Raw genomic sequence first — 57,671 nt, 5'->3', positions numbered from 1 at the left:
TCAATAATAATGGAGATATTTTCTTTAGGCGCATTCACACTTTCAGATACTGCGTCTGTGACTGATTTGACAAGCTGGTGTTTTTGTTCGTCTGTACGTCCTTCAAGCATTTTAATCGTTACGATAGGCATAAGAAGTCTCCTTGTGTAAAATGTAGTGTATAGTGGTAATCATAACGTATACGGAGGAATTATGAAATGGCAAATGAACAGCAACCGAAAAAAATGGAATTTACCATAATTAAAAACAATCCTACCGATGGCCACAAAGGGTTTGGAATTGGTTCCATCACACTTGAGAATGTCTCTCCAGTCATCATCGATGTGAATGAAAAAACAGCTGAAGTAGATATTGGTGCAATGCATGCAAGAAGTGCAGTCGAAAAGGGTATCAAATTTACAACAGACCGTAAAGATTCTGAAGGTGGCAAACCGTACTGGCTTGTATGGGTAACGATTGAACAAAAAGAGAACGGGCCATATTATGCTGGTGTGACTGCATGCGAAATGGTAGTCAATCGCGAAAAACGCAGAGGCTACAAAATACTGGCAGAGCATGTCAACAAAATGGATAAATCCATGAAAAGAAATATTATGATTGATGAAATGGATACGACGTCAAAACAGGTCCTTGGTGAGTTTTTGAAAAACTTTAATGAAGAGATGTGGAAAAATAGCAGTCCTTCATTACATGCTGATTTAGGCTTTGAATGATCCAATTTTTGTCGAACATGCGCTTTTTTCTGGCACTTTCTAATTACGTGGTTGAAAGTGTTCTGGAAAGGAAGTACACTAGAATTAAAGCTTGCAAATGTAAGCTAGGACATATGCTGTGCGAGAAGTTGTATGGTTCTCATTAGCCATCCCAAGGGCGAAAGGATAAATGCAGTCATCTTGAAGCAGAAAACTTCCACCCCAAAGGTTAACGGACACCTTTGGAATGGAAGTTTTTTTTAGTTTGTTATTCAAATAAAGAGAATGGGAACAGACTCCATGTTTCATCCGTTTCTTTTGTCAATTCATTAACGATAGAAGGATCTGTGCATTTTTTCTTGGGCATATCTTTTTTCTTGAGATATACTAATCGCTGTCTGCCACATGCTTTTGTAGCAATGCCCCCAGTTTCAACATCTATGATAGCGGATTGAACACCTTTTGGTGCGATAAAAGGTTCGCTGGGAGTATCTTTCAGTGCCCCTTCCATAAAGTCAATCCAGATATGCTTTGTAGCTCTTGCATCTTCTTCACTTGAGAGCTGTTTTCCCTGGTCGTATCCGTTCCATACACCGGCTGTTAATGATGGCGTAAAGCCGATCATCATTTGGTCTGTCAGGGTTGTACCCGATTTTGCAGCATAAGGTCTTGTTTGTCTGTTGCGCAGACTTACACCTGTAGCAGGGGTATAGTCGTTAAACACAGGGTCAAACATGCCTGTCATCAACTGAGTTAAAATGAAATTCTCATCTTTTTTTAGCACTCTTTTTTCTTCACGTTTTTCTTCAACTTCATAAATTAATTTGCCTTCGCCATCCTTGATAGAGAGCACGGTAATTGGTGATCTCTTAACTCCGCCTGCAGCGAGTGTATTATATGCGGATGTAATATCCTTCAGCGTCACTTCTGTTGTACCAAGTGCCACAGAAGGTGTATTTTGTAGGGTTTCACCAATGCCAAAGCGATTGAGCATTTGCTTAAATTTACGATGACCTACTTCCTCATAGGTTTTTACGGCAAAAATATTGTCAGAGATGGCCAATGCTTGTGCAAGCGAAATAGGGTGATTGGCAAATTTGCCATTTACATTTTTAGGTTCATACTCTGAACGTCCACCGTCATAGGTGAAAATGGTTTTTTCTGCATCCATAAATGTGATTGGCGAAAAATCATTTTCTAATGCAGTCGCATATAAAAACGGTTTAATAGCAGAACCAGGTTGCCTTTTTGCTTGGGTCACACGATTATATGAACTCTCTGTATAATGAGTGCCTCCTACTAATGAAGTCACATATCCTGTTTTAGGATCCATGCTGACAAATCCAACTTGAAGACCAGAACTTGGCATATTTTTCTCTACAGCTTCCTCTGCAGCTTTTTGGTGGAGCGGATTTAAAGTCGTTTGGATAGTCCAACCGCCTTCTGCAATGTTTCGACCATTTTTCTCCAAAATCTTTTTAGCCTCCGCCCAAACTGTATCGACAAAGTAAGGAGCATTCATTTTATCGCTATCCCACTCGTCATATTTAAATGTTAGGTTTTCATTTTGTGCGCGTTCTTTTGCTTCTTCTGTAATCATCTCTTTATTTCTCATCAACGACAAGATCAGCTGCTGTCTATTATGATTATTTTCTTCACTTGCCAGAGGCGAGTAAATGCTCGGCCCTTTCGGTATTGCTACCAGGGATGCAGCCTCAGGAAGTGTAAGCTCTTTTGCTGGTTTGGCGAAATAATAGCGGCTGGCAGCTTCAATTCCATACATACCATGACCAAAATAAACTGTATTTAAATATCCTTCTAGAATCTGATCTTTATCATAGAAAGTTTCTAATCGATACGTATAGAGGGCCTCATTCATTTTACGAAGCCATGTTTTATCGTGTGAAAGATATAAATTGCGGGCATACTGTTGAGTAATCGTACTAGCACCTTGCACTTTTTTCATTGCTTTCACATCTTGTACTATGGCGCCTGCAATCCGTGTATAGTCAAAACCATTGTGCTTATAAAAATTTTGGTCTTCAGTAGCAATCAAGGCTTTTGTTACAAAAGGCGAAATATCATCTAACCCTACCCAGTAACGACGTTGTCCGGCAAATTTATCTCCAATTTGTTCCCCGCTAGTATCTAAAAAAACGGTTGCCTTAGGAACAGTTAAAGATGGAGCCCCTGTAATTTGAGCGTAAACACGGAGTGAGACCAGAGCAGTAATGACGCTTGAGGCACACACGACCATCAATATGACTAACTGCCGTAGTCGCAGCTTCTTTTTTCGTTGCTTATGATATTCAGCTCGGTTCATCCTATCGCTTCCTTTCCTATCGTTGAAACTAGTATGTGAAGAGATTGCACAAACTAAACGGAAAGAATAGCGCTAAATTTGATGAAAAACGAATAAAAAGCAGGACAGATCTTACAAATCTGAATACAAAAAAAGTGCCAATGGCTATTTGTCCATTGGCACAGGAGTTTTAGGGATTTGATTATAGTGAACGATTTGATTGTTCCCTTTCGTTGTTGCAAGTCGAAAGGCATCGTGTGTGGATTGGGCAATTTCGTAAATCGTCTTGCCGTTCTCAGGATAGTTAGCAATACCGACACTAACAGAGATAGAAGCACTGCTTCCGTCTTCTAAATCTACTGACATCTTGGAGATGGATTTACTTATATCATAGGCATATTGCAAACTGGATGCGGGCGGCAGATCTTTGCAAATTAAATAAAATTCTTCTCCACTAATCCGAATAGAGGTAGAACCAGGATGTTCTCTATTAAATTCTTTTAGCAATTCGCCAATTTTCCTTAAAAATTGGTCGCCCACCATAACGCCATGTTTCATATTAATCTTGCTAAATTGGTCTATGTCAATCAATAGCAGGGCAAACGGAATTTCGCTTTGAATGTAACGATCTATAATGCACTTACATTTTCGGATATTTGGCAAGCCTGTTAAAAAATCAGTTTCTACCATTTTTTCGATTGTATGGATTTTATTAAACTGATTATTTAAGAGACGAATTACAAACGCAGTTATATAAAGTGCTGGAATCGAGATAATGAATAATAGCACAGCGCTTATTAACCAATTTTCTGCATTGAGCGCAATGCTAGAGGCGTAAAAAAGAATGGAAAGCAATAGATAATAATGCAGATTGCGAAATTTAATCGGTTTCCACCAAGCTAGTAAGGCGAGAATAAGTCCTACTATGATGGTCAAAATTCCAGAATGGATGGAAATTTCCGAGAGACCGGAAATATATATGCGCGTTATGCCAATTAATGTTGCCGCAATACCCATAGAAATAGGGCCGCCAAGCCATCCGGATAACAACAAAAGCACATTGCGCAAATCGCCGTTTATTAGATATTCGCTCTTAAAATGGGTGGATGCTTTCATTAAAAGCAAACCTGTAATAGAAGCGGCAAAACCAACAATCCATGGATGGAATTCCTTATAGATGCCAGTAGATTGCTCAAGTAACTGATAGGCAAGGTAAAAGGAAATGACAAAAGTAAATAATAGCGAAAAATAAACTGCGTATTCAAGAAACACGTAATATCACCGCCTAAAGTCTTCTATCTATTATACCATTTACCTAGATAGCGAGAAGAAAAATTTTTTCAATCTGCATAAAGAAATGTTAAAATGTATTTTTATTCTGAAATAGATTTGCTTTGGGCACATTGAGGATAGGATGGTTAAACTGACAGAAAGGGGTTCAATCGCAAGTTGTACCTTGAAATGAACTCCTCTCCTATCCTATAATAAAAAGGTTATATTAAGTAGAAAATGGAGGCATCACTTATGCCAGATGCTCTTTCAATACCGGTACAATTAAAAATAACTTCAACAATCACACAACAAGGTGAAAAGCCTGAGCAGATTGAGTTTTGGTCTGAGGGTACCCTTATGGAAAAACGCGGACAAATCTATTTGCAATACACCGAAGTGCAAGAGGACTCACATATACGGACAACATTGCGGTTTGGTGATAAGGATGCAATGATTATTCGCAATGGTGATGTTAAGATGCGCATGCCATTTGTCGTGGGAGAATCACAAAGGGGCCATTATCAAAGCCAATTTGGACAACTACCGTTATTTACTCAGGTGAAGGAAATGAAATACCATCCATCGGAAACTACGCACAGCGGCCGGTTTTATCTACAGTACGAATTAATTATCGGTTCCGAACATGCGGGCAATTTTATATTAGAACTACAGTACACGGAGGGAAATAAATGAACGCAGTAGAACAAGTGCAACAAGCCATTAAAGATGCGCTAAAAGCAGCTATTCAAAAAGCAGGCATCATTGAAGATACGAGTTCTTTGAATATTCACCTTGAAACACCGAAAAGCAAAGAGAATGGTGACTATGCTACGAATGTGGCGATGCAGCTAACTAAGCTGGCTAAAAAGCCACCTCGTGCGATAGCAGAAGCGATTCTTGAAAACCTTGAAACAGAACAAACAAATATTGAAAACATCGAGATTGCTGGCCCTGGTTTTATGAACATCACATTGCGCAAAGATTACTTAGCAGATGTTGTGAAGATGGTCTTAGATCAAGGCGTTAATTATGGCCGTACAAACACAGGCAAAGGTGAAAAGGTCCAAGTTGAATTTGTTTCTGCAAACCCAACTGGCGATCTTCACCTAGGACATGCGCGTGGTGCTTCAGTCGGCGATTCTTTATGCAATGTTTTAGACTTTGCTGGTTATGATGTTTCTCGTGAATACTATATTAATGATGCCGGTAACCAAATCAATAAATTAGCGAACTCCCTTGAGGCAAGATATCGCGAATCGCTTGGTTTGCCATTCAATATGCCTGAAGATGGATATCATGGGAAAGACATCATTGAAATCGCTAAAGAGCTTTCAGCAGAATATGGCCCTGAAATCCTTGATAAGTCAGATGAAGAACGTTTTGAGTTTTTCCGTGAGCATGGATTAAAACATGAATTCGGCAAGCTACAAAAAGATTTGCACGATTTCCGTGTGGATTTCGATGTTTGGTTCTCTGAAACATCACTCTACAAAGACGGAAAAGTGGAAACAGCTCTTCAAAAACTAAGAGATAATGGACATGTTTTCGAACAAGACGGTGCCATTTGGTTCCGCTCTACTACATTTGGCGATGATAAAGATCGTGTATTAGTAAAATCAGATGGTTCTTACACTTATCTAACACCAGATATTTCTTATCACGAAGATAAATTGCGTCGTGGCTTTGACCAATTGATCAATATCTGGGGTGCAGACCATCATGGTTATATTCCACGTATGAAAGCTGCGATTGAAGCACTTGGCTATGACCGCGACCGATTAGAAGTGGAAGTCATTCAAATGGTTAACCTAATGCGTAACGGCGAGAAAGTGAAAATGTCTAAACGTACGGGGAATGCAGTTACACTTCGTGAGTTGGTAGAAGAAGTTGGCCTAGATGCAGTACGCTATAACTTTGCTATGCGTGCAGGTGACTCTCATTTAGATTTTGATTTGGATTTGGCTGTTAAACAATCAAACGAAAACCCTGTATATTACGCACAATATGCTCATGCGCGTATTAGCTCAATCTTGCGCCAAAGCGCAGAAAAAGGGTTTGTACCATCAATCGAACACCTTGACGCTTTGTCTACAGAAAAAGATATTGAGCTGTTGAAAAAAGTAGGCGATTTCCCGCAAATTGTAGCTGACGCTGCTCGTGTACGTGCACCGCACCGTATCGCCAACTATATTCAAGAACTTGCCGCAACTTTCCATCGCTTCTACAATGCTGAAAAAGTGTTAGATGAAGAAAATAAAGACCGTTCAGAAGCACGCCTTGCACTTATCACAGCAGTTCGCACAACGATCGCGAACGCGCTAAAATTGATTGGCGTTTCTGCACCGGAAAAAATGTAATAATTATAACTCTTAAAAAGCGGAGCCAACAACACCATATTGTTGCTCTGCTTTTTTGTTGATAAACAACTTCACCTAGCTTGGAAATTACCTGACTAGAATAATCTATTAAATATCTCTTCCTAATTTACAAAATATTAGATATAATAAAAAGAAATAAAATACATAGTTTAATCGGTCCCGAATAGAGAGCTATTTGGGTTAAAAGGGAAATCGGTAAAAGCCGATGCGGTCCCGCCACTGTAAGTGTGAGCAATTCGAGAATGCCACTGAAGGAAACTTTGGGAAGGTGCGATGCGCGATGATCACGAGCCAGGATACCTGCCGATTATAGAACACCGTTTATATCGACGAGGATTGATAGGTGCCATTATGATCTTTTTTATAATGCTGCAATCACCAAACCTCTCGTTGTGAACGAGAGTTTTTTATTTTGGAGAAAAGGTTAAAGACCTTTTTCTCCAACCAACAGTAATCTTACACACCAGGGGGAGTAAAAAATGAAGAAACTATGGCAGCTTGGTTTTATGCTTGTGATGGCATTTACATTGCTTGTAGGCTGTGGCCAATCCGACTCTAAAAAGCCAGAAGCAGAAAACAAAACCACGCAATCAGAAAACAAAACAGCTACATATCCAATGACAGTAACAGATGATACAGACAATAAAGTCGAATTTAAGCAGGAACCAACGAAGATTGTGTCTTTAATGCCGAGTAATACTGAGATTCTTTTTGCTTTAGGATTAGATGATCACGTAATCGGCGTGACAGATAATGATACGTATCCAGAAGCTGCTACTAAAAAAGATAAAGTAGGCGGCATGGAGCTTAATATTGAAAAAATTATCAGCTTAAAACCGGATGCCGTTTTTGCGCATGGCATGATTGCCGAATCTGCAAAGAGCGGTATACAGCAACTTCGAGATGCAGATATTCCTGTATTTGTCGTTAAAAATGCCAGCAACTTTGAGGAAACATATGACTCGATTAAAACAATCGGCAAAATTACAAATAGAAGTGCAAAAGCAGATCAAATTGTAGAAGATATGAAAGCGAAAGTAAAAGATGTACAGGCTAAAGTAGCAGATGTAAAAAAACGCAATGTATTCGTTGAAAACTCTGATGAGCCTGAGATTTATACAGCTGGTAAAGATACATTCATGCAAGAAATCTTAAACCTAGCGAATGTTAAAAATGTGGCAGATGATCAATCAGGTTGGTTTAAAATCGACCCTGAGGAAATTATTAAGCGTGACCCAGATGTATACTTAATCACATATAATTATGTACCGAATATCGTAGAGAAAGTAAAAAAACGCCAAGGGTTTAAAGATTTAAAGGCTATTAAAAACGACCGAGTAGTACAAGTTGATCCGGACAAGACTAGCCGTCCAGGACCTCGCCTTGCTGAAGGGCTTGAGGAAGTGGCGAAAGCTGTTTATCCAGAGGTATTTAAATAAGTGAAAAAAATAGTAGTTGGATATCTCGTAACTCTTGCTATTCTTCTTTTGAGCATGGCTTTGGGGATATCAGCCGGCGCTGTTAAAGTGCCAATCAGTACGTTATGGGACAATAATGCAGATGAAGTAGCATCGAATATATTATGGTCTATTCGAATGCCTCGTGTGATTTTAGCAGGACTCGTTGGAGCATCATTAGCTATTTCAGGTGCCGCTTTCCAAGGGTTGCTTAAGAATCCGCTTGCTGATCCATATACGTTAGGAGTGTCATCAGGTGCCTCAGTGGGCGCCGTGATGACGCTCTTTTTCAGTCTTTCAGCACCTGTATTGGGCATGTTTACGTTGCCCGCATTCAGCATGATAGGTGCATTATTGACAATGTTTTTGGTTTTAGGATTTGCGAAGCTTGTAGACAAAGCGATGAAAATGGAAACGCTGATATTAACAGGCATAATCATTAGTTCATTTCTCAGCTCTATCATCTCTTTGATGATCGCGCTCACTGGTGAGGAGCTTCGACAAATCATTAGCTGGCTAATGGGCAGTGTGTCGATGCGCGGCTGGCCATATGTTAAGATGATTTTACCGTTCGTCATAGTGGGCACAATTCTATTATGGCTGAACCGACGAGAATTGAATGCCATGCTATTTGGCGAAGAACGAGCGAAATATTTAGGCGTCAATGTTAGAAGAAGTAAATTAACGCTACTGATTGGTGGATCGATGTTAACGGGAGCAGCTGTTTCTGTATCAGGCACCATCGGATTTGTGGGGCTAGTAGTACCGCATATGACACGCTTGCTTTTTGGCGCGAATCATCAGCATCTTTTGCCACTTTCACTGATGAACGGGGCATCACTGCTCATACTTTGTGATTTAGTTGCAAGAACAATTATTGCGCCGACAGAACTGCCTATCGGTGTGATTACGGCATTGCTTGGTGCGCCGGTATTCGCCTATATCTTCTTTAGGCAACGAAAAGGATAGGGGGGTACAGAATGCTAAACGTAAAAGATCTTACAGGAGGATATGATGAGAAACATCCAATTGTAAAAGGTATAAATTTTAGTGTGGAAAAAGGCCAATTCTTAGGGGTACTTGGCCCAAATGGCAGTGGCAAATCTACGCTACTTAAAGCTATTAGCGGTACGCTCCCATTCAATCAGGGAAATGTTCAGATTGAAGGGAAGAGTCGAGAGGAGTATACGGCAAAAGAGCTTGCCCGCAAAATGGCTGTGCTGCCACAACTACATACACAGGCTTTTTCGCATTCTGTTCGAGAGACAGTTTCGATTGGTCGTTACCCTTATCAGCATAGGTGGCTTTCCACATGGACGGATGAGGATGAATCAGCGATTAAAAAGGCGATGGAGTCCACAGGCATTCTCTCATACGAAAAACAGTTGCTTGAAAATCTTTCAGGTGGTGAGCAACAGCGTACATATGTGGCACAAGCACTGGCACAGAGTGCTGATTTATTGTTGCTGGATGAGCCAACTAACCATTTGGATATCGAACACCAGCGAAAACTACTTGATATGATTCGCCTTGAAGTGGTCCAAAATGGATTAACAGTTCTGTCCATCTTCCATGATATCAATCTGGCAGCGCTCTACTGTGATCGCCTGCTCTTGCTAAATAAAGGAAAAATTTATGCGTTGGGTGAGCCGCATGAGGTGCTAAAAGAACACTTTATAAAAGACGTCTATCACACGACTATATCGACCTATCCACATCCTATTTTGCCCAAACCCCAAATGACATTAATGCCTGAAATAGGGGAGAGGGAGGAAAGTATTCCGATAAAAGCAGAAGATATAAAAATACGTGATGAGTATGTCGAGTTAAATACATCTTCACCCTTGAAGGCTTTCTCCTCTGCCGTCCATAATGCAGGCGTCGGCTGGTATCAGTATTTCGTTAACCGGACGGTTGATGCAGAGTATATGTGCGATGATGCGCATGATGAATTAAAAGAATACTTAATGGAGAAAGGATTTTCTCCTACAAATACAGTCGCCATGATGACTGCAGTGCCAGCTAAAAATGCAGTAGTACGGCAATTCACTTCCGACGAGGCCGATATTGTTGTGGCAGTTACTGCTGGGGTGGGTAATGCAATCGATATTGCGAGCGCTTACAAAAGAGAAGATGTATTTCATGTAGGGACTATTAATATATGGGTGTTTATCAATGGCACATTGACAGATGAATCGTTCATGCAGGGGATGATTGCTATAACGGAAGCGAAAACAAAGGCGATGTATACAGAACAAATTAAAGATGTTGTTTCTGGCACCATTGCAACAGGCACCTCAACAGATAGTGTGCTAATCGCCGCAACGCAAAATGGTCCTTTTTATGAATATGCAGGAAGTGCAACCGCAGTAGGCAAGCTCATCGGTCGCGGTGTTTATGAAACCCTTTGTACTGCACTGCAAGACTATAAAAAAGCGAAGGAGCAAGACTAAATGCTGGCACATTTAATCGCTTGTACGCTAGGGATCTTTCTTGACCGTCTTATTGGAGATCCTAAAAGAATGCCGCACCCTGTAAAATGGATCGGCAGTTTGATCGGATGGCTAACAAAACGATTGAATAAGGGTGGATTCCGCAAAACGAAGGGTGCGTTGCTAGTCATTTTGGTCGTAGGAGCAACGACTGTATCCGCTTATGCAGTGGTTGTGATTGCCTATCAAGTGGGCATTGTTTTTGGCATCTTGGTAGAAGGTTTACTCATTACATTTGGGCTTGCCCAAAAGAGCTTGAAACAAGCAGCGATGGAAGTCTATGAACCTCTTACTGCTGGCAATTTAGTACAAGCACGTGTGAAGCTTTCGTGGATTGTTGGGCGAGATACAGAGAAACTTTCGGAAAGCGAAGTCACACGAGGTGTGGTAGAGACAGTTTCTGAAAATACGAGCGATGGCGTGACGGCTCCATTATTTTGGGCTTTTCTATTCGGTGCAGCTGGCATCTGGATGTACAAAGCTGTAAATACGCTTGATTCAATGGTTGCGTACAAAAATAAGGAATTCAATGAGTTTGGTTTTGTAGCAGCTCATACAGACGATGTCTTCAACTATATCCCAAGCCGTTTGACAGGATTACTGATCCTTTTAACGATGCAAAATGAGACGAAGCATTCACTTTCTGAACGAATGAGGGGATGGTTGACTGATGCCAAGAAGCATCCAAGCCCTAATAGTGGTTATTTAGAAGCAGCGACTGCTTATCAGCTTGGTGTACAACTGGGTGGAACTAATTATTATAAAGGTGTTGTCTCCAAAAGAGCCACAATGGGGCAGAAGGAAGTAGAGTTAGCTCCGAGACATATTCAGCTAGCCGTAAATCAAATGTATTCTGTCACAGCTTATTTTTGGTTACTCGGTATTATGATAGGAGGAGTTATGATTGTCATTGCCTAACCATGGAGCGAATCCGCAATTGTTATACAGTGAATTAGCAATTCCGCTTCCAGAACAAATCATAGATTACAGTGAAAATGTAAATCCATTAGGGCCGCCCCTCTCAGTAGTAGAAAACTGGCAAGGCTATATACACTTACTTTCTAGCTATCCAGAACCGCACGGCGAACCATTTCTATCTGCTATTGCAGCATATCACGGCATTCCGAAGAGCCGCGTATTGCTTGGGAATGGTGCGGCCGAGATTTTTTCATTGCTTGCTGGACACTTTCAAAGAAAATGTGCGATGATTGTTCATCCAACCTTTTCGGAATACGAGGCAACTTTAAGAGCAAATGGGACAGAAATCATTCATCTCTCAGTAGAAGAGATCGAAAATTGGAAGCTGCCAATAGACCATATTATAGAAAATATGAAGCGTGCCGATCTGTTGTACCTTTGCACACCAAATAATCCTACCGGTGTACTGCCACCAAGGAATGAACTGGTGCACCTTTTAGAGGAAGGTCAAAAAATGGGCTGCACAGTAATATTGGATGAAGCCTTCATCGATTGGATTGGGGAGGAAGCATCCATGATTTCGTACATAGAGGATTTTTCAAATCTAATCATTGTGCGCTCGATGACCAAAATGTACGCAATTCCAGGAATCCGGCTAGGCTATATGGTAAGCTCTCCTGCATTGATTGAAGCATTGCGCGAAAAAGTACCGCATTGGCATATTAATGGCATCGCTGCCCATATAGGAGCAAAATGTATCGACGAAACGCATTATAGAGAAAAATCCATAGAATATGCTAAAAAGTCGAAAGCAAAATTTGTAGATTTCCTGCAAAAATTAGGATGCAAAACAACAAAGAGCGTGACTAATTATGTTTGTTTTAAGCTTCCTCATCCAGATTTGTCTCAAAGATTTTTTCACGAAATGCTGAACAGCGGCATTGTCCTGCGGCATACTGAAAACTTTAAAGGATTGGATGGTAAATGGTTTCGAGTAGGAATGAAGAATGAACAGGCAATGGCAGTTCTTCAAGAGGAGATGGAAGCATGGATCAAGCAAAACTCTCATTTATAACAGGCGGTGTTCGAAGCGGCAAAAGTGCGTATGCGGAGCAGCGATTAGTAGAGTTAGCAAAGGAAGTGCGAGCAAATCGCTTGGTCTACTTAGCAACGGGTGTAGCCTTCGATGAAGAAATGACAAACCGGATAGAGCGGCATAAACATGACCGGATAATGCAAGAGCATCAATGGGTAACCATTGAACAACCCACGAATTTCAAAAAGGTATTGGTTCAGGTGAAGCAAGGAGATGCTATTCTTTGGGATTGCGTCACAACTTGGCTATCGAATGAATTCTATGAACAGAGTGAATCAGGCGTTTTTGCTTGGAAGCAAGAAGGCAAACTCAAACAGCGGATGGACGAGATGAAAAGCACTATTTTACAAATTCGCGCTATGGGAATACCTCTCGCCATCGTTTCCAACGAAATGTTAGATGAACCTCTTTCCGCAAATCCTGAGGTACATCTATATCAGCAGACAATTGGCAGGCTCCACCAGTGGTTTGTCAAGAATGCTTCAGAAGCAATTGAAATTGATTACGGCTTTATACATAAATGGAAGTAGGGAGCGAATTAGAATGACAAATGGTCTGCTGCTTGCACTTCAATTTTTTTCAATTTTGCCTATTCATAAAGAAATTCCAATGACGAAAAAGACCGTCACGGCCATGTTTGTCGTTTTTCCTTGGCTGGGCGCATTGATAGGCTTTGTGTTGTCTAGTGTCTATTATTTATTGCATACATACACAGACATTAGTTCATTACTTTTAAGTTTTATTTTGATTAGCGGTTATGTCATTTGTTCAGGTGGACTTCATTTGGATGGATATGTAGACACAAGCGATGCCTATTTTTCTTACAGAGATAAGAAAAAACGATTAGAGATTTTGGATGATCCTCGGACAGGTGCTTTTGGCGCTATATCATTGGTATTTCTAATTCTAGCTAAAATCTTCTTTTTGACAGAATTGCTCGCGAAGCCGTCTTTTCATTGGATATGGCTAATTGCTGTTCCTTTCTTATCACGATTGTGTATGTCAATTTATTTTATTTGTACACGTACATCTAAAGAGAAGGGATTGGCTCACTTTTTTAAACAGCACTTACATATGAAATATTGGTTAATTGGAACTGTATGTTCGATGATTGTAGGAGGAGCTTTATTTATATGGCTTAGTGGAACATGGGCTATACTTTTTCTGCTATTCATGATTGTGTTGGCTGCTATGATCTATAGATGGTGGTCACTTCAGCAGTTTAGCGGGAGTTCAGGAGATTTGCTTGGAGCTCTTATCGAAGGGATGGAGGCGGTTTTATGGATAGTCCTGTTGTTGTGCATCTAATACGCCATGCCAAAACAAAAAGCAACGACGAAAAGCGGTATCTAGGCTGGAAAGATGAGCCCATTTTGAAAAGAGAAGAGCTGCCAGTAGTAAATAGGGAATATCCCGTTGTTTTCGGAAGCGATTTAGTGCGCTGCAAGCAAACGGCTGAAGCTTATTTTCCGGGTGCGGTTTATGTAGAAGACGAGGGGCTTAGGGAATTGAACTTTGGTCAGTTTGAAGGGAAAACCTATGAAGAATTAAAGGAAGACCAGCACTATCAAAAGTGGTTGGATGATTCGAATCAAGTAGCACCGCTGGAGGGCGAAACATTAGAAATCATGACTAATCGCTGTCGGATAGCTTTTAAAAAATTGCCACAAGGCTTATCAGTGTACCCGCTCGTAGTGCACGGTGGTACGATTCGCGTTTTGCTGACGGAATTTGCACCGCACGAAAGCCAGTTTTGGGATTGGGTAGTCACGCATAATGATATATATACATTGGAGTGGGAGTCGAGAAGGGCTTTTGAGGAGGGAGAAAGATGCACGTTTTTATCGGTGGTGCCTATAACGGCAAACATGAGTATGTGAGAAATTGGCTCATTGAACAGCATGAAAATGATGTAGCGTGGTATGAAGGTGTCCTGCCAAAAGAGCCCAAAAACAAAACTATTGTCATTTCTCATTTAGAAAAAATTCTCCAATCAGATGAGGAAAAAGATGAATTAATACTCGCGAAAAAGATAGCAAAACAGTTACAATTATGGGAGAAAGAACATCAGGTGATCGTCATTGCAACTGAAATGGGGCGAGGAATTGTTCCTCTTAGCCGGCATGATCGAATATTAAGGGATGCGTGCGGTAGGCTTTATCAGGAGCTATTTAAGAGTAGTGAACATGTCACACGCATCTGGTATGGCTTGAGCGAAAATATTAAGTAAGAAAGAAGGGGATTTCAATGAATTTATACACACGTACAGGTGACAAGGGGAAAACAAGCATTATTGGCCGAAGAGTGGATAAGGATGATTTGCGAGTAGAAGCATATGGCACAATTGATGAATTGAATTCATTTATCGGCAAGGCAATGACTGAGCTAGATCAAGAGAAATTCCAAGATATCCTAGAAGATTTGCAAAATATACAAAATGAATTGTTCGATTGTGGCGGTGATTTAGCGAATGTGATGAAAGAGCGCCATTATAAAATGACAGATGAGCCGATCGAAGTTATGGAAAAACGAATTGATGTACTAATGGATGAGCCGCCTTTACTTGAACGCTTTATCCTACCGGGAGGCTCTCCTGGCGCAGCTACTTTGCATATTGCCCGCACTATTGCAAGACGTGCAGAACGTTTGACTGTCACACTTTTCAAAAATTCCGAGGAAAACGATGTGCCGTTAGTTGTTGGACGATACCTCAATCGTTTATCCGATTATTTATTTGCTGCTGCCCGTGTAGCCAATTGTAGAATAAATGTTGCTGATATTGAATATATCCGTGGGGCGAAAGTATTTAAAAATGGCGGCCGTAAAGAGAAGGATTAATCCGCATGAAATATCGTAGACTTACATTTACAGCGATGATTGCTGCATTAAGTGCAATTGGCGCAATGATTAAAATACCTGTTGGCATCGGTTCGGCAGCGCTTGATTCAGCCCCTGCATTTTTGGGTGCTGCATTATTGCCTGCCCCGATTGCAGGTGCGGCAGCGGCGATTGGACATATGGTCTCTGCAGAGCTTAGTGGATTTCCGATGACGCTTCCATTCCACGCGCTGATCGCCATCGAAATGTTTGCAGTAGTCTATGGTTTTGCTAAACTTCATCAACGAAATCATCATCTACTAAAATGGCTGTTCGCTGTCATCGTAAACGGTATTTTAGCGCCGTTGCCGTTTTACTTTCTCATTTCACCGCAAACATACTATGCTATTACCCCCGGCATATTCATCGCTACCGTTATAAATGCCGTTATTGCAGGATTATGCTTACCGGCAATAACAAAAGTAACCGGAAAAGTGGGAGACACGTGTCGATGAGAAATGCTATACAACTACCAAATGGACTCATTGTTACAACGGATAATGCAGGAGCAATTGGGCAAAAAAAGAAAGATACAGTACATGTGCCAGATGAAATGGTCAGTTATTTTTCGGCTCGCGTGACGCTTTTAGAGCAATGGGCTGCAGGCGCTGAACCACATTCCATTCTTATGCATAACTTTAGCGGCGACGAAGCATGGGTGCGCTACTTAAAAGGGGTTCATCAAGTATTCGATGAGATAGAATGTTCTTCTCCACCTATAAGCGGAAGTACTGAGTCCAACATTGAAACGCTACAATCAGGCTTAGCGATTACCATGTTAGGAGAGCAAATCTATCAATCAAAAGCTCCAGAAACGCTCAAATGGTTTACATACGGCAAACCGCTTGTAGGAGAAAACCTACTGGCTGAAAAAGAAAAGGTTGCTTCGTTGAAATCTATTTACAAAGCTAGGCAAGGGAATATAATTGCATCTGTATGGCCGGTGGGCTCGAAAGGAATAGCAGGAGAAATCAAACGCATTTTTGGTAGCAAACCTTTTACTTGCGCATGGGAACCTCACGCTTCAGCAGGTCCATCAACTGTTGTTCTAATTGGGGTGGAGCCTAAAAAAATACATACTGCCCAATCGCTGTTCGGTGAATTACTCTTGCCGATTAGCTGGAAAGACAGTCCATAATATTACGCCGAGAAATCATCCTTTAGATTTCTCGGCGTTTTTTTAGAGAAAAATTGATTGGGCGAGAGAAAATAAATATGATAGAATACTTAGACAAGTTGAAATATACTTTCGCTTTCTAGAAAAAAGTTTACGGAAGGAGAAAATCATTTTCACAGAAATTCTAAGAGAATCCTAGAAATGTGATTGACTGAATGCTCATTCATATTTTACAATAGACAAAACAGAGTATTTTCAGAATTCTCTTGAGATAAAACAAAGGGGAGTAACAACATAAGGGGGGAATAACATGAATCCATTGTTGATCGTCAATTGGATCTTGTTTTTAGGGGTAGTCGCTTATGCTTTAGGATTGTTTACGTATTTAGTAAAAACGCGTTATCAGTTCATTAAAATGGGGAAGAAAACCGAATTTGATAACAATGTTAAAGCACGGTTAGAAAAAATTTGGGTGTATGTTTTTGGCCAAAAGAAACTAATGAAAGACAAGAAGAGCGGTGCCATTCATGTCATGTTCTTCTATGGCTTCCTACTAGTTCAGTTTGGCGCTATTGATTTTATATGGAAAGGGTTAAAGCCGGGTTCCCATCTACCATTTGGACCGCTATACCCTTACTTTACATTTTTCCAAGAAATCGTCACCTTAGTGATTTTGGTGGCTGTTGTCTGGGCGTTCTACCGTCGTTATGTGGAAAAGCTAGTACGTTTGAAACGAGGATTTAAGTCAGGCCTTGTATTGCTATTTATCGGTGGCTTAATGGTATCCGTTCTTGTGGGAAATGGCATGGGCATGATCTGGCATGGCGAATCTGCAACATGGTCTGAGCCAGTCGCATCGTTGATTGCTACTGCATTTGCATTCTTGCCAACAACGGCAGCTATTGCTGTGTTCTTCGTTATGTGGTGGGTCCACCTATTATTCTTGCTGACTTTCTTAGTCTATGTGCCGCAATCCAAACACGCGCACTTAATCGCGGGACCAGCCAATGTATATTTCAATCCTTTGACACCGCCAGGGAAATTAACTCCGATTGATTTTAATGCGCTTGAAGATGAAGAGGGTGAATCAGAAGATGAGATGCCTTCATTTGGCGTAGGGAAAATAGAAGATTTTACACAGCTCCAATTAATTGATTTATACGCATGTGTTGAGTGCGGGCGCTGTACAAATATGTGCCCAGCAACAGGGACAGGCAAGATGCTATCACCGATGGATTTGATGACAAAGTTACGTGATCATCTTACATTTACAGGCGCTGTACAAACACATCAACAACCTTGGGTACCAAAGATGTTCTTTGGCCATACAAAAGGTAATCAACTAGCAATGGCTGCAGGAGCAGAAGGCGCTGTAATTGAAGATGTATACAGCCCGTCGTTGATTGGTGATGTCATTACGGAAGAGGAAATTTGGGCATGTACTACCTGCCGAAACTGTGAAGACCAATGTCCTGTTATGAATGAGCATGTTGAAAAGATTATTGACTTGCGACGTTATTTAACTATGACAGAAGGTCGCGTAAACCCTGATGCGCAGCGCGCGATGACTAACATCGAACGCCAAGGCAATCCGTGGGGTATCAACCGTAAAGAGAAGGAAAATTGGAGAGATGCTCGTCCTGATCTTCACATTCCTACAGTAAAAGAAGCAACAAAAGCTGGAGAAGAATTCGAATTCTTGTTCTGGGTTGGCTCAATGGGGTCATTCGATAACCGCTCACAAAAAATTGCGTTGTCCTTCGCGCATTTGATGAACGAAGCAGGTGTGAAATTCGCTATTTTGGGCAACAAAGAGAAGAATTCAGGCGATACACCGCGCCGCTTAGGAAATGAATTTTTATTCCAAGAGCTGGCTGAAGCAAATATCAAAGAATTTGAAAAAGCAGGCATCACAAAAATCGTCACAATCGATCCGCATGCATACAATATTTTTAAGAATGAATATAGTGATTTTGGTTGGAATGGTGAAGTTCTCCACCATACAGAAATGTTATATGAGCTGGTGATGAGTGGAAAAATTAAACCGCAACACGCAGTGAATGAAACCATTACATTCCATGATTCCTGCTACCTTGGCAGATACAATGATGTGTATGATGCGCCGCGTGAAATTTTAAAAGCAATCCCTGGTGTGAAGCTAGTGGAAATGGAACGAAACCGCGATACAGCCATGTGCTGTGGAGCTGGTGGCGGACTTATGTGGATGGAGGAGCATGTTGGAAACCGAATCAATGTGGCGCGTACTGAACAAGCGCTAGCAGTTAATCCAACTATCATCTCGTCTGGTTGTCCATATTGTTTAACAATGCTATCAGATGGAACAAAAGCGAAAGAAGTGGAAGAAACGGTTGGCACATATGATATTGCTGAGCTACTTGAAAAATCAGTGTGCGGCGAAATACAAACAGTGCCGGAGCCTTTAGAAGAAACCGTTTAAAACGAGAAAAAAATTAAAGTATTGCATAAATTTTGAAAGTTTTATAAACTTAACTCAAGTAAAAAAGAGAGAGCTAGAGCCCTCTCTTTTTTTCTAAAAGTTAATTGAGCGAGCGTTCAATCAAAATGTAAATACTCATCATTTCAATTTTTATGTAAGCGTAACCAATGACAAAAAGGGGTGTCAAACTTGCAAAAAACAGTGATTATTGACGGAGCACGTACAGCGTTTGGGAAATTCGGGGGAAGTTTAAGTTCTTTGGCAGCAAGCGATCTAGGGGGAGCTGCTATTAAAGAAGCATTAAAACGTTCTAATGTAGATGCAGAGCAAGTAGATGAAGTCATTATGGGAACAGTGTTGCAAGCAGGGCAAGGCCAAATACCTTCTCGCCAAGCTGCTACTAAAGCAGGTATACCTTACACTGTAAAAACTGAAACAATCAATAAAGTATGCGCATCTGGTATGCGCAGTGTGACGCTTGCAGATCAATTAATACGGCTTGGAGAGGAAAACGTGATCGTAGCAGGCGGGATGGAGTCGATGTCTCAAGCGCCGTATTATTTGCCAAAAGCACGATTCGGCTACCGTATGGGAGACGGAGCCATTGTGGACGGCATGGTTTATGACGGCCTTTCCTGTGCGTTCTCACCAAATCATGTACATATGGGTACGTATGGCGACGAGACGGCAGAAAAATTTGGACTTACAAGAGAAGCACAAGATAATTGGTCACTGCGTAGCCACCAAAATGCTATTGCGGCAATAGAAGGCGGTAAACTCGGTGAAGAAATTGTTGCTGTTAGCATTCCACAACGAAAAGGCGAGCCAGTCGTTGTCGACCAAGATGAAGCGCCAAGAAAAGATACATCCATCGAGGTGCTTGGCAAATTGAGACCTGCTTTCACTAAAGATAGCGGAACGGTTACTGCAGGTAATGCTCCTGGCATTAACGACGGTGCATGTGCAGTTGTGGTAACGAGCGAGCAGTATGCAGAGGAAAATGGCTTAAAACCGTTAGCAACTATTTTAGGTCACGCAGAGGTTGGAGTAGAACCAAACGATTTCCCGCAGACACCAGGATTAGTTATTAACAAGCTACTTGAAAAGACAGGTAAATCATTAGAAGAAATTGACCTTTTTGAAATCAATGAAGCATTTGCGGCTGTTGCACTTGCTAGCAGTAAAATTGCTAATTTGGATGAAGAAAAAGTCAATGTTAACGGCGGCGCTGTAGCATTAGGCCACCCAATCGGTGCATCAGGAACGCGTGTTATTTTAACTCTTGCGTATGAATTACGTCGTCGCGGTGGTGGTATTGGTATCGCAGCTATCTGTTCGGGCGGTGGCCAAGGAGACGCGATTATGATCGAAGTACCGACAACGGAGGGATACTAAGATGGCAATACAAAAAGTAATGGTCATTGGCGCTGGCCAAATGGGATCAGGCATTGCCCAAGTTTGTGCTCAAGCAGGTTTAGAAGTACTGCTAAATGACATTAGCGAAGAGTCGTATGAAAGAGGCATAGGCACAATTACGCGAAACCTGTCACGCAATGTAGAAAAAGGACGTATGGACGAAAGTGAAAAAGCGGCTGTCTTGCAACGGTTTACTAAATCATTGTCACTTCAGGATGCAAAAGAAGTTGATTTGGTGATTGAAGCAGCTGTTGAAAACATGGATACCAAGCAATCTATATTTAAACAACTAGATGTAATAGCACCAGAACATGCCATTCTTGCTTCTAACACATCTTCACTGCCTATTACTGAAATAGCAGCAGTGACAAATAGACCAGCACAAGTAATCGGCATGCACTTTATGAATCCAGTGCCTGTCATGAAGCTAGTCGAAATTATTCGCGGGCTTGCTACTTCTGATGAAGTATATAACTCAATTGAAGAGTTAACAAAAAAACTTCAAAAAGTACCTGTAGAAGTGAATGATTTCCCAGGATTCGTGGCAAATCGTGTACTTATGCCAATGATCAATGAAGCCATCTTCACACTTTATGAAGGGGTTGCAACAAAAGAAGCAATCGATGAAGTGATGAAGCTTGGTATGAACCATCCAATGGGACCACTGACGCTAGCTGATTTTATCGGGCTAGATACATGCCTATATATCATGGAAACACTATACGAAGGATTCGGCGATAGCAAATATCGCCCATGCCCACTGCTTAGAAAATACGTCAAAGCAGGCTGGCTTGGCAAGAAATCTGGAAGAGGGTTCTACGAATATAGTTAGTAGAAAACTGTAATTAAAGGAAAATTTAAAAGAATACAAAGGGAATTCAAGAGCAGAATCCTGCTAGTAATCATGAGAGTACTAAAAGTATAGTTGCAGAGAATTTGATAATAAATATTTGATGTTAAAACTTTGTAGAAGTGCGGGTGGCGGAGACTCCTTGGGGATTAGCGAGTCAGGTAAGACCCCACAGGAAGCGGAGCTGACGATGAGGCTTACCACTCGCCCCAGGAACGCACAGCTGCCCGCACTTCGCCCTCATCTCAACTATTATGATTTGGGAAACTATATGGAAGTGGAATTAACGGAGACTCCTTGGGGATTAGCGGGACAGATAAGACCCCGCAGTAAGCGATGCGAGCGAGGAGGCTTATCGCCCGCCCCCAGGAAAGCGGAGTTAATTCCACTTTGATTCAAATCAGAGTAGTAGTAGAAAAATAGATATCTGTTTTTGAATGCATTTTAAATAAATGATGTAAAAGGGAGAGACATCATGAATCTACAATTCACGGAAGAACAAATGATGATGCAAAAGATGGTTCGTGATTTTGCAAGAGAAGTAATTGCACCGCAAGTTGATCAACTGGAAAAAGGGGAATTTCCACGCGATATCCTAGCGCAAATGGGAGAGCTAGGGCTTATGGGCATTACCGCACCTGCAGCATATGGCGGTTCAGAAATGGATTTTACATCCTATATCATTGCCATCCATGAACTATCTAAAGTAAGTGCAGTCATCGGGGTGATTTTGTCTGTGCATACATCGGTCGGAACAAATCCGATACTCTATTTTGGCACAGAAGAACAAAAGAAACGCTATGTGCCAAAGCTGGCTAGCGGGGAGTATCTGGGTGCATTTTGCTTAACAGAGCCATCAGCCGGATCAGACGCAGGATCTCTTAAAACAAAAGCAGTAAAGCATGGGGATTACTACGAATTGAACGGCTCAAAGGTCTTTATTACAAATGGCGGCGAAGCGGATGTGTATATCGTGTTCGCCTCAACAGATCCAACACAGGGAACAAAGGGTATATCAGCGTTTATCGTCGACAAAGACACGCCAGGCCTTGTTATAGGGAAAAATGAAAAGAAAATGGGCCTTCATGGTTCTAAGACAGTTCAGCTAACATTTGAGCAAATGCGAGTTCCTAAAGAAAATTTGCTGGGTGAAGAAGGTGAAGGGTTCAAAATCGCTATGGCTAACTTAGATGTCGGAAGAATTGGTATCGCGGCACAGAGCTTAGGGATTGCTGAAGCGGCGCTGGAGGAATCTGTTCGCTATGCAAATGAGCGTATCCAATTTGGCAAACCGATTGCAGCCAATCAAGGCGTTTCGTTTAAATTGGCGGATATGGGCACCGCTGTAGAAGCGGCGAGATTGTTAGTATATCGAGCAGCCCATTTACGTTCGCTAGGGAAGCCGTGTAGAACAGAAGCATCAATGGCTAAATTATTTGCATCAAAAACAGCTGTCGAAGTGACAACAGAGGCTATTCAAGTTTTTGGTGGTTATGGTTATACGGAAGATTATCCTGTTGAACGATATTTCCGCGATGCGAAAGTGACTGAGATTTATGAAGGCACTAGTGAGATTCAACGGATGGTTATATCAAGGAGCTTAGAATAGGTCATTAGGTTTCACGGTAAAAAGATAGAAAGTAAATATCAAACAAAGGGGATTTGACAATGAATTTTACACTATCAGAAGAACATGAAATGATACGCAAAATGGTTAGAGATTTTGCAGAAAATGAAGTAGCGCCAAGTGCTGCTGAACGCGATGAAAATGAAACATTTGACCGCGCTATTTTTGATCAAATGGCGGAACTTGGTTTGACAGGTATACCTTGGCCAGAAGAATACGGCGGTATCGGCTCTGATTATTTAGCATATGTCATTGCTGTAGAAGAGCTTTCAAGAGTATGTGCATCAACAGGTGTAACATTATCTGCACACACATCACTTGCTGGGTGGCCTGTTTATAAATTTGGGACAGAAGAACAAAAGCAAAAATATCTTCGTCCAATGGCTGAAGGGAAGAAAATCGGTGCTTATGGCCTTACAGAACCTGGTTCGGGATCTGATGCAGGCGGCATGAAAACAACTGCAAAGTTGGATGGTGACCACTACATATTAAATGGCTCAAAGATCTTTATTACTAATGGCGGCATCGCTGATATTTACGTAGTATTCGCAGTGACAGATCCAGAAGCAAAAAATGGCACGTCAGCATTTATCGTAGAAGCTGATTATGAAGGTTTCTCTGTTGGGAAGAAAGAAAAGAAAATGGGCATTCGTTCATCACCAACAACTGAAATCATCTTTGATAACTGCCGTGTGCCAAAGGAGAATATGCTTGGTGCAGAAGGCGACGGTTTCAAAATTGCAATGAAAACTTTAGATGGCGGACGAAACGGCATTGCAGCGCAAGCAGTAGGTATTGCACAAGGTGCGCTTGATGCAGCAACACTGTATGCCAAAGAACGCGTGCAATTCGGTAAGCCAATCTCTGCAAACCAAGGGGTATCATTTAAATTAGCAGATATGGCGACTGCAACAGAAGCTTCTCGCCTGTTAACGTACCAAGCGGCGTGGCTTGAATCCAATAACCTGCCATATGGCAAACAATCGGCAATGGCAAAATTAATGGCTGGCGATACAGCGATGAAAGTAACCACAGAAGCGGTGCAGGTATTCGGCGGATATGGCTATACGAAGGATTATCCTGTAGAGCGTTTTATGCGTGATGCAAAAATCACTCAAATTTATGAGGGAACTCAAGAAATCCAACGCCTTGTAATCTCTCGTATGCTTTTGAAATAATGTATGGAAAATGAACAAAAAAAACGGATTCATACCTCGATTAAGGATGAAGTCTTAATTGAAAAGAGGCGCACAGAAATGATTCAGGGCGCTGTTCGCCTCTTTAAAGAAAAAGGCTTCCATCGGACTACTACGAGGGAAATCGCCAAATCAGCCGGCTTTAGTATCGGAACGCTTTATGAATATATCCGCACAAAAGAAGATATTCTTTACCTTGTTTGCGACCGTATTTATCTTGAGGTTCAGCGTCAATTGGGACCTTTCCAGCAGCGAGAAGCGAGCATTGAGGGATTGATTGAAGCGATTACGCAGTATTACATGCTTGTGGATTCAATGCAAGATGAAATGCTCGTGATGTACCAAGAGTCAAAGTCCTTGCCAAAAGATGCGCTTGATTATGTATTAGCGAAAGAAATCGAAATGGCTGGCATTTTTGAAAATTTACTGTTAGGATGCGTAGAACTTGATCAAATGAAGTTTTCGCCAAAGGAAATTAAACTATTGGCACATCAAATTGTTATCCAAGGTCAGGCATGGGCATTTAGAAGATGGGTATGGCGCAAAGATTATAAAATAGAAGATTATATCAAAATGCAAACAAACATATTATTAAACGGTATGTTGAGCTAAGTGGAACGGCGCAAGGATGGAATACACAAACAGCAATGTGGGTGGATCACTAGCCTTGCCTTTTCTTTTTAATAAGGGATTGAGAGAAGTTTTGTTCAATAAGGGGGATTTATAAAAATGGTAAAAGCTGAAATCTACAAACCGAAGAATCATGTACGATTCGTCACAGCCTCTAGCCTTTTTGACGGGCATGATGCATCTATCAATATCATGAGACGCATTTTGCAATCTAGCGGAGTGGAAGTCATTCATCTTGGGCATAATCGCTCTGTTGAAGAGGTAGTAAACGCTGCTATTCAAGAGGATGCACAAGGGATCGCTATTTCCTCTTATCAAGGCGGCCATATGGAATACTTCAAATATATGTATGATCTGTTGAATGAAAAGAAAGCCCCGCATATCGGTATTTTTGGCGGTGGGGGTGGCGTTATCCTACCGAAAGAAATCAAAGAGTTGCATGATTATGGCGTGAAAGGTCTATTTTCACCCGAGGACGGTATGAATTTGGGTCTGCAAGGCATGATTAATCAAATGATTGAAAGAAGTGATTTTTCTACAGTCAAAAAAGACCTTCTTGATCAATTAGACGTACTTTCAACTGAGAAGCCTGAGTTGCTGGCACAGCTGATTACAGCAGCAGAAGAAGGGGATAATGAAGAAACAGCCACGCTTTTGGAACGTGCAAGAAAGCTATCTAAACATACGCCGGTTCTTGGGATAACAGGTACAGGTGGTGCAGGAAAAAGTTCATTGACGGATGAGTTGATCCGCCGGTTCTTGCATGAATTCCCTGATAAAAAGATCGCTATCGTTTCAATTGACCCAACGAAGCAAAAAACAGGTGGTGCTTTGCTTGGAGACCGTATCCGCATGAATGCTATTTTTAATAATCGGGTTTACATGCGAAGCCTAGCAACACGAGATTCTCATACGGAGTTATCTTCAGCTTTAGGAGATGTACTGGATATTGTCAAAGTCGCTGGCTTCGACCTCATCATTGTAGAAACAAGTGGTATTGGACAAGGGGATGCAGCGATTACTGAAGTGTCCGACTTATCTATGTATGTGATGACAAGTGAGTTTGGTGCTCCTACACAGCTAGAAAAAATCGATATGATTGATTTCGCCGATTTAATCGTCATTAATAAATTTGAAAGAAAAGGGTCTGAAGATGCGCTTCGCCAAGTTCAAAAGCAATATCAGCGCAGCCATGAATTGTGGGATGAAAATCTTGATCATATGCCTGTCTATGGAACGATTGCGAGCCAATTTAATGACAAGGGAACCAACTCATTATTTGCAGCATTAATTCGCACCATTAACGAAAAATGTGGCTATGATTGGCAAACATCTTATGAGCAATTCGTTAAAACGCAAAAACAAAATGTCATCATTCCAAATGACCGCCGCTACTATTTGCGTGAAATCTCCGATACGGTGAGGAGTTATCATAAAAAGGCAGCACAGCAAGCAGATCTAGCGAGAAAACTATATCAATTAGAAGGCACGCTAAAGCTTGTACAAGAAAAGCATGGCGAAGAAGCACTTGTAGAGTCTTTGAATCAACTAATGGAAGGTGTTAAAGATCAGCTTACTGCAGAATCTAAGCAAATACTGAAAAATTGGCATACGCTGAAAGAAAGCTATAGCGGCGATGAATTAGTAACAAAAGTGCGCGACAAAGAAATCCGTACTTTGCTGACAACTACGAGTTTGTCAGGTCTCAGAATTCCTAAAGTTGCATTGCCGAAGTTCGAAGATTATGGCGAGATTTTGCGCTTTGTTTATGCTGAAAATGTGCCGGGTGCATTCCCGTATACTGCAGGTGTTTTTCCGTTTAAACGCGAAGGAGAGGATCCAAAACGCCAGTTTGCTGGTGAAGGAACACCGGAACGAACAAATCGCCGCTTCCATTATCTATCGAAAGATGACGATGCAAAACGCTTATCTACAGCATTTGATTCCGTGACATTGTACGGGGAAGATCCAGATGAACGGCCGGATATCTACGGTAAAGTAGGGGAATCAGGTGTCAGCATTTGTACGCTAGATGATATGAAAAAGCTATATGACGGGTTCAATTTATGTGCGCCTTCAACCTCTGTATCAATGACAATAAACGGTCCTGCGCCTATTATATTGGCTATGTTTATGAATACTGCGATTGACCAACAAGTACGTTTGAGAGAGAGCGAGCTTGGCCGGACATTGACTGTGGAAGAGTTTGCGGAAACAAGAGCCAATACGTTGAATGTCGTTCGCGGTACTGTACAGGCGGACATTTTAAAAGAAGACCAAGGTCAAAATACGTGCATCTTCTCGACAGAATTTGCACTTCGGATGATGGGGGATATCCAGCAGTATTTCATTAATGAAAAAGTGCGGAATTATTACTCTGTTTCGATTTCTGGATACCACATTGCTGAAGCGGGCGCTAATCCAATTTCACAGCTTGCATTCACATTAGCGAATGGCTTTACCTATGTTGAATATTATTTAAGCCGTGGCATGAACATCGATGACTTTGCGCCAAACCTATCCTTCTTCTTCTCAAATGGCCTTGATCCTGAGTATAGTGTAATCGGTCGGGTAGCGAGAAGAATTTGGGCTGTTACGATGCGAAATTTATATGGTGCTAATGAACGTAGTCAAAAATTAAAATATCATATCCAAACATCGGGAAGAAGTCTTCATGCACAAGAAATAGACTTTAACGATATCCGGACTACTTTGCAAGCGTTGATGGCATTGCATGACAATTGCAATTCATTGCATACAAATGCGTATGATGAGGCCATCACAACGCCAACTGAAGAGTCGGTGAGACGCGCAATGGCCATTCAAATGATCATCACAAAAGAACATGGTCTCACTAAGAATGAAAATCCTCTGCAAGGAGCATTTATTATCGAAGAATTGACACAGCTAGTGGAAGAGGCAGTGCTTGAGGAATTCGACAGAATGAATGACCGCGGAGGTGTATTAGGGGCAATGGAGACTCAATACCAACGTGGTAAGATCCAGGAAGAGTCTATGCACTATGAATCGCTGAAACACTCAGGGCAACTGCCGATTATTGGTGTGAATACGTATTTAAATCCTAATCCTCCTTCACAGGAGTCCATTAACTCGATGGAAATCGCACGAGCTTCTAAAGAGGAAAAAGAGACACAAATTGAGAATTTGCGGGTCTTTAAGGAACTCCACAAGGATGAAGTGGATGCAGCACTTAGCAAGCTGAAAGAAACAGCAAAAAATGGCGGCAATATTTTTGGTGAATTAATGGAAACAGTTAAGGTTGCTAGTCTTGGCCAAATTACAAATGCTCTATATGAAGTTGGCGGCCAATATAGAAGAAATATGTAGCTGAAACATTCCTTCCATTATTCTCAATTGAATTCTTGCTCTTTAGGCTTTACGAATCATAAAATCAGGAGTATGCTTTATTCAAACAACGTTTATTTGTTCATATGAGGAAGTGTCTAATCCTATGATTAGGCCTTCTTCTTTTTGACTTATATTGGATGGGATTATTGTTGAAGGAGTGAGAATGCAGTGAAAATCGCGATTCATTTCATAGTAATACTATTGTGCTTGATTTTGACTTATTTTACCTATGATAAGCAACTTGGCGCGGTCTCATTCCTGCTCTTAGCGATCTACCTTTTTGCATATGGCTATTACCGCTTACGCTTAGAAAAGAAGAAGAATTGATTCGTGCAACAATGAATATAAGATAATGTAGGGATTTGTTGCGACGTGAAAGAAGCAAAAGTTGACTCAAAGTTATTGATAGTTATGGCTGCCCATACAAATCAGTCAGGTATTGGTTGTGGATTAAGTATCTGGCATAGTACAATACTGTTGAACTCTTGAACGATCCAAATTTGGTTCCTTAGGCGTAACAGCAGTAATAAGAAGTTCAAAATGGATATGATGTTTAGGACAAGAAAGGACGTGCATGATTTGAACCTTCGTGAATTAAATGAAGAACAATTAACAGAAGAATCATTAATTAATTTAGCATATGCAATTTTGGAGGAAAAGCACCAACCACTTTCATTTACTGAAATAATGCAAGCGATTGTTGACCTAGGTGCACGCTCAGAGGCAGAAATGAAAGCTGCTTCTGCTCAATTTTATACAGATATGAATATCGATGGCCGTTTTATTGCTTTGGGCGAAAATCGCTGGGGTGTTCGTGAATGGTATGCAATTGATCAAGTAGAAGAAGAAACAGCTCCAACTGTAAGAGTGCGCAAGAAAAAAGCAAAAGTCGTTGAAGAAGATGATTTAGATGACGACGCGGAAGAAATTGAGTTTGAAGAAGACTTTGATGAATTCCTAGATGAAGATGAAGCTGAAGAAGAAGCAGTAGAGGAAGAAACATTTGATGCTGGTGATCTCGAAGATATCGATGAAGAAGAGTTAGAAGAAGATATCGATATGGATGACGAAGAGTTTGAACTAGATGAAGATGAAGATGACGATGATGAAGATGAATTGGAAGAAAAAGAAAGAGACTAACTTCTTGACTTCTTTTGAGTTATCATTTAACCTTTTACTTGGGCTCCTTAAAAAAGGAGATTGACCGTGAAACTTCACGCTCCCCCTGCAAATTATTTGCGGGAGGAGCGTTTTTTGTTTTTTAAAAAACCTATCTTCAGCACTAACTAGGAGGAATTTTCATTGACCAAATATATTTTTGTAACCGGCGGCGTAGTTTCATCTTTAGGTAAAGGGATCACAGCAGCATCACTTGGACGTTTGTTGAAAAACCGTGGAATGAATGTAACAATTCAAAAATTTGATCCATACATCAATATCGACCCAGGAACTATGAGCCCATACCAACATGGTGAAGTGTTCGTTACAGATGATGGCGCAGAGACTGATTTAGACTTAGGCCACTACGAGCGTTTTATTGATATTAACTTAGGTAAACATTCAACAGTGACATCTGGTAAAGTTTACTCAACAGTATTGAAAAAAGAACGCCGCGGAGATTACAACGGTGGTACGGTACAAGTAATTCCGCATATCACAAATGAAATTAAAGACCGCATCCAACGTGCGGGCCGCGAAACAAGTGCAGACATCGTCATCACAGAAGTCGGCGGAACAGTAGGCGATATCGAATCATTGCCATTCCTTGAAGCAATTCGCCAAATGAAAAGCAATCTTGGAAATGAAAATGTCCTTTATTTACACTGTACACTTATTCCTTATATTGGCGCAGCAGGCGAGCTAAAAACGAAACCAACTCAGCACTCAGTGAAAGAGCTACGTTCATTAGGTATTCAACCAAACATTTTGGTGGTACGTTCAGATCGCCCAGTGCCAACAGAAATGAAAGAAAAACTAGCGCTATTCTGCGATGTAAAACCGCATGAAGTTATTGAATGCGTGGATGCAGAAAGCCTTTATGATATCCCGTTAAATCTGCAAGCTCAACACATTGATGACATTGTGTTAGAACACTTTGGCATTGAAGCGCCACAAGCAGATATGGCTGATTGGAAAGCTTTAGTTGATAAAGTAAAAAGCCTTAAAAAGACAACAAAAATTGCACTTGTCGGAAAATACGTTGAGTTGCAAGATGCTTATATCTCTGTAGTAGAAGCATTGAAACATGCTGGATACGCACATGATACAGATATAGAAGTGAATGCTATCAATGCAGAAGACGTAACAGAAGAAAATGTAAAAGAATTATTACATGACGCTGACGGTATTTTAGTACCAGGTGGCTTTGGCGATCGTGGAGTAGAAGGTAAAATTTTAGCTATCCAATATGCCCGTGAAAACGATGTGCCGTTCTTGGGTATTTGCTTAGGTATGCAGCTTGCATCAGTTGAATTTGCACGCAATGTACTTGGACTTAAAGGTGCACATTCAGCTGAATTGGATGCAGAAACAAAATATCCAATCATTGCATTACTACCTGACCAAATCGATGTAGAAGATTTAGGTGGCACACTTCGCCTTGGCCTATATCCATGTAAATTAAAAGAAGGATCTCGTGCAGGTGAAATCTATAATGATGAACTAGTATATGAACGTCATCGCCATCGTTATGAATTCAACAATGAATTCCGTGAAGCGATGGAAGCAGAAGGACTAGTTTTCTCAGGAACTTCTCCTGACGATCGTTTAGTAGAAATTGTTGAATTGCCGGAGAAAAAATTCTTTGTTGCATGTCAATTCCATCCAGAATTCATTTCACGTCCTAACCGTCCACAACCGTTATTCCGCGAGTTTGTTGGCGCTTCTGTGAAATAAATAAACAAAAGTAAAACCAGGCTGATACATTAGCCTGGTTTTTTCTTTGTTGTTTAGTTAAAATAATTTAAATATCTCCTAAGGGATGGCTTAGAATTATAGCCCATCCACCATTTCATCATAAGACATCTTGATCGCCTCATAGATAAACAGAGCTGTTAGCGTATGTGGTAAGACAATACGCTCGCCCAAATCATTCGGTAACAATCCTTTTTTAATATCCATAGAAATATACGTATAAGCTAGGTCGGCCATTTTTCCGGCATTTTCAACTTTCTCACTTGCCACAACTGCAAAAGGGATAAATGCATCGTATAAAGTTTGAGCTAACTTTAATGCATTTGGATCATGTGCGGTTCGAGCAAAGATACATACACGGTCAATATCCGTAATATTCGCTTCAGGAGTAAAAGGGCGCAATTGTTGGAAAGGTTCTGCAGCTTGCATGGCATTGATTTCTACAGCCTTTAGCTCATCAAAGCATGCAAAATAGACAAACCCTTCTCCAATTCCAGCTTGTGCAAGCAGACGGGCAGTTTCCTCGATTGCTTCTTCTTGGTCTGTAGCCACTCGCTTTAACAAGCCGCCGATTTGGGTAGATAACATTTTTAACATTCCATTCACCTCACCTTCATTATAAATGGGTATAATCCAATTGCAAAATAGAGCCCTGAAATGGTTCTCATATTGTGATATTATTTAATTTTTTTGTGTGAAAGAGAGTTAATTTAATAAAAACTTATCTAATAATGCAGGAAAATAAAAATAATGGGCGAATAGAGTATAATAAGGGGACAATAAAGTTTAAAATTGCAATATATACAAGTGCTAAAAAATGGAAAGATATTTTATCAACAGTTACTAATATATGAGTTCTACATTTCATTTAGCTCCTTGTTTAGCGAACTCCTAGTATTCTTATCGAGTTTGCTATTTTTGATGTGGGAGGAATGAACCGAGAGATTTGTATTCAGTACGCTGCTGAATGCAAACGTCTTGAATGATTTTAAATTTCCAATAAAGTGCAGAAAAGTAAAAGAAACAGAAATGGTTAAAAGATTTTAATTGTAATTAATCAAAATCATCAATATATCAACCATCGAAGGAGAGGTGAATTCTGCTATAAGGACAGGCAAAAACGACAGATAGGATATAAAAACTGCACGCTAGACTAGCATGAAAACACACATATATTAAGCTGTAGTTAATTGTTAATGGTATGGGGACTTATTCGCTATAGTAGGTTTTATTTCTGTATAGATTGGGATTGGTCGTTGTAAAGAAAAGGCGATTCTGAAAGTACTTACAGGATAAATATACTGGCGGTTAAGAGTTTATGAAGCAGGGTATGTCTAGCATAGATAAATATATTTGCCTGTATTTTTGTAGCAGAAAGGTATATGAAAAAAATATTGATTGTCGACGACCAGCAAGGCATCAGAATGCTTCTCAGCGAGGTTTTTAAAAATGAGGGGTTTGAAACACTTCTTGCATCCAATGGAGCAGAAGCGGTACAAATATTTGAAAATAACATGCTAGACTGCGTGTTATTAGATATGAAAATTCCAGGTATGCACGGTCTGGAAATATTAAAAAAGATAAAAGAAGCTTATGCAGATTTGCCTGTGATTATGATGACAGGAGACAGCGACAAAGAAGTGATGAATGAAGCTGAAAATTGCGGAGCAGATTACTTTTTCGCAAAACCATTTAATATTTTAGAAGTAAGAGATACTGTGATAAAAATAGTTGTGTAATAAGTATTGTCGGTAGTCAATGCTTATTCTTTTTGTTATGATAAGAAGGGAAATACTCAATATAACATAACACCATGTTACATTACATCCTAAAGGAGGATTTACTAATGGCTTTGGTTTCAATGAAAGAAATGTTAATTACAGCAAAAGAAAATAGCTATGCTGTAGGTCAATTCAATATTAATAATCTTGAATGGACACAAGCAATTCTACAAGCGGCAGAAGAAGAAAAATCACCAGTTATTTTAGGCGTATCTGAAGGTGCGGGGAAATATATGGGTGGATTTATCGCCGTTGTTCAAATGGTTAAAGGCCTAATGGAAAGCTATAACACAACTGTGCCAGTGGCAATTCATTTAGATCATGGTTCAAGTTTTGAAAAATGTAAAGAGGCGATTGATGCAGGCTTTACATCTGTCATGATTGATGCATCTCACCATCCATTTGAAGAAAACATTGAAATCACTTCAAAAGTAGTTGAGTATGCGCATGCACACGGTGTTTCTGTAGAAGCAGAACTTGGTACAGTAGGCGGCGACGAAGATGGCGTAATCGGCGGCATTAACTATGCTGACCCAGAGGAATGCCGCAAGATGGTAGAAGCGACAGCAATAGACTGTTTAGCACCTGCATTGGGCTCTGTTCACGGTCCGTACAAAGGCGAGCCAAACTTGGGCTTTAAAGAAATGGAAGAAATCTCAAAACTGGCAGATCTTCCACTTGTACTTCACGGAGGAACAGGTATCCCAACAAAAGACATTCAACGTTCTATTTCTTTGGGTACTGCAAAAATTAACGTGAATACTGAAAACCAAATTGCTGCTACAAAAGCGATTCGCGAATTTTTGGACAAGGATAAAGAACAATATGATCCACGTAAATTCTTAGGTCCTGCTCGCGAGGCAATTAAAGCCACTGTTATCGGAAAAATGCGCGAGTTCGGTAGCTCTCAAAAAGCATAAGCATATAGTTTAAATAGAGAGGAATGGGAGAAGGAACCGGTTTGAATCCGGGACTTCTCCATTTTTCCATCATTAGGAGGAAATAGAAGTGAAATTTTTTATTGATACAGCCAATTTTGATGAAATTAAGGAAGCACACGCATGGGGGATTCTTTCAGGTGTAACAACTAACCCTTCACTAGTAGCAAAAGAGAAAAACATCTCATTCCATGATCGTTTGAAGGAGATTGCAGATTTAGTAGATGGATCTATTAGTGGGGAAGTTATTGCCTTAGATGCAGAGGGCATGATCAAAGAAGGTCATGAATTAGCTCAAATCGCGCCGAATATTACGGTTAAATTGCCATTCACGCCTGCAGGTTTGACTGCGTGTGCTGCGCTAACGGCAGAAGGAATTAAAACGAATGTGACGTTAATCTTTAATGCAAACCAAGCTTTAATGGCTGCACGTGCTGGTGCTACGTATGTATCTCCGTTCTTAGGCCGTTTAGATGATATTGGTCAAGATGGTACCGAACTAGTAAGAGAAATTGCAGAGATTTTTGCTATCCACGAGATACCAACACAAATTATCGCTGCTTCTATTCGTCACCCACGACACATTACAGAAGCTGCTCTAGCAGGTGCACACATCGCCACTACACCATATAAAGTGTTGAAACAATTATTCCATCATCCTTTGACAGATAAAGGGATCGAAGGCTTCATGAAAGACTGGGCAAACAAAGATAAATAATTAAGGAGAATGAGATGGACGTGTATAAAATTGCGGGTGAAAAACCTCTAAAGGGCACGATTAAAGTCAGCGGCGCAAAAAATAGTGCAGTAGCCTTAATCCCTGCTTCCATTTTGGCCAATTCTCCAGTAACAATCGAAGGATTGCCAGAAATTTTAGATGTTTGGACGCTAAAGACTTTGCTTGAGGAAATTGGCGGAAATGTAGAATTTGATGATGGTCGTATGGTTATAGATCCACGTTCTATGGTGGATATGCCGATGCCTAATGGCAATGTCAAAAAATTGCGCGCATCGTATTACCTAATGGGAGCTATGCTAGGCCGCTTCAAAAAAGCAGTTATCGGCTTGCCTGGCGGATGCCATCTTGGCCCTCGTCCTATTGACCAGCATATTAAAGGTTTTGAAGCCTTGGGTGCGCAAGTGACTAATGAACATGGAGCTATCTATTTGCGTGCAGAAGAATTGCGTGGAGCAAAAATTTACTTAGATGTCAGCAGTGTCGGTGCAACGATTAATATTATGCTGGCAGCAGTGCTTGCAACAGGCAAAACGATTATTGAGAATGCAGCAAAAGAGCCAGAAATTATTGATGTTGCCACATTGCTCACAAATATGGGCGCCAAAATCAAAGGGGCCGGGACTAACGTAATTCGAATTGAAGGCGTCGAAGAATTGCATGGCACGAACCATACTATTATTCCTGACCGCATTGAAGCGGGTACCTATATGATTATGGCGGCTGCTATTGGAGATGGCGTGACTATCGATAATGTTATTCCACTCCATTTAGAAGCAGTCACGGCAAAACTACGTGAAATGGGCGTAGAAGTCATGGAAGAAGAAGAACGAATTTTTATTCCTAAGCCTAAAAGCTTAAAACCTGTGGATATTAAAACGCTTGTATATCCAGGGTTCCCGACTGACTTGCAACAACCATTCACTGTGCTATTAACACAAGCAAACGGTTCCTCTATCGTTACAGATACCATTTATTCCGCTCGCTTTAAGCATATAGATGAAATTAGCAGAATGGGTGCAGTTGCCAAAGTAGAAGGGCGTTCGGCCATTTTAACAGGTCCTACGAAGCTAGAAGCTGCTACAGTTACTGCAACAGATTTGAGAGCGGGAGCAGCACTTATTATCGCGGGCTTGTTAGCAAAAGGAAATACCGAAGTCCATGATATTTTCCATATTGAGCGCGGTTATAGCGATATTATTGCTAAGCTACAGGATTTAGGAGCAGATATCCAACGAGAGTCAATCGAAACAGAATCTGCAAACCAAGCGGCAAAGCGTTTTAACTAAAAATAATCAGGCACAACAAAAACTGTGTGCTATAATAGATTTAGTGTGAAAACGAATCAGTCATCAAGATGGAAATGGGAGGAACAGTAAAAAATGAAACGCAGTTTATCTATGGAAGTAGTTCGTGTGACAGAAGCAGCAGCAATCGCATCAGCAAGATGGATGGGCCGTGGCTTAAAGATGGAAGCAGATGATGCGGCAACAACAGCTATGCGCCAAGTATTTGATTCCATTCCAATGGACGCGGTAGTAGTGATTGGCGAAGGTGAGATGGACGAAGCGCCTATGCTATACATCGGAGAGAAACTCGGTTCAGATCCAGCTGGTCCTCAAGTGGATATTGCAGTCGATCCGCTAGAAGGCACAAACATTGTTGCACAAGGAAGTGGGAATGCACTCACAGTTCTTGCGATTGCCGACCGAGGCAACTTGCTTCATGCGCCGGATATGTATATGGATAAAATCGCAGTTGGACCAGAAGCTGCAGGTAAGATTGATATCGATGCACCTGTAATCGATAATCTTAAAGCGGTAGCAAAAGCGAAAAATAAGAACATCGAGGACGTAGTGGCAACACTATTAAATCGTGATCGTCACCAACCAATCGTTGACCAAATCCGTGCTGCAGGTGCTCGTATCAAATTCATCACGGATGGCGATGTAGCAGCAGCAATCAACACAGCATTTGACGAAACAGGCGTAGATATTCTGTTCGGCACAGGTGGAGCTCCAGAAGGCGTTATTGCAGCAGTTGCACTAAAATGCCTAGGCGGGGAGCTTCAAGGAAAGCTTATTCCATCTAACGAAGAAGAAGTAGAACGCTGCCGCAAAATGGGTATCGCCGTTAACACTGTGTTAAAGATGGAAGATTTGGTTAAAGGCGATGATGCTATTTTCGCAGCAACTGGCGTAACAGATGGCGAACTTTTGAAAGGCGTCCAATTCAAAGGTGGGCACTGTACGACAGAGTCGGTTGTAATGCGTGCAAAATCTGGAACTGTTCGTTTTGTTGAAGGTAGACATAGTTTAACAAAAAAACCAAAACTATTTATGCAAGATTAAACTTCTATTTTACTTGGCCCGGCATTTGCCGGGTCTCTTCTCGCTAAAATTCCATTCCCAATGACAAAGTAGTGAAGCTTCACTCAGGTGCTTTCTTTACAATGAGTGTTAGTTCGGTTCCACTGGTTCTGCATCAACTCGAAATGTCTTGATGCAGAACCTGTGAACTCGATTGGTTTAATTAAGCCTATGACGGATTGGCAAGTTTCGCTGCCCCAATCGGTCTTTTACTGGCAGTTATGGCCCACCTGAATTCTCATTTACACCAAAGTGAAGGTGGGGCTGCCCGTTCGTGCGGGATAACTCTCATCCTCATTTCGTGATTTTTACAATATTAAACAAGAGTGGTGTATTGCCTATGACGACAATGACAATTTCTCAACTTGAAGATATGAAATTAAAAGATCTCTATGCGCTTGCTAGAGAATATAAAATTTCGTATTATGGCAAGTTGACAAAAAAAGAGCTGATTTTTGCAATTTTAAAATCCCGTGCCGAAAGTGAAGGTTATTTCTTTATGGAAGGTGTGCTTGAAATCATCCAACAAGAAGGATTTGGTTTCTTGCGCCCTATCAACTATTCACCAAGCTCTGAGGATATCTATATATCTGCATCCCAAATTCGACGTTTTAGCTTAAGAAATGGCGATAAGGTAACGGGGAAAGTTCGTCCGCCGAAAGAAAATGAACGCTACTACGGACTTTTACATGTTGAAGCTGTCAATGGCGAGGATCCAGAAGTGGCCAAAGAACGTGTATTTTTCCCTGCGCTTACGCCGTTGTATCCTGATAGACACATCAAATTGGAAACAACACCGTCAAAACTATCTACTCGTATTATGGATTTAGTGGCTCCAGTCGGTTTTGGTCAAAGGGGATTAATCGTCGCTCCACCAAAAGCGGGTAAGACATTGCTGATGAAAGAAATCGCAAATGCCATTACGGAGAAGTACCCTGAGTCAGAATTAATTGTGCTATTGATAGATGAACGACCAGAAGAAGTAACAGATATTGAACGTTCAGTAAATGCGGATGTAGTAAGTTCTACATTCGATGAACTGCCAGAAAATCATGTGAAAGTCGCAGAGCTTGTTCTTGAACGTGCTATGCGTCTTGTTGAACATAAACGTGATGTGATTATTTTAATGGATTCTATCACAAGGCTTGCTCGCGCCTATAACCTTGTTATCCCACCAAGTGGTCGTACGTTATCAGGCGGTATTGACCCTGCGGCTTTCCACCGACCAAAACGTTTCTTCGGTGCAGCTCGGAACATTGAAGAAGGCGGTAGTTTGACTATTCTGGCTACAGCTTTAATCGATACCGGCTCGCGTATGGATGAAGTCATTTACGAAGAATTTAAAGGTACAGGGAATTTAGAGCTACATCTAGATCGCAGCCTTGCTGAACGACGTATCTTCCCAGCTATTGATATCCGCCGCTCCGGCACGCGGAAAGAAGAACTTCTTATTCCAAAAGAACAGTTGGATAAGCTGTGGGCAATTCGAAAAACCTTCTCGGACTCTCCAGATTTTGCGGAGCGTTTCTTGAAAAAATTGCGTAATACAAAGACAAATGAAGAGTTCTTTGATACGCTAAATACCGATATGAAAGCTGCACGTAATGGCAAAGGACTAATTTAAATTCCTCGAATTAATTTGTTGCATCTTCTGTCGGGACTTGCTATACTATGGTTATTGCATTTCATACGTGTTGCATATACGGCAAACAAAAACTGGGTCGTGTAAGGCAACAGTTCGATAATACTCTGTTCCAGATGGTTCAGGGCGAGAGGAGATATTACACATGAAACAAGGAATTCATCCAGAATACAAAGAAGCTACTGTATCATGCTCTTGCGGTAATTCTTTCAAAACAGGTTCAGTAAAAGAAAACATCAACGTTGAGTTTTGCAGCGAATGTCACCCATTCTATACTGGCCGTCAAAAATTCGCGTCTGCTGATGGACGTGTGGATCGTTTCAACAAAAAATACGGTCTTAAATAAATCACTGAAAACTTCTAATACCTGCCTTGCGCCTATTGCGCGGCAGGTATTTTTCTTGCGGCATAGGCTATTTTCGTGTAGTATTAAGCACGTTGTTTAATGAAAGTCACACTACAATTTGGTGAGGGCTTTTTTAATTCCTCTCTAATTTTGGTAGGCTTTTCTCTCACTAAAGAGAGTTTTTATCTGTTAAAACGAGAAAAAATAATCATACATATCACAAAATAGAGCGAAAAAAAAGAGCAGAAAAATGTCCTCTTTTTCGATATGATGATGGATATATGTTTTGAAAGGGGTCTACTTCATGTATGTAATGACTCAAAATGGCTGGATTGAAGTAATCTGCGGTAGTATGTTCTCTGGGAAATCAGAAGAGCTGATTCGCCGTGTACGAAGAGCGCAATTTGCAAAACAAAAGATTGTTGTGTTTAAACCTAAAATAGATAATCGCTATAGCGAAGAAGCTGTTGTAAGCCATAATGGCACAACGGTTATCGCTTATCCTATTTCACAATCTACAGACATGTGGGGCTATCTCTCAGATGATGTAGATGTGGTAGCAATTGATGAAGCTCAGTTTTTTGGAGAGGATATTATTGCTACTGTTCAACAACTAGCGAATCATGGATATCGAGTTATTTTAGCTGGGCTTGACCAAGACTTTAAAGGGGTTCCTTTTGGGCCAATGCCACATCTAATGGCGATTGCGGAGCAGGTAACAAAGCTTCAAGCAGTTTGCAGTGTTTGTGGATCACCTGCAAGCCGTACACAGCGGTTAATTAATGGACAACCTGCTAAGGCGGATGATCCAGTTATCTTAGTGGGCGCTGCGGAGGCATATGAGCCTCGCTGTAGACACCACCATGTTGTACCGGCGAGTCAAACACAAGTAAAGTGAAATGCTGTTAAAACTTGATCCGTTCAATCGATAAAGAGATGACAGAAAATGCCCGTCAACGGGTTACGAAGAGTGGCTGCTGGCTGCTCTTTTTTCATTTTCGCTAGAGGGATTATGCTGTAGAAATACAGCACTTCAGTCTTTAGTTTTGTGAAATTTAATGCCACTCAGTATTAAGCCCATTTGCGGGATTAAAATAAATCATGAAATTTTCAAAAAAGTAGCATGCCTTGCTGTTTTTCTTTATACTAATAAATGGAGCACATAAAACAGAATCCTTTTTAGCAGCGTCGATAGGACCCTGCTTTCCTTCATAAAGTGATGGCCAATCATGGGATTTTGTTCAATCTCCGCTGATTGGTACGTAACACTAAAACGGACGCTTTGTGGACAGTTCGCTGAAACGGACTAACCATTGATCCGTAAGGACAATAAACTTACTACAGATACAGAAAGGTATTGGTGAAATATATGTTTGATCGCTTACAAGCTGTAGAAGATCGCTATGAAAAATTAAACGAACTTCTAAGTGACCCGGATGTTGTATCCGATTCGAAAAAGCTAGCGAAATATTCAAAAGAACAATCGGATATTCAGGAAACAGTAGAAGTTTACCGTGAATATAAATCTGCAAAAGAGCAACTGGCTGAAGCACGCGAAATGCTAGAAGATAAATTAGATGCAGAAATGAAAGAAATGGTAAAAGAAGAAGTAAATGAGCTTGAAAGTAATATTGCTGATTATGAAGAACGCCTACGCATCTTATTAATCCCGAAAGATCCGAATGACAGCAAAAACGTTATTGTGGAAATCCGTGGAGCAGCAGGCGGAGACGAAGCAGCATTATTTGCTAATTCACTTTTCCGCATGTACAGCAAATATGCAGAAACGCAAGGCTGGAAAATTGATATCATGAACGCTAACCCAACTGAGCTTGGTGGTTATAAAGAGATTGTCTTTATGATCAACGGACAAGGCGCTTACTCAAAATTCAAATTTGAAAGCGGAGCACACCGTGTACAACGCGTTCCTGAAACAGAATCCCAAGGACGTGTTCATACATCCACTTCAACTGTAGTCGTAATGCCAGAAGCAGAAGAAGTAGAATTAGATCTACAAGATAAAGATATTCGTGTGGATATCTACCATGCATCTGGTGCAGGTGGACAGCACGTCAACAAAACGGCATCTGCTGTTCGTATGACACATATTCCTACAGGGATTGTTGTAGCAATGCAAGATGAACGTTCTCAATTGAAAAACAGAGAGAAAGCAATGAAAGTATTGCGTGCACGCGTCTATGACAAATTGCAGCAAGATGCTCAAAGCGAGTATGATGCAGAACGTAAATCAGCTGTAGGTACAGGTGACCGCTCTGAACGTATCCGTACGTACAATTATCCACAAAACCGTGTGACCGATCACCGCATTGGCTTAACCATCCAAAAACTCGACCAAATTATTGATGGGAAATTAGATGAGTTGATTGATGCTTTGATTTTGGAAGAACAAGCGAAGAAGTTGGATGCGCTAAATGACGCAGCCCTTTAAATACATTTATGAGGCCCTGAATGGGGCTTCTTCTTTTTTGCGGGAACATGGTCGAGAAGAAATTGCTGCAAGACTTCTATTGCAGCATGCATTAAATAAGTCACATACTGAATTATTAATCAGTATGAGGGAGCCTTTAACAGCAGAGCAAAACCAATCGTACTGGCAAATGGTTGAGTCACATGCGAAAGGGACGCCAATCCAATATATCACGGGTTCAGAAGAATTTTACGGACGAACCTTTACAGTCGATCCATCTGTCCTCATACCGAGACCGGAGACAGAGGAATTGGTGGAAGAAGCATTAAAAAGAGCTCATCGAATATTTGAAGACGGGGCAGAGATAAAGCTTGCAGATATTGGGACAGGAAGCGGGGCAATCGCTGTCACGATGAAAAAAGAAATGCCCGTACTAGAGGTGACAGCAACTGATATTTCGTCGCAAGCATTGCAGGTTGCAAAGAATAATGCCAAACGATTGAGTGCAGATGTATGTTTTGTGCAAGGCGATTTAACAGAACCAATCGCACAGCATAAGTGGCAAATTGTTTTATCAAACCCGCCCTATATTGCTTACCAAGAGGCGGAGGATATGTCTGAGGTCGTGCTGGATCATGAACCGCACACCGCACTCTTTGCAGAAGAAAATGGTTTAGCCCTATATAGAAAACTAGCAGAAACATTGCCAAGTATTATGGCAAAACCTAGTTTCATAGGATTGGAAATTGGTTATAAACAAGGTCCAGCTGTCGTCCAATTATTCAAAGATAGCTTTCCTGATGCCAAGGTTGAGCTATTAAAAGATATTAATTCAAACGATCGAATGGTTTTTTGTGAAATTGATGTATAAATAGTAATCTCTTTGCCCATGATAGTTTCATGGAGGGGATACAATATGCTAGAAGATTACTATACAATCAAACAACCTGAAATCGTGTCTTATGAATCTATTAAACAACCAAAAAAACAATCACAAGTGGCGACACTTTTATTATTTATAACATCTTTATTACTTATCCAATTACTGCTTCTTATTTTTCAAAGTGTTGCTACACAACAATATAGCGCGGATTTGGCACAGCCGAGATTCCGCCTTATTGCTAATAGCAACTCGCAAGCAGACCAACTTTATAAAAAGCAGATCTTAGAAAATATAAAACCGATTATAGAAAAAGAGATGGCCAATAGCTCAGGCTCCGTGAACTTATCCACAATTGAAAGTGAAATCAAAAGAACGCTGGCACCAAAGATTGAGTCGGGCGAAATCAATGTCCAAACAACGAATGCTTTATTTCCGCCAAAACGTAATGATTACAAAATGTATGCACAGGATGTCTATAAGGCAGTTGTTGTCACCATCGGCGCAGGGAAAGGCGACAATTGGTGGTGTGGTTTATTTCCAAAGGTTTGCTATAAAGATAAAGAAGTAAAAGAAGAGAAAAAAGAAAAAGAAGAGGAAAAACCAAAGTTTTTCATCGTTGAATGGTTCAAAAAAATATTTTAGGATGAGAGTTAATCACAAAATTGTGCAAACTTGTCCACATTTCAGAGAATGTTATCAACAAATTGTGTATAACTTTCTGAAAAATAAGGTTTATAGGGAGGTAATCGAATGGAAACGCAACGGCTTGTTGTGGATAACAATGTGGAATCTGAAAAAAGTTATACACAAGCTGTGAATTTGTTAGCTGAAGGCGAGATTGTAGCGTTGCCAACAGAGACAGTCTATGGACTTGGAGCTGTCGCTACAAATGAAGCAGCAGTCAAAAAAATATACAGTGCTAAAGGAAGGCCATCTGATAATCCGCTAATTGTTCACATCGGCACGAAGGAAGAGCTTAGTAAATATGTGGATACCATTTCCGAAAAAGCGGTGAAGTGTATGGATGCATTTTGGCCAGGACCATTAACCATGATTTTTAAAGCAAAGCCAAATGTCTTTGCGAAAAGCGTAACAGCAGGCCTAGATACTGTCGGTATTCGGATGCCGAGTCACCCAGTAGCGTTAAAATTATTGCAAGCTTTAGGTATGCCGGTAGCAGCACCAAGCGCAAATCGAAGCGGCAAACCAAGCCCAACGGAAGCTATTCATGTGGAACAAGACTTAGCCGGAAAAATTCCTTTAATCTTAGATGGTGGGGCGACAGGTGTCGGTGTTGAATCAACTGTCCTTGATCTAACAAAGGAAATACCGGTAATCTTGCGTCCGGGTGCGATTACGAAAGAGATGCTAGAAGAAGTGATAGGGCCAGTTGACCAGCCTACGCATATAGAGCAGGAACAAGGCGCCCCGAAAGCACCGGGAATGAAATATACCCATTATGCTCCGAATGCACCCGTATACTTAATTGAAAGAAACAAACAGATTGTCCAAGAGGCGATTCAATATTTGCAAGCGAAGGATTATAAGGTAGCATTGATTGCACCGCCATCCTTCAAAGAGTTATCACCTGATTGGTTCTTTTCAATAGGCAACACACAGGATGAAATGGCGTCACATCTTTTTCATGCCCTGCGCGCTTGTGATTCCACAGATGCACAGATAGTGCTAGCTACTGCTACTTCAACAGAAGGTGTAGGCGCAGCGATTATGAATCGCTTGGAAAAATCAGCAGGTGGCAAATGGTATTCAGATTTTTCGAACGCACTGAAAGATTAAGTAAGAATTAATTATAATCATTTGAAACTAAAAATGAATTGTAGTGGAAAAAACAGAGACTCCTGCGGGATAGCGATACGGACGGGATCTCACAGCGCAGAGATGAGGCTATACACTCGCCCGCGAAAAGCGTAGTTGGTTTCACTACTTTTAAACCAAATGATTAATGATAACTAAGTTTTTTTCGTAGAGAGTTTTCCTCGTGCCTTGAGGTTTTACTGCTCGTTAAATCAGTAAAATAAAAAATGCTTCTTATTATATAGGAAGCATTTTTATTTTGAAAAATTAGTACCCCTTTTTCTCCCATCCTCAATCTGGAATGAAGAAGAACTTCGTTTCATAGGATATAAAAGATTGTGGTAGAGAAGGGAGTGCTGTTTTGGCAGAAACACTTGCGGCTATATTTACAGCAATAGATGTGTTGACAATTTATTTGCTATTGCCAAATGTAAAATATCGCTTTTGGTTATCTCTATGGACAGGTGCCCTTCACATGTTGTTTCCTTTAATCGGTTTCCATGTAGGTGAATGGCTTGCATCCTATATATCGAGCCTAGCCCAAAATATTTCGGGTATATTATTAAGTTTAATTGGTGTACAACTATTACTAGCAGCTAAAGATCAAAGGCCAGCAACGATTCCGGTCGTCATACTGGCAATTACAACGAGTCTTGATACCTTTTCAGTGAGCATATCTTTTGGTATGCTTCAATTAAGGGAGACACTGCTTATATGCAGTATGGGGATTTTTGCCTTCCTATTTTCCTTTATCGCTTTAACTTTAAATAAGAAAATTCCAGTAGCTTTAGGTATATATCTTCAGATGATTGCAGGTGCTGCATTACTTTTGATGGGTATTTTTTCATTAAATTTATAAAAAATTTGAACATTTCGTCAGCGTTATACTATATAATGAAGGGTAAGAGTGCACGATGAGAATTTACTTTATTTGTACAGGAAATACTTGTAGAAGCCCTATGGCAGCAGCTATTTTAAAATCAAGAAACTTACCGGGAGTAGAAGTTAAATCAGCGGGGATCTATGCAATATCGGGACAGCCGATGTCTGCAAATGCACAGGCTGCTTTACAAAAGCATCACATAGACCATGATCATATTTCGCAGCCGGTAAATATTGAGGAACTACAAAGTTCACATTTGATTTTGACCATGACATGCGGGCATAAAGAAGCATTATTACAAGTATATCCTCAAATGGCGGATAAGACCTTCACACTAAAAGAATATGTTTTAGATAGAGATGAAGATGTCATCGATCCATTTGGTGGAGACCTGGATACGTATTTAACAACATTTGAAGAACTGAACAACTTAATTGACGTACTTGAAAAGAAACTACTGGAGGAATAACCCATGGCAAAAAAAAGTGTGCAGCATTCTTTTGGGCTAAAAAAGAAACTCATTTTATTCGTCACCATTCTAGCAATTGTCACCTACAGCATTAGTTTTATCTTTATTGAATATGTGCAACCGCAATTTTTCCCGAATGTTAAACAATCGGTGTTTCAACTCATTACATATGTTTTAGGTATTATTTGGTCTGGTATTTTGGCTGGCATTTTTAGCTCCCTATTAGTGAAACCATTGCAAAAGCTAGAGAATGTTGCAATAGAAGCAGCTGAGGGGAAAATTGGCAAAGATATTGATATGCCAAGAAGTTCAGATGAGATCCGTTCGCTGTCAGAGGCATTCCAAACAATGCTTGTGAGTCTTCGTCAAATGGTAACAAGCATAAACCAAAACTTCCAAACTACCAATGCAACTGTTTTAGACTTATCGGAAGAAACAGAGCGTGCTACAAGACAGACAGAATCAATCGCAGAAACGATTTCACAAATTTCTGAAGGAGCAACAGGTTCTGCCATTGCTATTCAAGAGACAGCGGAAGCCTTAGAAGATGTTCGTTTATTAGCTGAAGAGGTAAATCAACGTGCCTTGACTTCATCCAATCAATCTACTCAAATGATGGGGGAATTAAAGCATACGACTGATGCTATCAATGATTTGGTAGAAGGTATCCAAAAAATTGCTTCAGGGAATTCTTTGGCGTTACAGGATATCCATCAATTAGAGCAAAATGCTTTGAAGGTAGAGCAAATTATTCAGCTTGTCGGTGATATTGCAGAACAAACGAATTTGTTGGCTCTGAATGCTTCTATTGAAGCGGCAAGAGCTGGAGAGCATGGCAAAGGCTTTGCTGTTGTAGCTGAAGAGGTTCGTAAGTTGGCGGATGAAAGTGCCGAAGCGGTCAAAGGGATTACTCAGCTTATCCAAACCATCCAACTGGATGTACAAACTGTCGTTGGTAAGATGACCGAGCAAGTGAGCATTGCAGAAGGTGAAGTCGCTCGAATTTCAGAAACCACATCTGCAGTAGATGGCATGTCAACGAGAGTTGGCGATATGGCTGCTTCAATAGTAGAAATCTCTGAATTCGTTAGCAAGCAATTAAACAACATCGAAAAAACGGCTCATCAATCACAAGAAGTAGCAGCCATTGCTGAGCAAACGTCAGCAGGGGCAGTTGAAGTCCAAAGTGCTACGGACGAGCAAGTACGCTCTATTGAACAAATCGACCAACTGTCACATATGCTAAAAAAACAATCAGAAGATCTATATCAAATGATCCAACAATTCGAACGATAATCTGTACGCGGGGAAATAAACTTTCTCCGCCTTTTTTTATGTCTAAAATAAACATGGATCCTAAACGTATCACCCCCCTCTAAATTGAGTGAAAAATATGTCTTTATACTAAAATAAATGGTAAACTAAAAGTGAAACTTCCTTCAGCTAGTAACGGCTGAAGATTAGATAAACCGTTTTAATTTTAACGAGCATAGTAATGAATATATTCTCGTACATACGAGATGAATAGCATAATGAAAAGAGGGGACTTCTTTTGAAAATCGCAATATCATCAGATCACGGCGGTAACAATTTACGCAAAGAGATCGTTAATCTATTAGAAGAATTAGAGATGGACTACGAGGATTTTGGCCCAAAAGATGAAGGTTCGGTGGATTATCCGGACTATGCTTTACCAGTTGCAGAAGGAGTTGCAAGCGGCAAATTTGACCGAGGCATCCTCATTTGCGGTACTGGCATTGGCATGTCGATTACAGCTAATAAAGTAAAAGGTATTCGCTGTGCGCTTGTACATGACGTGTTCAGTGCTAAAGCAACTCGTTGTCATAATGATTCCAATGTTTTGGCTATGGGTGAAAGAGTGATTGGCCCTGGGCTTGCACGCGAAATCGCGAAAACATGGTTATTGACTGATTTCGAAGGTGGACGTCATGAACGCCGTATTGAAAAAATCTCTACAGTAGAAGCAAAAAACTAAACAACAGATGAGAGGCTTAAGCGATGAACTTACAACAAATCGAAGATCAGCTACAAACGCTGTTAGCCGAATTTGAACAACAAGTCCATTTTCGTGAAGGTCAACTGTTGGTTATAGGTTGTTCAACATCGGAAATTAAAGGGCAAAAAATCGGTACAGCTGGAGGCTTAGAGATTGCGGAAGCACTTTATAAGCCATTACGCGCATTTTCCGAAAAACATGGTCTTTATTTAGCATTCCAAGGATGCGAACATATCAATCGTGCCATCACCATCGAAAGGGAAGCGGCAGAAAAATACGGGCTTGAGCCTGTATCAGTTGTTCCTGCTCAAAAGGCTGGCGGATCCATGTCAGCCTATGCATATCGCCAGATGAAAGATCCGGTTGTGGTGGAAGAAGTTCTTGCACATGCAGGTATTGACATGGGCCAAACATTAATTGGCATGCATTTGAAAAGAGTAGCAGTTCCACTTCGTACTTCCATTACACATATTGGAGATGCGGTAGTGACAGTTGCAACGACTCGCCCTAAATTAATTGGCGGCGAGCGTGCTATATATAATTAAATTTTCATAAAACAGGGGGAAAAGGGTTATGGGAAATCTTGCAGCACAAGAAAAATCAAAGATTGCATCACAAGACAAAGCAGTATTTGAAGCGATGGAAAAAGAATTCGCGCGTCAACAATCAAATATCGAATTGATTGCATCTGAAAATATTGTTTCAGAAGCTGTCTTAGAGGCACAAGGCTCAGTTCTAACAAATAAATATGCAGAAGGCTATCCTGGCAAACGCTATTATGGCGGTTGTGAATATGTCGATGTTGTTGAAAATATTGCACGCGATCGTTTAAAAGAAATTTTCGGTGCGGAATATGCCAATGTACAACCACACTCAGGTGCACAAGCAAATATGGCTGTATACTTCACAATCTTGGAGCAAGGAGATACAGTTTTAGGGATGAATTTATCTCACGGTGGCCATTTAACGCATGGTAGCCCAGTAAACTTCTCAGGCATCCAATACAATTTCGTAGAATATGGTGTGACAGAAGATACACATGTGATTGATTATGAAGATGTTCGCCAAAAAGCACTAGAACATAAACCGAAATTAATCGTAGCGGGTGCATCAGCTTACCCACGTGAAATCGACTTTGCTAAATTCCGTGAAATTGCCGATGAAGTAGGCGCTTATTTCATGGTGGACATGGCTCATATTGCAGGTCTTGTTGCAGCTGGAGCACATCCAAATCCAGTGCCATATGCAGACTTTGTTACTTCTACAACACACAAAACATTGCGTGGACCACGCGGCGGTTTAATTCTTTGCAAAGAAGAATGGGGTAAAAAAATCGATAAATCCATCTTCCCTGGTATCCAAGGTGGCCCTCTAATGCATGTGATTGCAGCAAAAGCTGTAGCATTCGGTGAAGCGCAACAACCAGAATACAAAGAATACATCCAACAAGTTGTAAAAAATGCAAAAGTTTTCGGTGAAGCTCTTACAGCAGAAGGCATCAATATCGTTTCCGGTGGCACAGACAACCATCTATTGCTTTTAGATGTGCGTTCTTTAGGTCTTACTGGTAAGGTAGCTGAGAAATTATTGGATGATGTTCATATTACTGCCAATAAAAATACAATTCCATTCGATCCAGAAAGCCCATTTGTTACATCTGGCGTACGCGTAGGAACACCAGCAATTACTTCTCGCGGTTTCAAAGAAGAGGATATGAAAGAAGTTGCTTCTATTATTGCAGCGGTATTGAAAAATCCAGAAGACGAAGCTGTGAAAGAAGATGCCATTAAACGCGTAAAAGAACTAACAGACAAACACCCAATCTACTCTAAATAATCAGCCCGTAAATCCGGGACTCATACAAAAGCTGCTCTCACTATTAGTGAAAGCAGCTTTTTATTTGATCAATATTATTTATTCAAATAGTTTTTTAAAAATTTGTTTAGAATTTATGCATCCAAAAGTCATGTTGTAACGTCATAACATTAAGTGAGCCCCATTTTGTGGGCAATGAGAATATAAAGTTAATAAAAAATATAAACGAATTACATAAGAACCTGCTATTTCTGTTATAATAAGCAGGATAAACTGAAACTACCAACAGTGTAGAATTACATTTCTGCAGATTGGCAGTTGCGATCGGGCTTTCACACGCAGTAAGAATTCTCCTAAAAGCATTCTCTTCTGAGTTTATTTTAGGGTGATTAGTTGTGTGCAAAAGCAAGATAAATATATATAAGTAGGGAGAGAACACCTTGGGAAAAGTATACGTATTTGACCATCCATTAATTCAACATAAGCTAACATACATTCGTGATAAGAACACAGGTACAAAAGAGTTTCGTGAACTAGTAGATGAAGTGGCTACACTGATGGCTTTTGAAATTACACGTGATATGCCAACAGAAGATATCGAAATCGATACACCAGTTACTAAAACAACTACACAAGTTTTATCCGGTAAGAAAATGGCAATTGTACCTATACTTCGTGCAGGCTTAGGTATGGTAGATGGGATGTTAAAATTAATTCCAGCTGCAAAGGTTGCGCATATCGGTCTTTACCGCGATCCAGAAACACTAAAGCCTGTTGAATACTATGCAAAATTCCCAGCGGATATTGAAGAACGTGAATTTATTATTGTGGACCCAATGCTAGCAACAGGTGGATCTGCGATCGAAGCAATCGATTCACTAAAAAAACGTGGCGCTAAAAATATTAAATTTATGTGCTTGATCGCTGCTCCAGAAGGTGTAGAAGCTATTCATGAGCATCACCCGGAAATTGACATTTATATCGCGGCATTAGATGAAAAACTAAATGACCATGGTTATATTGTTCCAGGTCTTGGCGATGCTGGAGACCGTTTATTCGGCACAAAATAATGATTTCGCAAGGAGTGTTTTGATTGTCTAAAAAATGGAAAGTAATGACGGTATTTGGGACAAGACCAGAAGCAATAAAAATGGCGCCCCTTGTATTGGAATTGAAAAAGCATCCAGACAAGTTCGAAACGATTGTGACCGTAACTGCGCAGCATAGAGAAATGCTCGACCAAGTGCTGGAAACATTTCAAATCACCCCAGATTATGATTTGAACATTATGATAGAACGCCAAACCCTTGTTGATGTGACAACAAGGGGATTGGCAGGTTTAGATGCAGTTTTGAAGGAAGTAACTCCTGACATTATTCTTGTACATGGGGATACGACAACTACATTTATCGCAAGTCTTGCAGCCTTCTATAACCAGATTGCCATCGGACATGTCGAAGCGGGCCTTAGAACTGGCAATAAATATTCTCCGTTCCCGGAAGAAATGAATCGCCAGTTGACAGGGATTATGGCTGACATTCATTTTGCGCCAACTGAACAAGCAAAGCAAAATTTGTTGAGCGAAAATAAAAACGAACAAGCAATTGTTGTTACAGGCAATACGGCGATTGATGCGCTGCAAACAACCATTAAAGACAATTACACACATCCTATTTTAGAAAAAATCGGTAAAGATCGCATGATTCTGCTGACAGCCCATCGCAGAGAAAATCTTGGGGAACCGATGCGTCATATATTCAAAGCTGTTAAACGATTAATTGATGAATTTAATAATCTTCAAATTGTTTATCCGATTCATATGAACCCAGCTGTACGAGAAATTGCGAATGAAATACTTGGAGAAGAATCAAGAGTTCATTTGATTGAGCCTTTAGAAGTATTTGATTTCCATAACTTTGCTAAAAGATCTTATATGATTTTAACTGATTCTGGCGGCGTCCAGGAAGAAGCGCCGTCGCTTGGGAAGCCAGTCCTTGTCCTGCGTGATACAACAGAGCGTCCAGAGGGAATTCAAGCAGGGACATTGAAGCTAGCCGGAACAAATGAAGAAACTATTTATCGGTTAGCAAGTGAATTATTGACAAATGAAGAGGCATATAATGGCATGGCACATGCTGCTAATCCATACGGGGATGGACATGCTTCTGAAAGAATAGTTGAATTTTTATACGATTATTTAACAACAAAATAAAGTATTTTTTCTATTATCAAGAAAAAATGAAAATTGCTAGTTGATATTAACAAAAATTGGTTTATCAATTTGCTTTTGAATGAATGAATGATAATTTCCAGAACACCTTATAAACTTTTTAGAGTTTATAAGGTGTTTTTCTTATTTATATCATTTTTTTAATATATTATTATGGTTTCTTGTAAGAGTGTTTATAACTATGTTTCGAGGATGGAATTAAATCTACCATTCAACCAAAAATAGTAAAAGGATAATAATGCTTAAATATTTGTCTACTATTTGACAAATTAGGCATCTTGTGAAGATTTTCTCAATAACCAATTGACATGAAATATTCACTATTGTATGCTTACAAAGGGTAAGAATGATAAGGGTTTCATAGAAAAAACTCTTTGAAAATCTTTTGATACCAAGTTTCTACTAAATGTGCAGTGAAAATAGGTTTACTGCAGAATTTTAGCGGTTTTTGTACGTCTAGTCGATGTCAAAAGTAAAGCGGTTTCCTCTGGTCTATTTATCATATTTACTTTTTGTGAATAGTGATATTTTGTCTATTGAGTCGCTAGTAGTATTTTACTACTTAACTGGCATCTATTCGGTGGTCAGCTATTACTTCCATCATTCGAAAATAAGATTCAGGAGATTAAAGACCAATGCTTGAAATGCATCAGATTTTTGCACGGCAAAAGAAAATGTTATTTTTTTTGCTCGCATTTTGTGCGCTAGGCTGGGGCTTCACATCTTTTAAAACAGTATTCGCTGGTCTCATAGTAGGCGTGCTTTTTGGTCATTATAACTTTTGGATTCTAGTCCGAAGAATGGAAAAATTTGACCGTGCGTTGAGTGAAGAGAAAAGGGCTCCTGGTTTAGGTTCCGGCTTACGTTTTGCCTCTGGTTTCGCAGCGGCAGCAGTCGCACTTACGTGGCCCACATATTTTCACTTAGTAAGCGTTGTCATTGGGCTAATGATTCCGTACGTTCTGCTTTTAGTAGACAGGATCGTATTTCATGTAAAAAACCAATAAGCACAGTTGAAAGTGAGGTGAATACAAAGTGGAACACAACAATCCGCATTTTGAATTATGGGGATTAGATTTTAACCCGGCAAACTTATTAGTTTTGCTTGTCACAGCTTTAATTGTTTTTCTAATCGCTTTCATTTCTACAAGAAGCCTAAAGTTAAAGCCGACAGGCATGCAAAACTTTATGGAATGGGTTATGGATTTTGTGAAAAATATTATCAACAGTAATATGGACTGGAAAACTGGCGGAAGGTTCCATGTATTGGGCATCACGCTGATTATGTTCATTTTTGTTGCTAACATGTTAGGTCTTCCATTCTCAGTGAAAGTCAATGGATACTTATGGTGGAAATCACCAACAGCAGATCCTACTATTACAATGACTCTAGCAGTAATGATCCTCGTATTATCAAACTACTACGGCGTGAAAATGCGCGGTATGAGTAATTATATCGGGACATTCACAAAACCAATGTTATTCTTATTCCCTTTGAAAATTATTGAAGAGTTTGCGAATACGTTAACGTTGGGTCTACGGCTCTATGGTAACATCTATGCAGGTGAAATTCTACTAGGATTGCTTGCAGGACTGGCTACTATGTGGTCAGGTTGGGGCTTTGCAGCAGCAGCCATCCCAACATTAGTATGGCAAGGATTCTCCGTGTTTATCGGTTCAATCCAAGCATTTATTTTCGTTATGTTAACAATGGTTTATATGTCTCACAAAGTGAGCGAAGACCATTAAGTATAAATTTGTCTGGCATTTGCTAGGCAGCTGACAACCACAAAAATACAAACAATTTCCAAGGAGGAAAATTAACAATGGGTTTATTAGCAGCAGCAATCGCAGTTGGTTTAGGTGCACTTGGCGCAGGTATCGGTAACGGTTTAATCGTTTCAAGAACAGTAGAAGGAATCGCTCGTCAACCAGAAGCTCGTGGCGTTCTTCAAACAACAATGTTCATCGGGGTAGCATTAGTCGAAGCCCTTCCAATCATCGCGGTAGTTATCGCATTTATCGTAATGAACAAATAATCGTCTTTAACTGTTTTATCAAATGGCGAAGAAAATTCCATTTATTGAATCCTTCGCCATTCCTTTATGTCTTAAGGGAAAATGACTCAAGAATGTGTATCTTATACAAAGATTCAATCATAAATGATATGAACTCTAGGCTCTTGAAGGGAGTGAAACAATCGTGTTTTTAGACTATCTATTACTAGGTGAAGCAGCTCATCCAGGCGTAAACTGGGGAGATATTCTTGCAACATTAGTAGTCTTTATCGTCCTAATGCTTCTTCTGAAAAAGTTTGCATGGGGTCCTTTGATGGGCATTATGCAACAACGTGAAGAGCAAGTTGCGGGTGATTTAGAGGCAGCTGAAAAAAGCCGCCAAGAAACGAAACAATTACTGGAAGAACAACGTAGCCTTCTTAAAGAAGCGCGTGTAGAAGCACAAGCGATTGTTGAAAATGCGAAGAAACAAGCAGATCTTCAAAAAGAAGAGATTGTTTCAGCAGCTCGCAATGAAGCTGTGCGTTTACAAGAATCTGCTAAACGTGATATCGAAACAGAAAAAGAAAAAGCCATTGCCGCATTGCGCGAAGAAGTGGTTTCGCTTTCTGTTCTTGCAGCTTCAAAAGTGCTTAATAAAGAAGTATCCGAAGAAGATAATCGTTCACTAATCGAAGAAACGATTGCGAAGGCAGGGGAAAATCGATGAGCCAATCGACTGCTAGCACTCGATATGCAAAAGCCTTATTTCAATTAGCTGTGGAACATAAATTGCTGAAAGAAGTAACAGAAGACTTACGTGAAGTGAAGATTGCCTTCAAAGAGAACGGCGAGCTTTTCCAATTGCTAGATTCACCACGTATTGGCGATGAGAAGAAGAAAGCAATCCTTTCTGAACTTTTTGCTTCTGTACAGCCAATTATTGTGAATGCGCTTAAATTGTTAGTTGATAAAAAACGCATTCATGAAGTGGTCAATGTAATTGATGCATTTATTGAACAAGCGAATGCTGCACAAGGCATTGCAGATGCGATTGTCTTCTCGACTCGTCCGCTTACAGAACAAGAAAAGAAACGCATTTCTGCCACATTCGCAGGATTGGTAGGAAAAAGTGCGCTCCATATTACAAACGAAATCGAGCCAGGCTTAATTGGTGGCATTCGAGTTCAAATCGGAAACCAGATTTACGATAATTCTGTTTCAACAAAGCTTACAGGCTTACAACGTAAATTGATCGGTTAATCCAATAAACATTAAAGAGGTGACAAACGTGGGCATCAAAGCTGAAGAAATCAGTGGACTTATAAAAAAACAGATGGAAAATTACCAATCTGAAATGCAAGTTAGCGAAGTGGGTACTATCATCACTGTTGGTGACGGTATCGCTCGTGCTCACGGCCTAGACAACGTCATGGCTGGAGAATTATTAGAATTCTCAACAGGTGTTCTTGGTATGGCACAAAACTTAGAAGAAAATAATGTCGGTATTGTTATTCTAGGACCAGCTAAAGGCATCAAAGAAGGCGATGAAGTACGTCGTACAGGTCGTATTATGGAAGTGCCAGTTGGTGAAGAACTAATTGGCCGTGTAGTAAACGCATTAGGTTTACCAGTGGATGGACTAGGTCCAATTCATACAACAAAAACTCGTCCAATCGAAAGCCCTGCTTTCGGCGTAATGGCACGTAAATCAGTTGATGAACCACTACAAACTGGTATTAAAGCGATTGACGCTTTAGTTCCAATCGGTCGTGGCCAACGTGAGTTAATCATCGGTGACCGCCAAACAGGTAAAACATCTGTTGCGATCGATACGATCTTAAACCAAGCTGACCAAAACATGACTTGTATCTATGTGGCAATCGGCCAAAAAGAATCTACAGTACGTAGCGTTGTTGAAACATTGCGCAAAAACGGAGCTTTAGATTACACAATCGTTATCACTGCTTCTGCATCATCTCCAGCTCCACTTTTATACCTAGCTCCTTATGCTGGTGTATCAATGGGTGAAGAGTTAATGCTCCAAGGTAAAGACGTACTTATCGTTTATGATGATCTGTCTAAACAAGCAGCAGCTTATCGTGAACTTTCATTACTATTGCGCCGTCCTCCAGGTCGTGAAGCTTACCCTGGTGACGTATTCTACTTACACAGTCGTTTACTTGAACGTGCTGCGAAATTAAACGAATCTTACGGCGGCGGTTCAATCACTGCGCTTCCATTCGTTGAAACACAAGCAGGCGATATCGGTGCATACATTCCAACAAACGTAATTTCTATCACTGATGGACAAATCTTCTTACAATCAGACTTGTTCAACTCTGGTGTACGCCCAGCGATCAACGCAGGTCTTTCTGTATCTCGTGTTGGTGGTTCTGCTCAAATTAAAGCGATGAAAAAAGTTGCAGGTACGCTACGTCTTGACTTAGCGGCATACCGTGAGCTTGAATCATTCGCTCAATTCGGTTCAGACCTTGATGCGGCTACAAAAGCTAAACTTGAACGTGGTCAACGTACAGTAGAAGTACTGAAACAAGATCTAAATAAACCAATCAAAGTTGAAAAACAAGTAGTTATTCTTTACGCATTAACTAAAGGATTCTTAGATGATATCCCTGTGCAAGATATTGTTCGTTTTGAACAAGAACTATATGCATGGTTAGATGCGAATGACGAAAAAGGCGCCGGCGTTTTAAATCAAATTCGCACAACAAAAGGCCTGCCATCTGACGAAGATATGGCATCAACTCTTAATGCATTCAAGAAAACTTTCGCTCCTTCAGCTGAGTAAGATTTTTTGATGCGGATTGATAAAATAAAACGGTAAGGTGGTGAAATACCAGTGGCATCATTACGCGAAGTAAAACAACGCATTAAATCTACAACGAGTACAAGTAAAATCACAAATGCCATGCAGCTTGTGTCTTCTTCTAAAATGGCGCGTGCCGAAGCGAATGCTAAAGCATATGTTCCATATATGAATAAAATACAAGATGTTGTTGCAGCGATTGCAGCAGGCACACCAGATGGCTCACATCCTATGTTAGTCTCTCGTCCGGTGAAGAAAACGGCTTACTTGATTATGGCTTCAGACCGTGGTCTTGCGGGTGCATACAATTCGAATGTTATTCGTACTGCACTAGACGCAATGAACCGTCATAACCATACAAAAGAAAACGTCGTGATCTTTGCTGTGGGCCGTGTTGTTCGTGATTTCTTTAGTAAACAAGGCTTCACTGTCGTAGGAGAAGAAATCGGTTTACCCGATCAACCTTCATTTGCGGATATTAAACAAATTGCTCGTAAAGCTGTTGGTATGTTCACAGACGGTACATATGATGAACTTTATATGTATTACAGTCACTTTATCAGTGCAATTGCCAACGAACCTACGGAGAAAAAAGTATTGCCAATTACGGATATAACTCCGTCAAGCGCTACAGGGGCAAGCTACGAATTCGAGCCATCAGGCGAAGCGATTCTAGAAGTATTGCTGCCTCAATATGCAGAAAGCTTGATTTACGGCGCGTTGCTAGACGGTAAAGCGAGTGAACATGCTGCACGTATGACAGCAATGAAGAGTGCTACAGATAACGCTCATGAATTAATCAATGACTTAACAATATTGTATAACCGTGCACGTCAAGCGGCGATTACACAAGAAATTACAGAAATCGTTGGCGGAGCTGCAGCCTTAGAATAGGCGAGCTTCCCCACTGCTGTAATAGTTCGATAGGAGGGAATACAAGTATGAACACAGGACACGTTCTTCAAGTAATGGGTCCAGTTGTCGATGTTCAATTCGACAACAACACATTGCCAGAAATAAACAATGCGCTAACTGTAGAAATCAAACGTCCAAATGAAGAAGCTGTAACGCTTACACTGGAAGTAGCTCTTCACTTAGGTGACAACGCTGTTCGTACAATTGCAATGTCATCTACAGATGGCTTGCAACGTGGCGCAGCCGTAACTGACAAAGGTGCTGCTATTTCAGTACCAGTTGGTGAAGCAACACTAGGTCGTGTATTCAACGTATTAGGTGAAACAATTGACTTAGACGCACCAATCACAGCAGATGTTCGCCGTGACCCAATCCACCGCGAAGCACCTACATTCGAAGAACTTTCAACAAATGTTGAAGTACTTGAAACAGGTATTAAAGTAGTTGACTTATTAGCTCCTTATATCAAAGGTGGTAAAGTCGGCCTATTCGGTGGTGCCGGTGTAGGCAAAACTGT

56 protein-coding genes and 1 riboswitch (2 of these 57 only partly in view) are annotated in these 57,671 nt (G+C 40.6%); of the genes, 52 read left to right on the top strand and 4 right to left on the bottom strand.

Features of this window, described 5'->3' with window-relative positions:
* Window positions 1–131 carry the 5' portion of a 2-hydroxymuconate tautomerase gene (locus RCJ93_RS09670; protein WP_066791671.1) on the bottom strand. 55 nt of this gene lie to the left of the window's left edge, so only the first 131 of its 186 coding nucleotides appear in the window; the start codon lies at window positions 129–131; its stop codon lies beyond the left edge, outside the window.
* A gap of 66 nt (window positions 132–197) precedes the next feature.
* On the opposite strand from RCJ93_RS09670, the gene RCJ93_RS09665 reads away from it, so the two are divergent.
* Window positions 198–713 carry a YwhD family protein gene (locus RCJ93_RS09665; protein WP_147195479.1) on the top strand — a complete coding sequence of 172 codons (516 nt, stop codon included), beginning with the start codon at window positions 198–200 and terminating at the stop codon, window positions 711–713.
* 247 nt (window positions 714–960) lie between these two features.
* Here the strand turns inward: RCJ93_RS09665 and RCJ93_RS09660 are convergent, their stop codons facing one another.
* A complete protein-coding gene (locus RCJ93_RS09660) occupies window positions 961–3,015 on the bottom strand; it encodes a transglycosylase domain-containing protein (protein ID WP_150283429.1) in 2,055 nt (684 codons plus the stop codon).
* A gap of 144 nt (window positions 3,016–3,159) precedes the next feature.
* A complete protein-coding gene (locus RCJ93_RS09655) occupies window positions 3,160–4,266 on the bottom strand; it encodes a GGDEF domain-containing protein (RefSeq protein WP_150283430.1) in 1,107 nt (368 codons plus the stop codon).
* Window positions 4,267–4,518: 252 nt separating this feature from the next.
* On the opposite strand from RCJ93_RS09655, the gene RCJ93_RS09650 reads away from it, so the two are divergent.
* The 23 genes from RCJ93_RS09650 to RCJ93_RS09540 all read left to right on the top strand — a co-directional run bounded on the left by RCJ93_RS09650 (window position 4,519) and on the right by RCJ93_RS09540 (window position 31,042).
* On the top strand, window positions 4,519–4,959 hold the full coding sequence (locus tag RCJ93_RS09650) for a DUF1934 domain-containing protein (RefSeq protein ID WP_066791681.1): 441 nt from the start codon (window positions 4,519–4,521) through the stop codon (window positions 4,957–4,959).
* Entirely contained in the window at window positions 4,956–6,623 is a 1,668-nt protein-coding gene (gene argS, locus RCJ93_RS09645) for an arginine--tRNA ligase (RefSeq protein WP_150283431.1), read from the top strand. Before RCJ93_RS09650 ends, argS begins: the two co-directional genes overlap by 4 nt.
* Before the next feature lie 158 nt (window positions 6,624–6,781).
* Window positions 6,782–6,966, top strand: a riboswitch (cobalamin riboswitch).
* Between the two features lie 157 nt (window positions 6,967–7,123).
* Window positions 7,124–8,083 (top strand): ABC transporter substrate-binding protein, encoded by a 960-nt coding sequence (locus RCJ93_RS09640; protein WP_150283432.1) that lies wholly within the window; start codon window positions 7,124–7,126, stop codon window positions 8,081–8,083.
* The gene (locus RCJ93_RS09635; protein WP_190323351.1) at window positions 8,084–9,070 is read left to right on the top strand and encodes a FecCD family ABC transporter permease; all 987 of its coding nucleotides are present in this window, start codon (window positions 8,084–8,086) and stop codon (window positions 9,068–9,070) included.
* 11 nt (window positions 9,071–9,081) lie between these two features.
* Window positions 9,082–10,554 carry an adenosylcobinamide amidohydrolase gene (locus tag RCJ93_RS09630; protein ID WP_150283433.1) on the top strand — a complete coding sequence of 491 codons (1,473 nt, stop codon included), beginning with the start codon at window positions 9,082–9,084 and terminating at the stop codon, window positions 10,552–10,554.
* The gene (gene cbiB, locus RCJ93_RS09625) at window positions 10,555–11,511 is read left to right on the top strand and encodes an adenosylcobinamide-phosphate synthase CbiB (protein ID WP_150283434.1); all 957 of its coding nucleotides are present in this window, start codon (window positions 10,555–10,557) and stop codon (window positions 11,509–11,511) included. It begins immediately after the preceding gene.
* Window positions 11,498–12,586, top strand: a complete 1,089-nt coding sequence (locus tag RCJ93_RS09620; protein ID WP_150283435.1) for a pyridoxal phosphate-dependent aminotransferase — start codon at window positions 11,498–11,500, stop codon at window positions 12,584–12,586. The genes cbiB and RCJ93_RS09620 overlap by 14 nt, the downstream gene beginning before the upstream one ends.
* Window positions 12,559–13,137, top strand: coding sequence for a bifunctional adenosylcobinamide kinase/adenosylcobinamide-phosphate guanylyltransferase (locus RCJ93_RS09615; RefSeq protein WP_150283436.1), 579 nt, complete (start codon window positions 12,559–12,561; stop codon window positions 13,135–13,137). The genes RCJ93_RS09620 and RCJ93_RS09615 overlap by 28 nt, the downstream gene beginning before the upstream one ends.
* Window positions 13,138–13,150: 13 nt before the next feature.
* On the top strand, window positions 13,151–13,915 hold the full coding sequence (cobS, locus tag RCJ93_RS09610; RefSeq protein WP_190323352.1) for an adenosylcobinamide-GDP ribazoletransferase: 765 nt from the start codon (window positions 13,151–13,153) through the stop codon (window positions 13,913–13,915).
* Entirely contained in the window at window positions 13,888–14,487 is a 600-nt protein-coding gene (locus tag RCJ93_RS09605) for a histidine phosphatase family protein (protein ID WP_150283438.1), read from the top strand. Before cobS ends, RCJ93_RS09605 begins: the two co-directional genes overlap by 28 nt.
* Window positions 14,439–14,837, top strand: coding sequence for a bifunctional adenosylcobinamide kinase/adenosylcobinamide-phosphate guanylyltransferase (locus tag RCJ93_RS09600; protein ID WP_150283439.1), 399 nt, complete (start codon window positions 14,439–14,441; stop codon window positions 14,835–14,837). The genes RCJ93_RS09605 and RCJ93_RS09600 overlap by 49 nt, the downstream gene beginning before the upstream one ends.
* Window positions 14,838–14,854: 17 nt before the next feature.
* Complete coding sequence (locus RCJ93_RS09595) at window positions 14,855–15,445, top strand: cob(I)yrinic acid a,c-diamide adenosyltransferase (RefSeq protein ID WP_066791697.1); 591 nt, start codon at window positions 14,855–14,857, stop codon at window positions 15,443–15,445.
* Window positions 15,446–15,450: 5 nt separating this feature from the next.
* Window positions 15,451–15,939 (top strand): ECF transporter S component, encoded by a 489-nt coding sequence (locus RCJ93_RS09590; protein ID WP_150283440.1) that lies wholly within the window; start codon window positions 15,451–15,453, stop codon window positions 15,937–15,939.
* Window positions 15,936–16,622, top strand: coding sequence for a hypothetical protein (locus tag RCJ93_RS09585; protein WP_150283441.1), 687 nt, complete (start codon window positions 15,936–15,938; stop codon window positions 16,620–16,622). The genes RCJ93_RS09590 and RCJ93_RS09585 overlap by 4 nt, the downstream gene beginning before the upstream one ends.
* Window positions 16,623–16,911: 289 nt before the next feature.
* Window positions 16,912–19,059 carry a (Fe-S)-binding protein gene (locus RCJ93_RS09580; RefSeq protein WP_147195454.1) on the top strand — a complete coding sequence of 716 codons (2,148 nt, stop codon included), beginning with the start codon at window positions 16,912–16,914 and terminating at the stop codon, window positions 19,057–19,059.
* Between the two features lie 189 nt (window positions 19,060–19,248).
* Window positions 19,249–20,454, top strand: a complete 1,206-nt coding sequence (locus RCJ93_RS09575; RefSeq protein ID WP_150283443.1) for an acetyl-CoA C-acetyltransferase — start codon at window positions 19,249–19,251, stop codon at window positions 20,452–20,454.
* Between the two features lies 1 nt (window position 20,455).
* On the top strand, window positions 20,456–21,307 hold the full coding sequence (locus RCJ93_RS09570; protein ID WP_150283444.1) for a 3-hydroxybutyryl-CoA dehydrogenase: 852 nt from the start codon (window positions 20,456–20,458) through the stop codon (window positions 21,305–21,307).
* A 493-nt stretch (window positions 21,308–21,800) separates the two neighbouring features.
* The gene (locus RCJ93_RS09565; RefSeq protein WP_150283445.1) at window positions 21,801–22,934 is read left to right on the top strand and encodes an acyl-CoA dehydrogenase; all 1,134 of its coding nucleotides are present in this window, start codon (window positions 21,801–21,803) and stop codon (window positions 22,932–22,934) included.
* Between the two features lie 59 nt (window positions 22,935–22,993).
* Window positions 22,994–24,130 carry an acyl-CoA dehydrogenase gene (locus tag RCJ93_RS09560; RefSeq protein WP_150283446.1) on the top strand — a complete coding sequence of 379 codons (1,137 nt, stop codon included), beginning with the start codon at window positions 22,994–22,996 and terminating at the stop codon, window positions 24,128–24,130.
* Between the two features lie 3 nt (window positions 24,131–24,133).
* Window positions 24,134–24,760 (top strand): TetR/AcrR family transcriptional regulator, encoded by a 627-nt coding sequence (locus RCJ93_RS09555; protein WP_150283447.1) that lies wholly within the window; start codon window positions 24,134–24,136, stop codon window positions 24,758–24,760.
* A 117-nt stretch (window positions 24,761–24,877) separates the two neighbouring features.
* Complete coding sequence (gene icmF / locus RCJ93_RS09550) at window positions 24,878–28,126, top strand: fused isobutyryl-CoA mutase/GTPase IcmF (RefSeq protein ID WP_150283448.1); 3,249 nt, start codon at window positions 24,878–24,880, stop codon at window positions 28,124–28,126.
* Window positions 28,127–28,687: 561 nt separating this feature from the next.
* Entirely contained in the window at window positions 28,688–29,287 is a 600-nt protein-coding gene (rpoE, locus tag RCJ93_RS09545; RefSeq protein ID WP_223823501.1) for a DNA-directed RNA polymerase subunit delta, read from the top strand.
* 162 nt (window positions 29,288–29,449) lie between these two features.
* On the top strand, window positions 29,450–31,042 hold the full coding sequence (locus RCJ93_RS09540) for a CTP synthase (protein WP_150283449.1): 1,593 nt from the start codon (window positions 29,450–29,452) through the stop codon (window positions 31,040–31,042).
* A gap of 96 nt (window positions 31,043–31,138) precedes the next feature.
* Here RCJ93_RS09540 and RCJ93_RS09535 read toward each other — a convergent pair whose 3' ends face one another.
* Complete coding sequence (locus RCJ93_RS09535; protein ID WP_150283450.1) at window positions 31,139–31,657, bottom strand: DUF2529 family protein; 519 nt, start codon at window positions 31,655–31,657, stop codon at window positions 31,139–31,141.
* A gap of 785 nt (window positions 31,658–32,442) precedes the next feature.
* Here RCJ93_RS09535 and RCJ93_RS09530 point away from each other — a divergent pair.
* The 28 genes from RCJ93_RS09530 to atpD all read left to right on the top strand — a co-directional run.
* Window positions 32,443–32,799, top strand: coding sequence for a response regulator (locus tag RCJ93_RS09530; RefSeq protein WP_084246988.1), 357 nt, complete (start codon window positions 32,443–32,445; stop codon window positions 32,797–32,799).
* 107 nt (window positions 32,800–32,906) lie between these two features.
* Window positions 32,907–33,761, top strand: coding sequence for a class II fructose-bisphosphate aldolase (locus RCJ93_RS09525; protein WP_066791722.1), 855 nt, complete (start codon window positions 32,907–32,909; stop codon window positions 33,759–33,761).
* A gap of 88 nt (window positions 33,762–33,849) precedes the next feature.
* Entirely contained in the window at window positions 33,850–34,497 is a 648-nt protein-coding gene (gene fsa, locus RCJ93_RS09520; RefSeq protein ID WP_150283452.1) for a fructose-6-phosphate aldolase, read from the top strand.
* Window positions 34,498–34,511: 14 nt separating this feature from the next.
* A complete protein-coding gene (locus RCJ93_RS09515) occupies window positions 34,512–35,804 on the top strand; it encodes a UDP-N-acetylglucosamine 1-carboxyvinyltransferase (protein WP_150283453.1) in 1,293 nt (430 codons plus the stop codon).
* Between the two features lie 93 nt (window positions 35,805–35,897).
* Window positions 35,898–36,866, top strand: coding sequence for a class II fructose-bisphosphatase (gene glpX / locus RCJ93_RS09510; protein ID WP_066791728.1), 969 nt, complete (start codon window positions 35,898–35,900; stop codon window positions 36,864–36,866).
* A gap of 358 nt (window positions 36,867–37,224) precedes the next feature.
* Window positions 37,225–38,508: a transcription termination factor Rho gene (gene rho / locus RCJ93_RS09505; protein ID WP_066791729.1), complete on the top strand. Its 1,284-nt coding sequence runs from the start codon at window positions 37,225–37,227 to the stop codon at window positions 38,506–38,508.
* A 163-nt stretch (window positions 38,509–38,671) separates the two neighbouring features.
* Window positions 38,672–38,872, top strand: coding sequence for a 50S ribosomal protein L31 (gene rpmE, locus RCJ93_RS09500; protein WP_066791730.1), 201 nt, complete (start codon window positions 38,672–38,674; stop codon window positions 38,870–38,872).
* A 304-nt stretch (window positions 38,873–39,176) separates the two neighbouring features.
* On the top strand, window positions 39,177–39,770 hold the full coding sequence (locus tag RCJ93_RS09495; protein WP_150283454.1) for a thymidine kinase: 594 nt from the start codon (window positions 39,177–39,179) through the stop codon (window positions 39,768–39,770).
* 471 nt (window positions 39,771–40,241) lie between these two features.
* Complete coding sequence (prfA, locus tag RCJ93_RS09490) at window positions 40,242–41,321, top strand: peptide chain release factor 1 (RefSeq protein ID WP_147195427.1); 1,080 nt, start codon at window positions 40,242–40,244, stop codon at window positions 41,319–41,321.
* Entirely contained in the window at window positions 41,305–42,171 is an 867-nt protein-coding gene (gene prmC / locus RCJ93_RS09485; protein ID WP_150283455.1) for a peptide chain release factor N(5)-glutamine methyltransferase, read from the top strand. Before prfA ends, prmC begins: the two co-directional genes overlap by 17 nt.
* Before the next feature lie 45 nt (window positions 42,172–42,216).
* Window positions 42,217–42,825: a stage II sporulation protein R gene (locus RCJ93_RS09480; protein WP_446738907.1), complete on the top strand. Its 609-nt coding sequence runs from the start codon at window positions 42,217–42,219 to the stop codon at window positions 42,823–42,825.
* 108 nt (window positions 42,826–42,933) lie between these two features.
* The gene (locus RCJ93_RS09475) at window positions 42,934–43,980 is read left to right on the top strand and encodes an L-threonylcarbamoyladenylate synthase (protein WP_446738906.1); all 1,047 of its coding nucleotides are present in this window, start codon (window positions 42,934–42,936) and stop codon (window positions 43,978–43,980) included.
* 379 nt (window positions 43,981–44,359) lie between these two features.
* A complete protein-coding gene (locus RCJ93_RS09470) occupies window positions 44,360–44,857 on the top strand; it encodes a manganese efflux pump (RefSeq protein ID WP_150283458.1) in 498 nt (165 codons plus the stop codon).
* Window positions 44,858–44,912: 55 nt separating this feature from the next.
* A complete protein-coding gene (locus RCJ93_RS09465; RefSeq protein ID WP_066791737.1) occupies window positions 44,913–45,350 on the top strand; it encodes a low molecular weight protein arginine phosphatase in 438 nt (145 codons plus the stop codon).
* Window positions 45,351–45,353: 3 nt separating this feature from the next.
* A complete protein-coding gene (locus RCJ93_RS09460; protein ID WP_150283459.1) occupies window positions 45,354–46,646 on the top strand; it encodes a methyl-accepting chemotaxis protein in 1,293 nt (430 codons plus the stop codon).
* A 256-nt stretch (window positions 46,647–46,902) separates the two neighbouring features.
* Window positions 46,903–47,346 (top strand): ribose 5-phosphate isomerase B, encoded by a 444-nt coding sequence (gene rpiB / locus RCJ93_RS09455; protein WP_446738905.1) that lies wholly within the window; start codon window positions 46,903–46,905, stop codon window positions 47,344–47,346.
* 23 nt (window positions 47,347–47,369) lie between these two features.
* Window positions 47,370–47,912, top strand: a complete 543-nt coding sequence (locus tag RCJ93_RS09450) for a TIGR01440 family protein (protein ID WP_150283461.1) — start codon at window positions 47,370–47,372, stop codon at window positions 47,910–47,912.
* 28 nt (window positions 47,913–47,940) lie between these two features.
* Window positions 47,941–49,203, top strand: coding sequence for a serine hydroxymethyltransferase (gene glyA, locus RCJ93_RS09445; RefSeq protein ID WP_150283462.1), 1,263 nt, complete (start codon window positions 47,941–47,943; stop codon window positions 49,201–49,203).
* Window positions 49,204–49,622: 419 nt separating this feature from the next.
* Window positions 49,623–50,252 carry a uracil phosphoribosyltransferase gene (upp, locus tag RCJ93_RS09440; protein ID WP_066791742.1) on the top strand — a complete coding sequence of 210 codons (630 nt, stop codon included), beginning with the start codon at window positions 49,623–49,625 and terminating at the stop codon, window positions 50,250–50,252.
* A gap of 23 nt (window positions 50,253–50,275) precedes the next feature.
* Entirely contained in the window at window positions 50,276–51,394 is a 1,119-nt protein-coding gene (gene wecB / locus RCJ93_RS09435) for a non-hydrolyzing UDP-N-acetylglucosamine 2-epimerase (RefSeq protein WP_150283463.1), read from the top strand.
* 653 nt (window positions 51,395–52,047) lie between these two features.
* The gene (locus tag RCJ93_RS09430) at window positions 52,048–52,419 is read left to right on the top strand and encodes an ATP synthase subunit I (RefSeq protein ID WP_066791744.1); all 372 of its coding nucleotides are present in this window, start codon (window positions 52,048–52,050) and stop codon (window positions 52,417–52,419) included.
* A gap of 28 nt (window positions 52,420–52,447) precedes the next feature.
* The gene (gene atpB, locus RCJ93_RS09425) at window positions 52,448–53,161 is read left to right on the top strand and encodes a F0F1 ATP synthase subunit A (protein ID WP_150283464.1); all 714 of its coding nucleotides are present in this window, start codon (window positions 52,448–52,450) and stop codon (window positions 53,159–53,161) included.
* Window positions 53,162–53,238: 77 nt separating this feature from the next.
* Window positions 53,239–53,451 carry a F0F1 ATP synthase subunit C gene (gene atpE / locus RCJ93_RS09420; RefSeq protein ID WP_066791746.1) on the top strand — a complete coding sequence of 71 codons (213 nt, stop codon included), beginning with the start codon at window positions 53,239–53,241 and terminating at the stop codon, window positions 53,449–53,451.
* 163 nt (window positions 53,452–53,614) lie between these two features.
* On the top strand, window positions 53,615–54,139 hold the full coding sequence (gene atpF / locus RCJ93_RS09415; protein WP_147195405.1) for a F0F1 ATP synthase subunit B: 525 nt from the start codon (window positions 53,615–53,617) through the stop codon (window positions 54,137–54,139).
* Entirely contained in the window at window positions 54,136–54,672 is a 537-nt protein-coding gene (locus RCJ93_RS09410; protein WP_150283465.1) for a F0F1 ATP synthase subunit delta, read from the top strand. The genes atpF and RCJ93_RS09410 overlap by 4 nt, the downstream gene beginning before the upstream one ends.
* Window positions 54,673–54,700: 28 nt before the next feature.
* Entirely contained in the window at window positions 54,701–56,221 is a 1,521-nt protein-coding gene (gene atpA, locus RCJ93_RS09405; protein WP_066791749.1) for a F0F1 ATP synthase subunit alpha, read from the top strand.
* Window positions 56,222–56,272: 51 nt separating this feature from the next.
* The gene (atpG, locus tag RCJ93_RS09400; protein ID WP_150283466.1) at window positions 56,273–57,133 is read left to right on the top strand and encodes an ATP synthase F1 subunit gamma; all 861 of its coding nucleotides are present in this window, start codon (window positions 56,273–56,275) and stop codon (window positions 57,131–57,133) included.
* A 47-nt stretch (window positions 57,134–57,180) separates the two neighbouring features.
* On the top strand, window positions 57,181–57,671 hold the 5' portion of the coding sequence (gene atpD / locus RCJ93_RS09395) for a F0F1 ATP synthase subunit beta (RefSeq protein ID WP_066791751.1). Its footprint extends 925 nt past the window's final position; only the first 491 of its 1,416 coding nucleotides appear in the window; it begins with the start codon at window positions 57,181–57,183; its stop codon lies off the right edge, out of view.

It is taken from the genome of Rummeliibacillus sp. BSL5 (assembly GCF_052928305.1).
This window is presented reverse-complemented; position numbering and strand designations above follow the sequence as displayed.

Coding starts and splice junctions, on each gene's coding strand:
- prmC (WP_150283455.1), top strand. CDS start 41,305: ATGACGCAGCCCTTTAAATACATTTATGAGGCCCTGAATGGGGCTTCT.
- prfA (WP_147195427.1), top strand. CDS start 40,242: ATGTTTGATCGCTTACAAGCTGTAGAAGATCGCTATGAAAAATTAAAC.
- RCJ93_RS09515 (WP_150283453.1), top strand. CDS start 34,512: ATGGACGTGTATAAAATTGCGGGTGAAAAACCTCTAAAGGGCACGATT.
- rho (WP_066791729.1), top strand. CDS start 37,225: ATGACGACAATGACAATTTCTCAACTTGAAGATATGAAATTAAAAGAT.
- RCJ93_RS09495 (WP_150283454.1), top strand. CDS start 39,177: ATGTATGTAATGACTCAAAATGGCTGGATTGAAGTAATCTGCGGTAGT.
- argS (WP_150283431.1), top strand. CDS start 4,956: ATGAACGCAGTAGAACAAGTGCAACAAGCCATTAAAGATGCGCTAAAA.
- icmF (WP_150283448.1), top strand. CDS start 24,878: ATGGTAAAAGCTGAAATCTACAAACCGAAGAATCATGTACGATTCGTC.
- RCJ93_RS09525 (WP_066791722.1), top strand. CDS start 32,907: ATGGCTTTGGTTTCAATGAAAGAAATGTTAATTACAGCAAAAGAAAAT.
- RCJ93_RS09560 (WP_150283446.1), top strand. CDS start 22,994: ATGAATTTTACACTATCAGAAGAACATGAAATGATACGCAAAATGGTT.
- RCJ93_RS09580 (WP_147195454.1), top strand. CDS start 16,912: ATGAATCCATTGTTGATCGTCAATTGGATCTTGTTTTTAGGGGTAGTC.
- RCJ93_RS09660 (WP_150283429.1), bottom strand. CDS start 3,015: ATGAACCGAGCTGAATATCATAAGCAACGAAAAAAGAAGCTGCGACTA.
- RCJ93_RS09640 (WP_150283432.1), top strand. CDS start 7,124: ATGAAGAAACTATGGCAGCTTGGTTTTATGCTTGTGATGGCATTTACA.
- RCJ93_RS09615 (WP_150283436.1), top strand. CDS start 12,559: ATGGATCAAGCAAAACTCTCATTTATAACAGGCGGTGTTCGAAGCGGC.
- RCJ93_RS09565 (WP_150283445.1), top strand. CDS start 21,801: ATGAATCTACAATTCACGGAAGAACAAATGATGATGCAAAAGATGGTT.
- RCJ93_RS09585 (WP_150283441.1), top strand. CDS start 15,936: ATGAGAAATGCTATACAACTACCAAATGGACTCATTGTTACAACGGAT.
- RCJ93_RS09570 (WP_150283444.1), top strand. CDS start 20,456: ATGGCAATACAAAAAGTAATGGTCATTGGCGCTGGCCAAATGGGATCA.
- RCJ93_RS09665 (WP_147195479.1), top strand. CDS start 198: ATGGCAAATGAACAGCAACCGAAAAAAATGGAATTTACCATAATTAAA.
- RCJ93_RS09605 (WP_150283438.1), top strand. CDS start 13,888: ATGGATAGTCCTGTTGTTGTGCATCTAATACGCCATGCCAAAACAAAA.
- RCJ93_RS09555 (WP_150283447.1), top strand. CDS start 24,134: ATGGAAAATGAACAAAAAAAACGGATTCATACCTCGATTAAGGATGAA.
- RCJ93_RS09460 (WP_150283459.1), top strand. CDS start 45,354: ATGGCAAAAAAAAGTGTGCAGCATTCTTTTGGGCTAAAAAAGAAACTC.
- RCJ93_RS09475 (WP_446738906.1), top strand. CDS start 42,934: ATGGAAACGCAACGGCTTGTTGTGGATAACAATGTGGAATCTGAAAAA.
- RCJ93_RS09650 (WP_066791681.1), top strand. CDS start 4,519: ATGCCAGATGCTCTTTCAATACCGGTACAATTAAAAATAACTTCAACA.
- RCJ93_RS09535 (WP_150283450.1), bottom strand. CDS start 31,657: ATGTTAAAAATGTTATCTACCCAAATCGGCGGCTTGTTAAAGCGAGTG.
- rpoE (WP_223823501.1), top strand. CDS start 28,688: ATGGATATGATGTTTAGGACAAGAAAGGACGTGCATGATTTGAACCTT.
- RCJ93_RS09530 (WP_084246988.1), top strand. CDS start 32,443: ATGAAAAAAATATTGATTGTCGACGACCAGCAAGGCATCAGAATGCTT.
- cobS (WP_190323352.1), top strand. CDS start 13,151: ATGACAAATGGTCTGCTGCTTGCACTTCAATTTTTTTCAATTTTGCCT.
- RCJ93_RS09590 (WP_150283440.1), top strand. CDS start 15,451: ATGAAATATCGTAGACTTACATTTACAGCGATGATTGCTGCATTAAGT.
- glpX (WP_066791728.1), top strand. CDS start 35,898: ATGAAACGCAGTTTATCTATGGAAGTAGTTCGTGTGACAGAAGCAGCA.
- RCJ93_RS09600 (WP_150283439.1), top strand. CDS start 14,439: ATGCACGTTTTTATCGGTGGTGCCTATAACGGCAAACATGAGTATGTG.
- RCJ93_RS09450 (WP_150283461.1), top strand. CDS start 47,370: ATGAACTTACAACAAATCGAAGATCAGCTACAAACGCTGTTAGCCGAA.
- RCJ93_RS09410 (WP_150283465.1), top strand. CDS start 54,136: ATGAGCCAATCGACTGCTAGCACTCGATATGCAAAAGCCTTATTTCAA.
- RCJ93_RS09480 (WP_446738907.1), top strand. CDS start 42,217: ATGCTAGAAGATTACTATACAATCAAACAACCTGAAATCGTGTCTTAT.
- glyA (WP_150283462.1), top strand. CDS start 47,941: ATGGGAAATCTTGCAGCACAAGAAAAATCAAAGATTGCATCACAAGAC.
- atpE (WP_066791746.1), top strand. CDS start 53,239: ATGGGTTTATTAGCAGCAGCAATCGCAGTTGGTTTAGGTGCACTTGGC.
- RCJ93_RS09630 (WP_150283433.1), top strand. CDS start 9,082: ATGCTAAACGTAAAAGATCTTACAGGAGGATATGATGAGAAACATCCA.
- RCJ93_RS09595 (WP_066791697.1), top strand. CDS start 14,855: ATGAATTTATACACACGTACAGGTGACAAGGGGAAAACAAGCATTATT.
- RCJ93_RS09465 (WP_066791737.1), top strand. CDS start 44,913: ATGAGAATTTACTTTATTTGTACAGGAAATACTTGTAGAAGCCCTATG.
- rpmE (WP_066791730.1), top strand. CDS start 38,672: ATGAAACAAGGAATTCATCCAGAATACAAAGAAGCTACTGTATCATGC.
- cbiB (WP_150283434.1), top strand. CDS start 10,555: ATGCTGGCACATTTAATCGCTTGTACGCTAGGGATCTTTCTTGACCGT.
- RCJ93_RS09430 (WP_066791744.1), top strand. CDS start 52,048: ATGCTTGAAATGCATCAGATTTTTGCACGGCAAAAGAAAATGTTATTT.